Here is a 57,671-nt window from a genome sequence, read left to right on the forward strand (position 1 = left end):
TTCCAGGGTGTCACCGAGGCGTTCGCCCGTACCGTCGGCGGCGACTGGCGCCAGCAGGACCTGGACCGGGTCATCGGGCTGACCGACGGCTGGTACGCGGGCGAGGGCTGGTACTCCGACGGGCTCACCGGCGGGGAGCGGCGCAACTTCGACCACTACAACGGCTGGGCCATGCACCTGTATCCGCTGTGGTTCTGCCGCATCCTCGGCGACGCCGCGCCCGGCGGGCTGCTGGACCGCTACCGGGAGCGGCTGCGCCGCTTCCTTGAGGACCAGCGGCTCCTGGTCGGCGCCAACGGCTCACCGCTCATCCAGGGCCGCTCGCTCACCTACCGGCATGCCGCGCTCGCTCCGCTGTGGACCGGTGCCCTGTTCGACGCCACCCCGCTCGCGCCGGGGGAGACCCGGGCCATCGCGAGCCGGATGCTCGACCACTTCACCGGCCACGGCGCCACCGACGCCGGGGGACTGCTCACCCTCGGCTGGCACCGGCCCTTCCGCGGCATCCTCCAGGTGTACTCGGGGCCGGCCTCGCCGTACTGGGCGAGCAAGGGCTTCATCGGCCTGGCCCTGTCGCCCGACCACCCGGTGTGGACCGAGGAGGAGACACCTCCCGCGGTCGAGCAGGGCGACTTCCACCGCACCCTGACCGCACCCGGCTGGCTCGTCTCCGGCACCGCCGCCGACGGCGTCGTACGCGTCGTCAACCACGGCGGCGACCACGCCGACCCGGCCCGGCCGCACGCGGACGACCCCTGCTACGCGCGGTTCGCCTACTCCACGCACGCCGCGCCCGAGACCCCGGGCGACCCCACCGCGAGCCCCGGATCGTGCGCCGACGCCGACCCGCTCGACAACGCGGTGGTGCTGCTCGACGCGGCGGGCCGCGCCTCCCACCGGCGCCCGGCGACCAGGATCTCCGTGGACGGTGCCACGGCCGTCTCGCGCTCCCGCGCGCACTGGCCCGAGGACGCCACCTGGGATCCGTTCGGCGGCCCCGCCACCCGGTACGCGCTCGGCCCCTGGATCACCGTCGGATCCGCGTTGCGCGGCTCGGTCGAGGTGCGGGCCGTACGCGTCGACCCCGCCTCCGGCGACGACACGGCCGGAGCCGGACACGTGCTGCGCGTCGGCGGCTGGGCCCTGGCCGTCGATCCGGGTTCCGCGGTCGCGGCCGGAACGACGGAGGGTGCCACCGCCCGGGTCGCGGGCGCCGACGGGCTGGTCTCCGTCGTCGTCGGCGCACACGGACTGCCCGGCGCCGCCGTGCTGGCCGGCACCGACAGCAACGCCCTCGGCGCCGCGTCCGCCACCCCGGTCGTGGCGACCGAGGGCCCCGTGACCCACGGCGCCGCCCACGTCGCCCTCGTCCACCTGGGCGGCACCGACCCCGCCGCCCTGCCCGAAGTCACCACCCGCGCCCTGGGCAACACCCTGCTCGTGGAGGTGGCCTGGCCACAGGGCGCACGGGACACCATCCGACTGCCCGCCCCCGATCCTTCGTACGACCCCTGGAAGGACCAGCTCCGTGCATGACGACCGCCGGATCATCGAGGCCCGGATCCGCAAGCTGCTGGACCGGATCATCCGTCCCGCTCTCTACAGTGCCGCGCGTCCCTTCGAGCTGAGCGCCTGGTTCGTCGACGGCGAACCGGTTCCCGTGGCCGACGCGCTGGGAGCCGACTACGAACCCTTCACCGTGGGCGAGACCTGGGGTGGCCCCTGGTCGACGACCTGGCTGCGAGCGAGCGCGGAGGTCCCCGAGGAGTGGGCGGGACGGCGCGTCGAGGCCGTCTTCGACCTGGGCTTCGACCTGACCAAGGGACCGGGCGGCCAGGCGGAGGGCCTGGTCCACGACGCGCAGGGCGCGCCGTTGCAGGGCCTGCACCCGTACAACCGCAGTGTGCTGCTGGCTGGCTCCGCCACCGGCGGCGACCGGATCGAGCTGCTGATCGAGCTGGCCGCCAACCCGCCCATCGTCGGCAGCGCCGGGCTGCACCTGCACCACGGCTCCCTGGAGACCGCGGGCACCGAGCACATCTACCGGCTGGAGCAGGCCGAGATCGCGGTGCGCGAGGACGACGTGTGGCACCTCGTCCACGACATCGAGGTGCTCGACGAGCTGATGCACGAACTGCCCGTCGGCTCCTCCCGGCGCCACGAGATCCTCTACGCCCTGCGCCGTGCCGCCGACGCCGTCGACCCGACCGACGTGGCGGGCACCGCCGCGGCGGCCCGGCAGCGGCTGGCCGATGTGCTGTCCCGGCCCGCGCACGCCTCCGCGCACACCGTCTCCGCCGTCGGTCACGCCCACATCGACTCGGCGTGGCTGTGGCCGGTCCGGGAGACCGTGCGCAAGTGCGCGCGCACCTTCACCAACATGACCACGCTGGCGCAGGAGTACCCCGAGCTGGTCTTCGCCTGCTCCTCGGCCCAGCAGTACGCGTGGATGAAGGAACAGCGGCCGGAGATCTTCGCCCGCATGAAGAAGGCGGCGGCCGAGGGGAACTGGGCGCCGGTCGGCGGCATGTGGGTCGAGGCCGACGGCAACCTGCCCGGCGGTGAGGCGCTGGCCCGCCAGCTCGTCTACGGGCGGCGCTTCTTCGCCGAGGAATTCGGAGTGGAGCAGCACGGCGTGTGGCTGCCCGACTCGTTCGGGTACACCGCCGCCTACCCGCAGCTCGCCAAGCTGGCCGGCGCCCGGTGGTTCCTCACCCAGAAGCTCTCGTGGAACGAGACGAACAAGCTGCCGCACCACACCTTCGCCTGGGAAGGCATCGACGGAACGCGGATCTTCACCCACTTCCCGCCCGTCGACACCTACAACGCGTCCCTCACCGCGAGTGAACTCGCCCACGCCGAGACCAACTTCGCGGACAAGGGAGTGGCCAGCCGCTCGCTGGCCCCGTTCGGCTACGGAGACGGCGGTGGCGGCCCCACCCGGACGATGCTGGAGAAGGCCCGTCGCCTGCGCGACCTCGAAGGATCGCCCAAGGTCGTCGTCGAGGCACCCGACGCGTTCTTCGCGGCGGCCCGTGCGGAACGCGACGAACTCCCCGTATGGCGGGGCGAGTTGTACCTGGAGAACCACCGCGGCACCTACACCAGCCAGGCCCGCACCAAGCGCGGCAACCGGCGCAGCGAGGCGCTGCTGCGCGAGGCCGAACTGTGGGCCGCCACCGCCGCCGTCCAGGCCGACGCCCCGTACCCGTACGAGCACCTGGAATCGATCTGGCGGCGCGTCCTGCTCAACCAGTTCCACGACATCCTGCCGGGTTCGTCCATCGCCTGGGTGCACCAGCAGGCCGAACGCGAGTACGGGGAGATCCACGCCGAACTCGGCACGGTGATCGCCGACGCCGTCGGCCGGCTGTCCGCGGGGCCCGCGCTCCTCAACGCCGGGCCGTACGCCCGCCGTGAGGTCGCCGTCCTGCCCGCGGACGGAGGATCCCCCGCGTTCCCGGGCGGCCAGTCCTTGTCGGACGGGCGCACCGCCGTCCTCGCCGAGGTCCCCGCGCTCGCCTCGGGCGGCACGGTGGACACGCCCCGGGCGGCCGTCACCGCCACGGCCCAGGACGGCGGCTTCGTCCTGGAGAACGGCGTGCTGACCGTTGTCGTGGACCGGCGCGGCCTGATCACCTCGGTGTACGACCACACCGCACGCCGGGAGGCGATCGCCCCCGGTGCCGTGGGCAACCTCCTCCAGCTCCACCCCGACGACCCCAACCTGTGGTCGGCGTGGAACATCGACTCCTACTACCGCGACACCGTGCGCGACCTCGACGAGGCCGAGTCGGTGACGCTCGTGGACGAAGGGCCGCTGCTGGCGTCCGTGCGGGTCGAGCGCGCAAGCGGATCCTCCCGGTTCGTGCAGTACATCGAGGTCACCGCGGAGAGCCGCCAGGTCACGGTCCGCAATGACATCGACTGGCAGGAACGCGACACCGTCCTGAAGGCGGCCTGGCCGCTCGATGTGCACGCGGACCGGGAGAGCGCCGAGATCCAGTTCGGCCATGTGCAGCGGCCCACCCACGAGAACACCAGCTGGGAGGCGGCACGCTTCGAGCTGTGGGCGCACCGCTGGGTGCACGTGGGGGAGCGGCACTGGGGCGCCGCCCTGCTGAACGACTCCACCTACGGGCATGACGTGCGCCGCGACACCCGGGAGGACGGCGGCACCACCACGACCGTCCGGCTCTCCCTGCTGCGGGCCCCGCACAGCCCCGACCCGCAGGCCGACCGCGGACGGCACAGCTTCAGCTACGCGCTGCTCGCCGGCGCCGGGATCGAGGAGGCCGTCGCCGGGGGCTACGCGCTGAACCTGCCCCTGCGACCCGCCCCGGCCGCGGCCCGCGCGCTGGTGGCGCTGGACACCACCGATGTGGCGGTGGAGTCGGTGAAGCTCGCGGACGACCGCAGCGGCGACGTCGTGGTCCGCCTGTACGAGGCGTGCGGCGGCGCGGTCTCGGCGCGGCTGACCACAGGTTTCCCGCTCGCCGCCGCCCTCGACTGCGACCTGCTGGAGCAACCGGAGCGGGAGCTGGGACGCACGGCGGACGGCGCGTCCGTCGATCTCGCGTTCCGGCCCTTCCAGATCCGTACCCTGCGACTGCGTCCCGCCGCGGCGGAGACGAAGTCACCTGACCGGGCGGGCAGTTGAGCCGGGCGGGCCTGATCCGCCCGGCACGCCGCTGACCCGTCGTACCATTCCATCGATCTGTTGCCGTCGGAGCGGGCGGCGCCGCACTCCTGCTGCTGCCGCCCGCCCGAGGCTGGGAGAGGCACGTTGACGAGCAAGACGGTGAGAACCAGAAAAAGCGCGATCCGGCGCGGCACCAACCTGCCGCGCATGGGGGACTTCAACGAGTCCGTGATTCTGGACGCCATTCGCCGGCACTCGGCGGGCCTGAGCAGGGTGGAGCTGGCTCAGGCCACCGGTCTGTCCGCGCAGACCGTCTCCAACATCACGCGTCGGCTCCTCGACCAGGGTGTGGCCCGCGAGTCCGGAAAGCAGAACACCGGCAGCGGAAAGCCCCGGACTCTCCTTGAGATCGTCCCCACCTCCCGCTACGCCGTCGGGGTCCACCTCGACCCGGCCGTGATCACCTGTGTCCTGGTGGACCTCCTCGGCACGGTCGTCGCCCAGCACAGCCACCGCACCCCGAGCGGCGGCGACACCGACGGGATCGCCGCGGACATGGCCGCCTCGGTGTCCGCGCTCGTGGCCGAGTCGGGAGTCGACGACGCCCGGGTGCTGGGCCTGGGCATCGCGGCCCCGGGCCCCATCGACGCCGCCGCCGGCTGGGTGGTGGACCCACCGGAGCTCAAGGGCTGGGGCCGCTACCCACTCCGGGACCGGCTCAGCGAGGCGACCGGGTTCCCCGCCCTGCTCGACAAGGACGTCACCGCCGCCGTCGTCGCCGAACGCTGGGCCGGCGCGGCCACCGACAGCCGCAACCTGCTGTTCTTCTATCTCGGCACCGGTTCCGGTATGGGGCTGGTGGTCGAGGACACCGTGCTGCGCGGTGTCTCCGGCAACGCGGGCGAGGTCGGCGGCCTCGGCGCGGCCTCCTCCACCCGGACCCTCGTCGACGAGGCCATCGCCCTGGGTGTGCTCGACCCCGAGTACACGGTGCTGGACCCGGCCGACGCCCAGCGCGGTCTGGAGCGGCTGGCGGAACTCGCCGCACAGGGGCAGGAACAGGCGGACGGCATCATAGAGCGCCTGGCCATCCGCATCGGCAGGGGAGTCTGTGCGGCGGCGACGCTGCTGGACGTCGACACCATCGTCTTCGGCGGACCGACCTGGCAGGTCCTCGCCGACCGGCTGCTCACGACCATCGAGCCGATGGTCGCAAGGTCCCCGTTCGTCAGGGCGACCCACCCGACGACGGTCGTCTCCACCACGCTGGGCGAGAACGTGGCCGCGGTGGGCGCGGCGTCCCTGGTCCTGGACCGGGCCCTGTCCGCCCAGCCCAGGTCCCTGCTGCTGGGATGAACCCGCCGCCCCGCCCCGGAGACGCCGGGGCGGGCCGGTCAGCGGCGGGGCGCCCGGCCGTGGCCGGCGGCCGCGCGTCCCATGGCGGCCAGGGCCCGGCGCAGGACGGCCGGGGACGTCGCGAAATTGAGCCGTACGCATCCCGCGCCGCCGCTGCCGAACACATGCCCGGAGCTGAGGGCGACACGGGCTTCGTCGAGAAACATCTTCGCCGGTCCGGCGAGATCGCTCACGGTGCCGGGACCGTCCGGTGTGCGGTCGTCGTGCAGTCCCAGCCGGGTGCAGTCCAGCCAGGCGAGACAGGTGCCCTCGGGCGGAAGGTACCGCACGGCCGGAAGGTGTTCTGCCACCAGCTGCCCCAGCAGGCTCCGGTTCGCGTCGAGACCGAGCAGAAGCTCGTCCAGCCACTGAGTGGCGTCACGGAAGGCCGCCGTGTGAGCGATGACGCCCAGGTGGCTGGGGCCGTGGCCGACCTCCTCGGGCATGCGCCGCAGGTCGTCCCCGGCCTCGGCACCGGCGACGGCCAGGGCGGCCTTGGCGCCGGCGAGGTTCCATGCCTTGGACGCGGAGGTCACCGCGAAACCGTCTGCCGAACCGGGCACACCGAGGAAAGGTGTGAAGACGGCCCCGGGCAGCACCAGCGGGGCATGTATCTCGTCGGAGACCACCCGCACGCCATGTGTGCGGGCGAGCGCCGCGACGGCTTCCAGTTCGGCGCGGGTGTGGACGACGCCGGTCGGGTTGTGCGGGTTGCTCAGCAGGAACGCCGCGCGGCGGCCGTGGCGCCGTGCGCGGACGAACGCCTCCTCAAGGGCGCCGAGGTCGATCCGCAGGTCCGTGCCGAGGCGCGCCTCGACGACCTGCCGGTCGGCATGGGAGACGAACGCGTAGAACGGGGGGTAGACGGGGCAGCAGACGACGACGGCGTCGCCCGGTCCGGTGATCAGGCGGAGGACTTCGACGATGCCTGTCATCACGTCGGGCACGATCGCGGTGTTCTCGACCCGCACACCGTCCCACCGCCACCGCCGGGCGGCGAACGCGGCGAAGGCTTCGGCGTACGCCGTGCCGTGGGGGTATCCGGTGTCGCCGAGGTCGACGGCCCGGTGCAGGGCCTCGGCGACGGCGGGCGCCAGCGGTACGTCCATCTCCGCCACCCACAGGGGCAGGACGTCCGCGGGATGCACGCGCCACTTCATGCTGGTGCGCCGGCGCAGCTGCTCGACGGACAGCTGGACGAGGGGATCTGTCCGGCTGCGGTCCGCGGACCCGGAGTGCGGGTGGTTGCCGGATGCGTTCACGCGATGCTCCCCCCTCGCCCGGTGTGACCGGGCCGGGCGTGCGGCGACGGTGTGGCGGGCGGACCGGCTGCTCCGGGCGCCCTGCGGAGGTGTCCCTGACAGGAGTACGCCGGGAGGTCCCGCCCTCGGCATGATCCCGGGGAGAGGGCACGGAAGGAAGGCACGGGCGCCCGCGGATCGTCCCCGTCCGCGCCGCGAATGCCGTGACTGCACCCACCAATATGTGTTTCTACCTATATTTCCCCTTATGAGGGTGCATGGTGGGCGTAGCGCGCGGTGGTCGGCCAGAGTGCGTCGGGATCCGATGCTGCTCTCGCCGGCGCTCCTGACGGTGCTGCTCTCCGTTCTCGCGGTGCTGACACCGCCCGAAGTGCCCATCACCCGGTTGCTGCCCGCGGCACCCGCGCTCGCGGCGGCACTGTGGCCGGTCGGCCCCACCCTGGTCCTCGGGCTGGCGTGCACGCTGGGCGTCTCGGTCTACGCCGTGATGTCGTCGGACCACTCCACCCTGTTCACCGCGGCAGCCATCGGGCTGGTCACCGTGGCCGCGGTGTACGCCAGTCATCTGCGGTTGCAGCGGGAGGACACGATCGCCGAGGTCCGTACCGTGGCGGACGCCACGCAGAAGGTGCTGCTGCGGCCCATTCCGCGCCGCGTGGGACCGCTGGAGATCGGCAGCCTCTACCTGACCGCCACCCCGCACGCACGCGTCGGCGGCGACTTCTACGCGCTGGCCGACACCCCCGACGCGATCCGCCTGATCATCGGCGATGTCCGGGGCAAAGGACTGCCCGCCCTCGCCATGGCCTCGGCGGTGCTCGGCTCGTTCCGGGAAGCGGCGTACGAGGCCACCGACCTCACCCAGATCGCCGACTGCCTGGAGACCACCCTGTGCCGGGACGACGCCGCCGCGCTCGCCCAGGGCGACCCCGCCGAACTCTTCGCCACCGCCGTCCTCGCCGAGATCCCCCGCCACGCCACCCACGCCACCATCCTCAGCTGCGGACACCCCCCACCCCTGCTCGGCCGCCACGGCGACGTCCACGTCCTCGACACCGACGACCCCAGCGCACCCCTCAACCTCGGCGGCCTGCTCACCCCCACCTTCCACCCCCGCCGCTTCGCCTTCGCCACCGGCGACCAACTCCTGCTCTACACCGACGGCGTCAGCGAGACCCGTGCCGCCGACGGAACCTTCTTCCCCCTCACCACCTGGGCCCACGACCAACTGGACAAACCACCCTGGCACGTCCTGAAAGGTCTCCACCACGCCCTGCTGGAACACAGCGGCGACAACCTGAACGACGACATCGCCGCCCTCGCCATCCGGAAGACCGCCTGACCGCCTGACCGAGCACCGGGCCAGGCTCCCGTCGTACGGCGGGAGCCGGGAAGGACTCAAGGGCGCCGGAGGGCCGCTCGGGACGCTCGCCGGTCGGCGCCGGTCATGGCCTCCGGGCGAGTCCGCCGTGCTCGGCGACGATCTCCGGAACGGCCGGACCGGGCTCCGGCCGCCAGCGCGTCACCGGGACGACACCGGGCTCGATGAGTTCCAGACCGTCGAAGAACCTGGTGATCTCGTCGGCGGTGCGCAGCGTGTACGGGACGGCTCCGCTGTCGTCGTAGCCGTCCTGGGCCCGCTCGAAGGCCGGGTCGATGCCGCGCGACCCGTCGTTCACGGAGAGGTGGCTGCCCGCGGGCAGGGCGTCCATCAGCCGGGTGACGACGGAGCGGGCCCGTTCGTGGTCGGGGATGTGTCCCAGGATGTTGCTGAGGACGAGCGCGGTGGGCCGGCCGAGATCCAGTGTCCCGGCGGCGGTTGCGAGGATGCGCTCCGGGTCCGTCACATCGGCGTCGACGTAGGCGGTGGCGCCTTCGGGGGAGGAGTGGAGCAGGGCGCGGGCGTGGCCGAGGACCATCGGGTCGTTGTCGACGTAGACGATCCGTGCCTCGGGGGCGAGCCGCTGGGCGACCTCGTGGGTGTTCTGGGCGGTCGGCAGGCCGGTGCCGACGTCCAGGAACTGCCGGATGCCCGCCTCGGCGACCAGATACGTGATGGTGCGGTGAGGAAACGGCTGCTACGGGCGATGGTGACGATGCCAGGGAAGACTGCGGTGTACGCGTCACCGGCCTCCTCGTCGACGGGGTAGTTGTCCTTGCCGCCGAGCCAGTAGTTCCAGATGCGGGCCGAGTGCGGCACCGACGTGTCGATCTTCGGGAACGTCGTCGGTTCGGGTGTCGTCGCGGGATCGGTCATGAGTCGTGTGTCCGTCTCTCAGCCGGATGCGGGCATCGTCCGGGCCCAACCTACGTCCCAACACCCTTGTCCCACCGACAAGTTCGAGAATGCTGGATGGGGTTGGGCACGGAGGCCGTACCGGTCGTTCCGAGACACACCCGTCCGGGCTCGGACCGTACTGACGAGGGGCCTTGGTCGCGTGGCGAGCACGGCCTGATGGACGGATTGGGAAAGGGCCGTGAAAACCATGGCTTTGTCGTGCTCATGTGTGGAGTGGCGTGGACAGGGGCGGAGTCGCCCTTGTGGCGCGGGCGCTATCCTCATGTGCTTGTCCTGCGGCGGGGACGCCGCCGTCCCCGCGCCGGAGACGTCGCCGCCGTGGACGGTTCCGACGCCTCCTTCGGGTTCGTCCCGCACACAGGACCCCGTGGTAAGCCTTGCGTCCTCCGTCCGCGAACGAATCCCTGGTGCCCTCTCCATGTCCAACCGCCCCTTCTCTGGCCTCCGCCACCGCGACACCCTCGTGGGGCCCGAACGGCTGTCGATGCTCGGCGACGCGGTGTTCGCCATCGCGATCACCCTGCTCGCCCTCGAGATCACCGTTCCCGAGGGCCTGCCCGACGCGGAAGTCGCGCACGCCGTCCGGGAATCGGTACCCGCCATAGGCGCGTATCTGCTGAGCTTCGTGGTCATCGGAGTGCTCTGGCGGGTCCAGCACGGCCTGTTCCGCCTGGTCGCGACCGTCGACCGCTGGCTGCTCTACTGCTACTTCGCCCTCCTCGCGGTCGTGGCCGCCCTGCCCTACCCGACCCGGTTGATCAGCGAGTACGGCGAGACCACCACGGCGACCGCCTTCTACGCGGGAGCGATCACCCTGGCCATCTCCCTCAACTGCACGATGTACCTGCGTCTGCTGGCCGCCCCCGCGCTGGCCGCACCGCACGCGACGGCCGAGGAGCTGAAGGGATCGCTCGGCCACGGCATCGTCCTCGTCCTGGTCTTCGCCACGTCGATCCCGTGGGCGTTCTACTCCCCGGGCCTCGCCAAGTACTGGTGGCTGCTGGCAACTCTGACCCGGCTGCTGTTCCGCAAGCGGCCCGCGAACGCTCAGCGGCCGGCCGAGGAGGCGGCGACCACGGAAGAACCGGCCTGACCTCGGCCGGACACGGTCGTCGGACGGCCGACGAGTCGCAGGACTGCGCCCCGGGTCCGGGCGGGACGGCCAAGCCCCGGGGCACAGTCACCGTGCAGGCACCCGGGGCCCGACCCGTCACCCCCGTGGACGGGCGCCGCTGATCCGGAGCCGGATCGTGCGGGATTCCGGGCGCAGCGCGAACTCGGGCCACACATCAGGTCCGCAGGCCCGTGAACCGAGTCCGTGCTGGGCCGCGTCGATGAAGAGGTGACTCTTCTCGGACTCCGGAAGCTCGAACGGGTGCCGGGCCTGTGCGATCTGCTGGGGGGTGTGACGGCTGAGCGTGAATCCGGGGCGGCGTCCGTGGGTGTCCGGGAGGGTCCTGACGCGCAGCACCTCGCTGCCGCCACTTGTCAGCACCAGCTGTCTGAGCTGGGAGCGGTGCCCGGTCTCCTGGGGCCGCGCGTAGTCCACGGAGAGGTCGTGGACGGTGGCGGAGAAACGGCCGACGCGAGCCGCGCGCAGACTGTCCGGGTAGGACTCGAACGGGCCCAGCCCGAACCACTCGGCGCCGTCGACCGCGGCCGCGTCGTCCGGCAGCTCGAAACGTATCCCGATCCGCGGCCACACCGTCCGCCAGCCGTGCGACGGCTCGATCTCCACACGCAGTTCCAGTTCGTCGCCTTCGACCGACCAGACGGTCTCGACCAGCACCGACAAGGCGGAGTTCGCCGCGGAGACCTTGTCGACCGTGCGCAGCGCCGTCGCCGTGCACTCCACGGACAGCCGCCGTGTGGTCAGCCGGTCGAGGCCGTCGCGGCGCCACAGGTCGGCGTTGGAGACACCGGCGACGCTGGCGTCGCTCCCCTCGACCTCCTCCGAAGCGCTCTCGTCGTTGTCGGTCGGCGCACGGAACAGTTCCAGTCGGGGGCCCCCGACCGCCCGGCCGCCGAGGCGTGTGAGGGACCCGCCGGTGAACTCGGCGATGCCGAGCGTCAGGGTTCCCTCGCTCTGCCGCCCCGGGTTGTGGGGCCGGACACCCGGCACCGGACGGCGCGTCGAACGGTCCAGCTGTGCGGTCGCGATCACATGTCCTGCGTCCGCCCACGCGGTGCCGGACGCCAGCACCGCATCGACGGTGAGCCACGTCTCGGCGTCCGCCGACACCGGAACGGCGGGAAGGGGCACCCGAAGTGACTCGCCTGCCGCGACGACCGGGACGTCCAGGTCCCCGTCGGCCGCCTGCGCGCCGTCGTGCTCGACCCGCCAGCGGAAACGCAGATCGGACGTGTCGGCCGAGTGCCGCAGGTTCGTCACCGTGACGTGGTCGGCCTCGAAGGCGAAGCGGACGGGCTGCACCACGGCCTTGTACTCGTGGAGGCTGGGAGTCGGGACGTCATTGCTCAGCAGCATCCCGTCCATCACGAAGTTGCTGTCGTGGACGACCTCCCCGAAGTCGCCGCCGTACGCGTAGTACGGCCTGCCGTCGGGGGTCGTCGTCAGGATGCCGTGGTCGCGCCACTCCCAGACGAAACCGCCGTGCAGCCGCGGATACCGGTGCACCAGCGCCTCGTACTGGTCGAACGCCCCCGGCCCGTTGCCCATGGCGTGGGCGTACTCGCACAGCAGGAACGGCTTGGTGCGCTGCCGGGCGCTCTGGGCCGGGGTGCAGTTCAGCAGCGTCGACCCCGAGCCGTCCGTGCCGATCTCCTCGGTCTCCGGCACCGACGCGTACATGCGCGAGTAGACGTCGGTGTACTCGCCGGTGTGGTCGCCTTCGTAGTGCACGGGTCGCTCGGCGTCGCGGACGTGGACCCAGGCCGACATCGCGGCGAGGTTGCTGCCGGTGCCGGCCTCGTTGCCGAGCGACCAGATCACGATGCTGGGATGGTTCTTGTCGCGTTCGACGGTGCGCTCGATCCGGTCGAGGTACGTCGCACGCCACGCCGGGTCGTCGCTCGGGTTGCCGGTCCAGTCGACCGCGTCGAAACCGTGCGTCTCCAGATCGCATTCGAGGACGACCCAGAACCCGAGTTCGTCGGCGAGGTCGAGCAGCCGCGGATGCGGGGGGTAGTGACTGGTGCGGATCGCGTTCACATTGAACCGCTTCATGCGGGCCAGGTCCGCCCGGGCGTGCTCCTCGTCGAAGACACGGCCCCGCTCGGGGTGCGCCTCGTGGCGGTTGACCCCGTGGAAGACGACACGGCGGCCGTTGACCAGGAACTGGTCTCCGCGGATCTCGACCGTACGGAAACCGATGCGCAGGGCGACGGTCTCCGCGGCCGTCGACACGGTGGCGTCGTAGAGCCGCGGCAGTTCCGCGGACCAGGGCGCCACACCGGTGATGTCGAGCGGTGCCACGTCGGCCGGGGCGGCCCACACCTGTTCCACGCCGAGTTCGGGGATGCGCAGGGTGACCGGGAACGCCGCCTCGTCGGCGACGACCTCGGGGTCCACCCGGCCGCGCCCGTCCTCGAAGCCGGTCCGCAGCCAGACGTCCTCGATGCCCCCCGCCGGGCGGGCGGTCAGGGTGACGTCCCGGAAGATGCCCGGCAGCCACCACTGGTCCTGGTCCTCGACGTAACTGGCCGCCGACCACTGGTGCACCCGCACGCTGACGACGTTGTCACCGGGGCGAACCGCCGACGTCACGTCGAACTCATGGGTGAGGCGGCTGCCGCCGGCGCTGCCGATCTCGACGCCGTTCACCCACACCTTGAAGAGGGACTCGACCCCGTCGAACCGCAGCACGACGCGCTCGGCGTCCGACCAGTCGGCGGGGATGTCGACGTGCCGGCGGTAGTCGCCGGTGGGGTTCTCGTCCGGGACGTGCGGCGGGTCGATCGGGAACGGGAACTGCCTGTTCGTGTAGATCGGCCGGCCGTAGGCTCCGTCGCCGTGCAGCACCCAGTGAGCGGGCACCGGGATGCTGTCCCAGCCGTCGTCGTCGAAGTCGTCGGCCGCGAAATCCTCCGCCACCGACGCCGTGGGCGACAGCCGGAAGCGCCAGGGGCCGTTGAGCGAGCGGGAGGGTGCGTCGGAGCGCAGCCACGAGCGGGCCGGGCGCAGCGCGCCACGTCCCGGTGCGATGTCCGAGACATACGCGGAGAGATCGGAGGGCAAGGGGTCACAACGCTTTCTTGGTAGCGGGTGGGGGTCCGAACGTCGACCGCGGCCGGTCAGCGGACCACCACGGTGCGGATCTCCCAGGGGCCGAGGACCAGTTCCAGCCCGTCGCCGACCGGCTCCCCGGCAAGGGGCCGGCCGAGCAGGTCGACCGTGGTGGCCTCGGTGAACGCGCCCGTCACATGGACGGTCGAGCCGGTGTCGCTCATCGCGGCCAGCCGCACCTCGGTGCCGGCTCCGCGCTCGGCGTCGGTGACGCGGCGGATGCTGGACACGAAGACGTCCTCACCGTCGACCCGTACGCCCGTAGCGTCCGGCGGCAGGATGCCGCCTGCGGGGGCGGTTCCGCGGGCGACGAGGACGTCGTTGCGGAACTCCTCGGCGAGCGCGACCGCGTGGGCGCCCTGCCAGCCGGTGGCCGAGGGAACCACGGCGAACCGGTTCTCGATGCGCATGCCGAGATCCTGCGCACCGGGCGTGGGGATCTCGCTGGCCGCGGGCTCGTCGCGGAGGGGGTGGATGTTGACGCTGATGGAGCCGATCGCGCGCAGCAGGGTGAGGGCGAGTTCGGAGCCGTCGCCGACCAGTTCGTACTCGGCGGAGTGGTCGAGCAGGACGTTGGCGGCCCCGGCCGACACGAACGAACTCGCCGGGAAGGTCGGGATCGGGTACTCGCCCCAGCCGCCCTCGGCGGTGAGACCGCGCTCGGTGACGGCGAACTGGCCGGCGGAGGCGGAGACGGCCACCGGCGCGGGCAGCGGCACGTGGAAGCGGAGCCGGTGGTCGGCGGACTGGTTCAGGAACGAGGTGGAGACGCGGACGAACGGCTCACCGGCGCGCACCTCCACGAGCGTTTCCACCGGTGTCGGCACGGTCCGGCCGCTGCGCACGTCGCGGTCCGGGGAGAGCGCGGCGGGCCATGCGTAGACGCGGGTGACGCGCAGCCTCCCGCGCAGCGGGCCGCTGTCGAGGAGTTCGACGGCGACCTCCGTCGGCTCCGACACGAGCACGTCCTGCGCCGGGGGAGCGTAGTTGTAGCTGTCGCCGCGGTCACCTCCGTCGACGAGGCGGCCGACGCCGGACAGCACGGTGCCGTCGGCCCCGGTCACGGTCAGCGTGCCGTCGGCGGCGACCACGACCTCGACCAGGCCGTTGGCGAGCGTGCGTGCCGTCGCCGTCGCGGGGGCATCCGTCGACGCGGCGGCGGGCGCCTCGCCGGGACCGACCCGGAAACTCGCGAGCCCGGAGGCCGGCACCCGCACCGGCACCAGCGCGGTGGCCCGCGCCTCCTCCAGCGTCAGCACCCGCCACTCGCCCGGGTGCGCGGCGGCCGCGGCGGCCACCTCGCGGCGCAGGATCAGCAGGTCGAACGGGCCGCTGGTGGGCACCTCGGCGAGGTGGAAGACGAGTGAGCCCGCCGTCAGCTCGTAGTGGTCGATCAGCCGGCCGAAGAGTTCACGGCGGTGGATGCGGCGCAGGACGCGTTCCAGCTGCGAGGCGTCCATGCGCTCGTCGCTGAGCACCGTCGGGGCCTCGGAGACCAGCTGCACCGGCTGCACCGAGCCGTCGGCGGCGGTCGCGACCAGCGCGGATCCCTCGGGAGGAGCCACGACGTCCACCTCGACCAGGGTCGTACGGGAGAACGGCAGCGGGTTGGCCACCAGGTGGCCGTCGCTCGGCACCCGGGCGGCGGGTTCGGCGAGCGCCGCGTCCCGGACGGCGCGCGCGGCCTGTGCGGCTTCGGCGAGCCGGGCCTCGACCTGCTCGCAGGTCTCGTCGGTTCCCGAGCCGACCACCGAGTCGTGCGCGGTCGATTCGATGATCTTGTGCCAGGCGAGCGAGAGGAACGGCGTGTCGTCCCGCCCGGACCACAGGGCGTTCACCCGCTCGGCGTGGTCGATGGTGCGCTCGGCGACGGCCATCCGCTGCTTGAGCCCGAGCCGTACGGAGAGCACACCCGGGAGGATGTTGCCGCGCACATGACTGCGCAGTTCACCGGTGACGACCGCGGACACCTCGTCGCGCACATGCTCACGGATGTACTCGTCGAGCGTCGCGATGGTGATGGCGCGCTCCTCGCTGGACGCCCGCCGCAGCCAGGCCGCCAGCTGCGGGTCGGGCGCGTTGTGGTCGGTGCCGGCCATCGCCAGCACCGGGTCGTTGCCCCAGCGCTCGGCCGTCATCTCCGCGTACTCGCCGAGCGCGCGGCCGATCTGGTCCGGCACCAGCAGGACGTCGAGGCCGTTGTCGTAGCCGTCGAAGAGGAACTCGGTGCGCACCTGGGAGCCGTCGGGAGCGCGCCAGTGGAAGGCGTGACCGTCGACGGTGCCGGGCACCCCGCGCCACAGCGCCGCGTGCTCGATACCGGCCCGGGCCAGGATCTGCGGCATCTGCGCGATGTGGCCGAACATGTCCGGCAGATAGCCGGTGGACATCGAACCACCGAGTTCCGCAGCTGCCGCCCAGCCCATCTGAAGGTTGCGCACGATGGTCTCGCCGGAGCACAGGAACTCGTCGAGCAGGATGAGCCACGGGCCGATGGCGAGCCGGCCCTCGTTGACCAGGGCCACCAACCGGTCCCGGTTCTCCGGCCGCATCTCCAGGTAGTCCTCGACCGCGGCCATCTGCCCGTCGACGGTGAACCGGAAGTCAGGGTTCGCCTCGGCCGTCTCCAGCACGGTGTCGAGAGCGGCGACCAGCCGGTGCCGGAACACCTGGAACGGCTCGTACCACTCGCGGTCCCAGTGGAAATGGGGCACGAAGACGGCGGAATTGGGCATGGCGAGAAGAACCTTCTGGGCTGAGCGGGCAGGAGGGCGGGTGTGGCGGGGTGTGACGTCGGCGGCGCCGAGGTGTCACCGCCGAGGTGTCACTTGAGGGAGCCGGCGGCGATTCCGGTGCGCCAGAATCGCTGCAGGAGGATGAAGACGATGATCACGGGCACGATCGACACGAGCGAGCCGGTGATCACGGACTCCTGGAGAAGCGGGACACGGGCGGTCTGACCGTTCCACTCGTACAGGCCGAGGGTGATCGGGAACAGGGACTCCTTCTGGAGCATCACCATCGGCAGGAAGAAGTTGTTCCAGATCGTGACGAACTGGAACAGGAAGATGGTCACCAGCGCCGGTGTCATCAGCTTGAGCGCCACCGAGAAGAACGTGCGGAACTCACCTGCGCCGTCCAGCCGCGCCGCCTCCATGAGCTCTTGGGGGACGGAGGCGTTGGAGAAGATGCGCGCCAGGTAGACACCGAACGGGTTGACGATGCTCGGCAGGAACACCGCCAAGTAGGTGTTGACGATCCCGGTGGCCGAGAACAGCAGGAACAGCGGGAGCGCGAGGGCGGTGGTGGGAACCAGCACGCCGCCGAGGATGACGGAGAACAGGAACTCACGGCCCCGGAAGCTGAACTTGGCCAGGGCGTAGCCGCACAGCGCGGACACCAGGGTCCCGACGGCCGCGCCCAGCACCGCGTAGATCACGGTGTTGAGGGCCCAGCGCCCGAAGATGCCGTCGCTGCGGGAGAACAGGGTGTGCAGGTTGTCGAACAGGTTGAAGTGCGAGAACGCCAGCCCGTTGGTGGAGGCGAGATCGCCCTGCGGTTTCGTCGCCGCGACGATCAGGAAGTAGATCGGCAGCAGGAAGTAGATCGCCAGGAGGAACATCACGGCCATTGCGGCCGTACGGCTGACGCGGCTTTCGCGTATCGGGGATTGGTTCTTCACAGTCCGGCCTTCTTCGAGGTCAGTCGCATGAACCCGAAGCTCAAGACGAAGGTGATGACGGCGATGACCACGGAGATCGCCGCGGCCTGCTGGTAGTTGTTCCCGGAGGCCACCGCGTAGGCCAGCATGTTCGGCGTGAACGTGCTGGAGATGTTCGACGAGATCTGGCGCAGCACGGCGGGCTCGGCGTACAGCTGCAGCGTGCCGATGATCGAGAAGACGGTGGTGAGGACGATCGACGGGGCGATGATCGGTACCTTGATCCGCCACGCGATCTTCCAGTTGCTCGCGCCGTCGAGCCGGGCGGCCTCGTAGATCTCCTGTGGGATCCCCTGCAGCGCCGAGAACATGATCAGCATGTTGTAGCCGGTCCAGAGCCAGGTGGAGACGTTCGCCGCCGACCACAGCACCGCGCTCGGGCCCAGGAAGTCGGGATGCAGACCGACGCCCTGAAGGATGTCCACGACCGGGCTGAGCTGCGGCGAGTAGAGGAACGACCACATGATCGCGGCGATGACACCGGGCACCGCGTACGGCATGAAGGCCGTGACGCGGAAGAACGGCTTGATCTTCAGCAGGGGGCTGTCGAGCAGCAGCGCCATGATCAGCCCGACGAACAGCATGACCGGCACCTGCACGATGCCGAACAGTCCGATACGGCCGATGCTGGACCAGAACTCGGAGTTGTGGAACACCTGCGAGTACTGCTCGAAACCGCCGAAGGTCGTGTACGACGTGCCGTACTGCCCGCCGGAGCGGCGCACCACGCGGAAGCTCTGCCAGAGCGCGTAGACGATCGGCACGAGGTAGAACAGGACGAACGGGAGGAAGAACGGGGTCAGGAACGCGGTGATGGTGCCCGCCCGGGGGCCGCCGCCGTTGAGACGACGACGGCGGCCCCTGTGCGACGCCACGCGGGTTGCGCGATGGGTGATGTCGGTCATGCTGCGGTCACTTGCCCGCCGCTGCCGGGATCGCCTGGTCCTTCATCGACTTCAGCGCGGAGTTCTGCGCGGCCGTGAGCGCGTCGCTGAGCGTGCCGTTGCCGGCCGCCGCCTTGGCCAGTGCGTCCTGGAGCGTCAGGTTCACCGTCTTCTGCGTGGGACCCCAGGCGAAGTTGGTGTCGATCTTCTTGGAGGACTCGGCGAAGACGTCGAAGATCTTCTGGTTGTTGTAGAAGGGAACGCCCTTCGACAGCTCGGGAAGCTTCAGGCCGTCGGTGGCCGCCGGGTAGAGGCCGCCCAGCTTGTTCTCCAGCGCGAGGGCTTCCGGGTCGGTGTTCAGCCAGGTGTTGAACTTGACCGACTCGTACAGGTGCTTGTTGCCCTTCATGAACGCGACGGTGGACCCGCCCCAGTCACCGGACGCGTCGTTCGTGCCCCACGTCGGCATCGGGACGACGGACCACTTGCCGGACTGGCTCGGCAGGTTGTCGCGCAGCATGCTGTAGCCCCAGGCGGCACCGACGTAGGTGGCGATCTGGTTCTTCTGGTACGCCGCGTACATCTGGGTCGAACCGTTGGCGAGGTCCGTGCGGACCAGCTTGTCGGAGATCAGCTTCTGCCAGTAGTCGGCGACCTGCTTGCTCTGGTCCGACACGACCGAGACCTGCCACTTGTCGCCGGAGTACTTGTACATCTCGGCGTTGTTCTGCCAGAGGAGCCCGTTGAACCACTCGGCGTTGTTCGGGTCGAAGAACGTGATGGTGAGGCTCGGGTCGGCCTTGTGCAGCTTCTGCGCCGCCGTCTGGTACTCGTCCCAGGTCTTGGGGACCGCTATGCCGTACTTCTTGAAAATGTCGGAGCGCACATACAGCGCCATCGGGCCGGTGTCCTGCGGCAGGGCGAACACGCCGGTGTCGCCGAAGCTGGTCTGCGACCAGGTCCACGGGACGAACTTCGACTTGGCGGCGGTCGCCTCCTTGCAGGCCGAGGCGTCGACGAAGGCGCCCTGGGTGCGCAGGCTGGGCAGCTCGTCATAGCCGACCTGGGCCAGCTCCGGCGCCTTGTTCGCCTTGAGGGCGTTGCTGATGGTGCCGTACTGGTCGTTCGAGATGTTCTTCATCTCGACCTGGATGTCCGGGTTCTTCTTGTTCCACAGGTCGACGACCTTGTCCATGCCCGGAACGGTGTTCCAGTACTGCAGGGTGACCTTGCCCTTCGAGGGCTCGCAGGAGGCCGCGGCGGAATCCTTACCCGATGAAGCGGGGGACGACGAGCATCCGGCGAGTACGGCAATACTGGCTGCCGCGGCGACGGCAAGGCGGATGCGCGTGACTGTGCTGCTCATATCTTCCGTTCCAGAGAACGACTAGCGGTGGTGCTAGACGGGTCGACGTTGACACCTCGGGCGATATGCCTTCTGGTTGGAATGGACGAGACGCAACGGGCGCCGGCACGGCGGTCGAACTCCGTGGCGCTTCGTTGGCCCTGTCATGTATTTTTTGGTCCGTGAGCGTTCCCGTGAACGTTCACGTGAGCGCTCACGAACTGTGGTGAAGTGTTCGGAAGTGTGCGCTCCGGTGCGGTCGAGTGTCAAGACTTTCGGGTCAAACAGGATTCGGGCAGGTTACGCGGAGCCGCCGGGCAGCAGTTCGGGCCGGACGCAGGGACCGCTGCGGGTGAGCGGACTCATAGCTGGTCAGAAGGTGTGCGAGCGGCTCGTCGGGGGAGCCCGCCCGGCTGCCTCGCACCGGGCGAGACATGCCTCACTCCAGGGCTGAGGCATACTCGGACCGCCGCGACGCAGCTGTGTCGTCTGATGTGTGGAGGTGAGCGATAGTGCCGTCCGGGACCGAGTCCCGCAGGGTGACGATCCACGACGTCGCCCGTGCTGCCGGTGTGTCCCGGCAGACCGTGTCACGTGCGCTGAACGACAAGGGGGAGATCGACCGATCCACCAAGCAGCGCGTGCTCGACGCGGCCCTGGCCCTCGGATACCGGCCGAGCCGGTTCGCCCGGGGCCTGGTGCGCCAGGACACGATCACCGTCGGCCTGGTGATCCCCGACCTGCTCAACCCGTTCTTCACCGAGGTCGCCCACGCGGCCCTGGAAGCGGCCCGGGCCCGCGGCTGGCATGTCGTCGTCTACGACACCGCGGACAGCGCGCAGGAGGAGTTCGGCACACTCCAGGTGATCGCCTCGCAGGTGGACGCCGTGGTCGGCTACTTCAGCCGGTCCGAGGGCGAGATCGAACGGCTCGCCCGGGGGCTGCCGGTCGTACTCATCGACCGTGAGGGCGACGCCGAACGGTTCAGCTCCATCCGGATCGACGGGCGCGACGGCGTCAAGGCGGCGATCTCGTACCTCGTCGAGGCGGGCCATCGGCACATCGGCATGCTCGACCACGCCGCCCGGGCCGAGCCGAGCGTCCGCCACGCCTGGTTCGCCGACGCGATGGCCGCCTGCGGACTCGGTGCGGGCCCGGTGTGCCGCGCCGACCAGAGCGTGGAAGGCGGCGACCTCGCACTGGAACGCCTGCTCGCCGAGCACCCCGAGGTCACCGCCGTCTTCACCTTCAACGACGTCATCGCCATCGGCGCGCTGCGCGGCGCGCGCCGGATCGGCCGCAAGGTTCCCCGGGACCTGGCCGTGATCGGCTTCGACGGAGTGGGCCTCGGTACGCTCGTCGAGCCCCAGCTGTCGAGTGTGGCGCTCGACACCCGCAGGCTCGGGGCTCTCGCCGTCGAACAGGCCGCCCGCCTGCTCACCGGCAGCGACCCGCTCAGTCCCGAGGACCTGGTGACCCGGGCGGAACTGCGGCTGCGCGAGTCCGCGTAGCGTCACCCGGCCGATCAGGCCCTCCCGGCGCGGTCCTCCGCCGGTGCCGCGCCCTGATCGCCCGTGCGGGCTCCGCTCGCCCGCGCGGGCGGCGCGGGCGGAGCCACCGCGGTCATCACGGTCAGTCCTCCTCCATCAGGTCCAGGTCCGGCGGCACTAGCGTCGTCGATTCCACCAGGCCCTTGAGGAGGTTGTGCAACAGGCTGTTGTCCGAGGGCCGGCCGGCCGACGTGTCGTGCATCAGCGGGTAGGGGAATCCGGTGCCGTGCAGGCGCCGGCGTACCGCCTCGATGCGGTACTCGATCTTGCGTTCGCTCCAGCCCGCCCCGGGGCACAGGTAGCCGAGCTGCTCGGCGGCACGGCCGTAGCTCAGCGGGCGCGGCTCCTCCTCGTACAGCAGGTAGCGCTGGCCCAGCACCACCAGCAGCAGCCGCTCGTCCTCGGCCAGCGGCCAGCGGTCGGGTGCCATGGTGTCGGCCCGGCGACGGGAGACCAGGCCCGGGTCGTCGTGGCCCGTCACGTACAGCTCGACCAGGTGCTCGCGGTAGCCGGAACCCTTCACGAACAGTGGGGTGTACCCCGGCGCGAGCGGTACCGGCTCGCTGCTGCTGTGCACCATCCGGCCGCGCGGCAGCCGCAGCAACTGCTGCCCGGTGTTCGTGAGCCACCACTGCCGTCTGCGGTACGTCAGCTCGCCGTGCCGTCGGCTGACCCGCAGGTCGTCCACGCCGACGCCCAGGTCGACGTCCGGTTCCTCGCCCCGGCCGAAGCAGATCGTCAGCCCCGGCCGCGGCCTGACCCGGAGGCCGCCGGTGACGGTACGGGCGTGCAGGGTGCCGGGCCCCGCGGGGGCGACACCGCGCGCCAGGCTGTCGTCGGAGAAGTGCATCGCGGTCTCCTCAGGTGGTGGCCCCAGGGCTTGTCCCCGGGTGACGCGAGTACGCCGCGTCATGGTGTGCGTCCGTGTTCGGGACCCGTCCCCACGGTGTGCCCCTAGAAAGACCGTGGAACGGACAGACCGTGAAAGGCCCGTGCGGTACGGGCGACGGGCGGACGGTGAGGAGCACGGCGATGGGGATCGGCGCACAGCGGGGTGTCCTGGCCGTGGTGGCGCTCGGCGCAGGGGACCGAGCCGCCGGCCCCGTCCGCAGGTACCTCGTCCACCTCACCGGCATCGTCCGTCTCTCCGACCGCCGCGCCGTCCGTCTCCCGGCCCGCTGCCGCTTCTCCCCCCGCCCCGCCGGCCGGTGCCCGGAGAACCGACGGCGGCAGCGACGTCGCCGCCTGCTTCGACGGGCGCTGCGAGATCCGGGTGACGGGGCAGCCGACGCGCATCCCGGTCGACGACCGGTTCGGTGTCGGTTCGCTGGAGGTCACGAGCATCACGGCGCGTTCGGTGGTGATCCAGGCATCGGGCAGCGGTGTGTTCCTGTCCACCTCGGTGGGCGAGGGCGGAACCGGCAGCCTGAACGAACTGGGCTTCCGGGTGGCGGAACTCCACGAGGGGCAGGCGGTCCTCGACTTCTTCCCGAAGAAATAGCCCCTTCCGGTCACCGCGCTAGCCCTGCGGGAGCCGGGCGACCACTGCGGTGGCCAACTGCGCGGCCAGCCCGCGCAGTTCCGCCGCAGAGGGGTCGCCGCCCACCGTCAGCTCCACCGTCTCGACCGTCGCGTCGCCGCTGACGTCGGTGAAGGAACGGTGGGCGACGCTGATCAAGCAGGTACGGTCGCCGTCCGCGTCCGGTTCGACCACGGCGGTGTGTCCGCCGATACGGGTGAGCGCACCGTCGGACGCGCTGAGCGGCCCGCCGCGGTCGAAGCGCAGGTCCGCCCAGAGCGGGCTGGTGGTGCTGTGCCACTGGCAGCCCCAGTTGCCGAACGAGACGTCCGGATGGTCGGCATCGACACCGGGGACGGTTTCCAGGGCATGCGAGTCGAGCAGCGTGCAGGCGTCCTGGCGGATCAACGAGCCGGCAGCCGGGGGAGTACGGCGGGCGATCCGGCCGCGGCCCAGTACCCGCAGCGCGTGGTCGACGGCGGCGTCGGCCATCGTGCACAGCAGCGACCTGCCGCCGTCCTGCTGCTCGTCCCGTTTGGCCTGGACGACGATCCGGGTGCCCGGATCGGTGGCCGGCAGCAGGTCCTTGACGCACTCCTGGTCGTCCGACGCCTCCTCGACCACCCCCACGCCGTGCACCGTCCGGGCGGATGCGGCGAGGTCCGAGCCGTCGCCGTTCTCGAACAGGATCTCCACGTCCACGGGTTCGCGGTCGCCGGTGTCCACCAGGACGTCGCAGCGGTCGAAGTTGCCGTAGGCGGGATCCAGTTCCACCGTCCCGAACCGGCCGAACACCGACGGCTCGACCAGCGCGCACGGGTCGGCCGTACGGTGGTCGCCCAAGAGGGACGCGGTGCGTGCGGCTCCTGTCGTCCCGCCGGCCGACGGCGCCGCGGCGCCACGGTCGCCGGCCAGCAGCCCGGCCACCAGGACCGCGACCGCGCCCAGCACGACGAGAGAGCCCAGCCCGATGAGGGATCTCCGGGACCGCCCGGTCACGGAGAGCGCGCCGAGCACCGGTCCGGCCAAGCCGACACGCCGGACGGACGGCGGCTCCGGGGCCGGTTCGCCCTCACCCGCGTCGTCCGGTGGCGGCAGTGGCTCCTGTGCCCCGGCGATCTCGGCGAGCAGCAGACGGGCCCGTTCCGCGGTCGGGCGGTGTTCGGGGTCCCGGGTCAGCATGGCCGGCAGGACGGTGCCCAACACGCCGAGATCCGGGACGAGTTCCACCTCACCGCGAGCGGCCTGGCGGGCGATCACATACGGGTCGGCGGGCGCGGCCGTGCCGCCGGGGCGCGGCGGCCTGCCGGTCACCAGGCGGTGCAGGGTGGCGGCCAGCGAGAAGATGTCCGAGGCGGGCTCGGGGCGGCCGAGGACGACTTCGGGGGCGGCGTAGTCCGGGGTGTAGCCGACGTTGTGCCTCGGGGTGATGGTCTCGGCACCGCCGACCCGGTAAGCCGCCCCGAAATCGGCCAGTTTGGCGAGACCGCCGGGGGTGACGACGACATTGCCCGGCTTCACGTCGCCGTGCACGAGGCCCTGTGCGTGCAGTGCGGCCAGGGCGTCGGCGATCTGGGCACCGACCCGGGCGGCGCGTTCCGGCGGCAGCGGGGGCCGGTCCTCCAGACTGCCCCCGGAGACGTACTCCATCACCAGCCAGGACTCGCGTCCGCCCGGTCCGCGGCCCGTCCGGCGCATCCTCGGGGCGGGCAGACTGAGCACGTCGTGCAGGGTGACGACGTGGGGATGGCCGAAGCGGGCCAGGGCGCGGGCCTCGGCCTCCAGTCCGTCGAACGGCGCAGGGTCGTCCGCCGCGAGCAGCCGTTTGAGGACGACATCGCGTGGCAGCCGCAGATCGCGGGCGAGCCACACCTCGCCCATGCCGCCGCGCAGCGGACCTCGCGTGAGCCGGTAGCGCCCACCCAGCGTCGTTCCCAGGCGCACCGACACGACCCCTCACCCACGCTCCGCGAAACCGCTGCCTGCGGCAACCGAATGTAGTGGGTTACCGGGCAGTCACTCAGGGCCTTCACCGGATGTTCGCGTTCACTCGTGCCGCCCCCTGCTGCGAGGTTGCGCGGGCGCGGGCAGCTCGCCCCGGCGCGCCAGTCGGCGGCCCAGCACGGCCCCCGCGACCACCCCCACCACCGCGAACCCCAGGACGGTCAGGCCCAGTGCGTTCTCCCCGGCGTCGTCGAGGGCCCCCGTGAGCACCAGCACGAGGAACAGCACGAGCCCGACCATCACCACACCGCTGCACACCACCACGCCGACCACGACACCGCGTTGCCGGTCGGTGCGCCGCCGCGTCGCGGTGATCTTCTCGGCGACCGCCGGCGACGCCACCCAGTCCGCACCGCGCAGCCGCTCCCAATGGCGCGCCGTTGCGGGACAGTTGGGCCAGGCCGGCGGTGATCCCGACCAGCCCCGTACTGGGTACGGCCAGCCCGCCCACGCATCCTGAAGGGGCCCGGTATTCGGGGAAGTGCGCGTCCTCTTCGATGGTCATCGTCCCTCGCTCGCCCTCGATCACCCGCCCGCACCCCGCCCGGCCGGCCGGTGCGCGGAATCACCGTGGGAGCGGGCGCCCGGGAGGGGTCCCGGTGCGGGTGGCCGACACCGGCGCGGAGCAGCCGGTGCGCGAGACGGAGAAACACCCGGCCGGGGACGCCGAGTTCACCTACCACAATGCATCATTTCATCGCGTTGTCGCGTTTTCGGCCGTCCTGGTGCCGCGTCCCAGCGGGTGAACTCCCGCCGTCGAACGGCGAATGCCGGACCGCGCCATGAACCCGACGGCTGTGCCCGGCCGCCATGTCGCCCACGGGGTTCGTGCATAGCGAAGGGGACTGCTGAAACGTCCCTGGATTCTTCACTCCTGAGCGTGAAATTCTTCCCTATTTCGAGGGATGGATCTCGGCATTCTGCGGCTTCTTGGGGATTACCTGGGTGCGAAGGTCTGGGGGTCCGCATGAGGCAGTGGGCTGCTGCCGTCCGCAGGGCGGCCATCAACGGTACGTGCGCCATCGCGTGCCTGGTGATGCTCGTTCTCGTCCATGGCGCCCTCAGCGCCGGACCCACTCGCCTGGACGTCACCTCCGTCGGCCGGACGGTCCTCGAAGCACCGACGGCCGTGCCCGCGGTGGAACGCGTCGAACTGCGCTCCAGCGGCTCGGAGCACGGCGCTCAGACACCGTCGCATCCGCAGCACTGGGTCGTCCGTACGTCGGTGCACAGCCCGAGTGCCCCGGTCGTCACCGACACCCCGGCCACGCTCGCCACTCTCCTGCCGCCTGAGAACGCCCCACCGGGGCTTGCCTCGGCGGATGTCCGCGAGCCGTTCCAGCGGAGTGCCCTCCTGCGCTGCTGACCGGGCCCGGTCCGCGCCTTTGGATCCCCCGGCGGCTCCCGGGGGCGCGTGGCCTGCCGCCCACAGCAACTCCCCACACAGGAAGAGCACCCCATGCCGTACGACAGCTATGCCGTCATCCGCGCGCTGGTGCGCGCCGAAGCCGCCCGCACCGCGATCGTCGCCGCCAAGAAACCCCTTGAGCCCACGCCGGCTCCGGAGAAGGAACCGCCCGCGCCCTGCACGTCCCCCGACACCGACGACACGCCGGTGCCGCTTTCCGGCAGGGTGGCGTCCTGACGGACCGGGTTCGATCCGCTGTGCCGGACGCCGGCGGGCGGAGAAGCGGTCGGTCATGACGTCCAACGCACGTGTGAACCGTCGAAGGCCGTTTGTGCCGCGCATGGTGTACGGCACGCTCCCCTCCCCGGCCTTCGGCGGTTCGCGCCGCGGAACCGGCGGAAACGACCGCTGCATTCCGGGCGCCGCGGACATCCGGGTGATCTCGGAGCGATCTCGCGGTGTTTCCCTTCACCTGTCCGGGGCGCGGGAACCGTATGGCTCGCTTTTGCGGCGGGCGGCAACGGGCGCCACCGTGGGCTGTGGGAAAGCGGCGCGCGGTGGACGGCGCCACCGCCGGTACGGCACACCGGACTTTCCGGGCCGGCATATGTGACCATGGCGCGCGACCGCACACTGAAGGGCAACTCAAGATCATGCGTATGACGACGTTGGGCAGGAGCGGACTGCGGGTGTCGAGGATCGCCTTCGGCACCTGGCAGTTGGGCGGCGACTGGGGCTCCTTCGACGAGGAGACGGCGACCCGCGCCATCCGGCAGGCCCGGGAACTGGGCGTGAACCTCTTCGACACCGCTCAGGCGTACGGCTTCGGCCGCTCCGAGGCGCTGCTCGGACGAGCGCTGCGGGAAGAACTCAAGCGGGACCGGGACTCGGTGCTGATCGCCACCAAGGGCGGGGTCCACCCCGGTGGCGACCGGCCGCGCGACGCCGGCCGGGCCTTTCTGCGGCAGGGCGTGGAGGACAGCCTGCGCCATCTGGGCGTGGAGTACATCGACCTCTACCAGGTGCACTGGCCGGACGCCGACACGCCGGCCGAAGAGACCGCGGGCGCACTCCAGGAACTGGTGGACGAGGGCAAGATCCGCCATGCCGGCGTCTCCAACTACGACACCGGGCAACTGACGGCCTTCGACGCCGTCCGGCCGGCGGAGACCCTGCAGCCGCCGTACCACCTCTTCCGCCGGCACATCGAGGCCGATCCGATGCCGTACTGCCGGGCGCACGACATCGGCGTACTAGTCTACAGCCCCATGGGTAGCGGCCTGCTCACCGGCGCCCTCACCCCGGACTCCACCTTCGCCCCGGACGACTGGCGGTCGCGGTCGACCGCCTTCACCGGTGAGAACCTGCGGCACAACCTGCGGATCGTCGACCGGCTGAAGGCGTTCGCGGCGGACAGGGGCGTCACGGTCGGTCAACTGGCCATCGCCTGGACCCTGGCCAAGCCCGGTGTGCACGTGGCCATCGTCGGTGCCCGCAGCCCGCGGCACATCGAGGACAGCCTGGCGGCCGCCGACGTGGAGCTGACCGACGGGGACGCCGCCGAGATCGAGCGGATCACCGCCGACGCCGTCCAGGTCGCGGGCGCCGCTCCCGAGGGCGTGGAGTAGTGGAGTAGCGGAGCGGCACCGGCACGGCGAGCGCCGTCGTCGCACCCGCCCGTGACGGGGGAGGCCGACGGCGGCGGACTCGGGGCGCGGCGCGCTCAGTGCGCGTGTCCGGACTGTGTCTCCTTCGGCGCGGTGGAATCCGCCGCGGAGGCGTCCGGCTGCTTCGCCGCCGCATCCGTCCGCACGGTGAACGCGGCGGTGTGGACTGCGCCGTCGTGCTTGAAGTCGAGGAACAGCCGGTAGGTGCCCGCGCTGGGCGCCGTGGCGGTGAAGGAGATGCCCGGGCCCGGCTGGGTCGTCCCGTCGCCGGGCTCGCCGTTCGGGTGTACGTGGAGATAGGCGAGGTCTCCGGAGCGCAGCGCCACCAGGTGGCCGTAGGCGCCGAGGTAGGGCTGGAGGTCCCGGACCGGCCTGCCCTGCCTCGTCACGGTCAGCGTCACCTTGCTCGCCCGAGTGGGTGTCAGCTCGCCCTCAAGGCGCACCTCGTACCCGTCGACGGTGGCCGTGGTGCTCGGTGCGGGGAGCGGAGCGGGGGCGTACGCGCCCGTCGCGGTGAGGTCCGCGCCGAGGGTGAGTCCGTCGCCGCCGCGGGGGGTGAAGTCGGCGAAGACCCGGTACGCGCCGGCCTCGGGCAGGGCCACGGGCGTCGACCAGGTCCCGTCGGCGGCGCGCGAAGGGTGCAGGTGCCGGAAGGTGGTCAGGTCCCGCGAGGCGATGATCAGGTGCAGTTCCTTGGTGTGCTCCTGCTGATAGTCGGTCAGCGCCCGTCCGTTCGCGTCCTTCAGGACCGCGAACCGCAGCTCGGTCGTCCTCCCTGCCTCGACGACCGGCGTCCTCAGGTCCAGGGTGTAGCCCGCCTCGGATATCTGGAGTCCGCCGGGAAGCGCCGCCGACGCCTGGGCCGCGCCGCCGTGTTCGCCGTGCGAAGTGTCCGTGTGCTGGTCGTGTGCCGCGCTGTCGGCCGTGGGGGAGATCTCGCCGATGCCGCTGCCCACGCCGTAGGCGGTGCCGAACGTGGCGGCGAGCGCGGCGGCGAAGACGGTGATCCGCAGCCCGGTGTTCATGGTCACTCCTGGTCTCCTGATGTGCCGCTGTGGGCGGTTCGACGCCCATCAACATACCCCCGGGGGGTAGAAAGTCAAGTCGGTGAGCCGGATCGGCCGTATACAGGTAGGGGGTATGTCGAAGACTGTCGCGACCGGCGCCCGCGCAAGGCGTGGGCACACCCGCCCCGCAAGGCGTTGGCACACCCGCTTCCGGTCCCGGGCCCGCGCGCGGTGGCGGGGCGGGGGCGGAACACGGAGCGGCGGGCGGTCCGGCCGTGGGCCCGGGCCGCCCGCCGACGTCGGCAGGAGTGCTACCGGGTCACTTCCGGGTGAGGGTGACGTCCTTGGCGACCGTGGCTCCCTTCTTCAGGCGTACCTCGGTCTCGGCCGGCTGGTAGCCGTCGGCGGACACACCGAACGTCAGGGGCACGCCCGAGAAGGGCAGTTCCAGGGTGTAGTGGCCGTCCTTGTCGGTGCTGGCGGTCCAGGACGTCCGGTGGCCGGCGACGCGGATGCCGGCGCCCGCGAGCGGCGAGGTGCCACCGGAGGCGGTCGCACCCCTGACGGTGCCGCTCACCGTGCTCCAGGACTTCGGCGGCGTGACGTGCAGTGCCACCGCGGCCGCGGGTGACGGGTACGGCGTGTCGCTGCCGAATTCGAGCTGGGCGTAGTAGTCACCCGCCTGGGTGACCTGCGGGAACCTCGCGTCCAGGGTGACCGCGACGGTCGCGCTCGCCCCGGGCCGCAGGGTCAACTGCCGGGTGCTCTCCCGCAGCCAGGGGACGTCGGCGGTCGGGTCCACGCTGTATCCCGGCAGGCCCTCCACGACCGAACTGGGCGTCACGCCGCCGGTCGAACCGCCGACCTTGTAGAAGCCGAGGGCGCCGCCGCCCCGGTAGGTTGGGGTGTCCGCGTTCGGGAGCGTGCTCCAGGACCCGGCGAGCGGGCCGAAGGCGAAGCCCTGGTTGGTGAGCGCGTTCCCGCTGACGCCGCCGGAGATCATCAGCAGACCGTTGGCCGAGGCGTAGGCGGAACCCCACAGCGCGACGGGCATGTCGGGCAGCGGGGACCAGGTGTCGGCGGCCGGGTCGTAGACGTAGGCGTGTTCGACGTCACCGCTGTTGGCGCCGCCGGCGCAGTACAGCCGGCCGTCGATCCCGGCGCAGGACTCCCAGGCGACGGGCTGCGGGTAAGGGGCGATCCGGGTCCAGCTGTCGGACGCCGGGTAGTAGGAGACGGCGTCGGTGACCCCGCAGTCGACGTCACAGCCGCCGACGAGGTACAGCTTCCCGCCGAGCACGGCGCTGCCGACTCCCGCGTGCGGCTGGGGATCGGGGGCGCCGGTGGTCCAGGCGTTGTCGGCGGGGTCGTAGATCTCCAGCTTGGGATCGGGGTCGCCGCTGCTTCCCAGCCCCACGCGGCGTACAGCTTGCCGTCGATGAAGCCGTGCCCGGGGGCCTGCCGGGCGTCCGCCGCGGCGACCAGTTCGGTCCAGGTGCCGGCGACCGGGTCAAGGACGTAGAGGTCCTTGCTGCTGGTGTCGCCGCCGAGCACGATCCCGGTGTCGCCGAAGGCCGAGTAGACCTTCCCGCGGTAGCTGTCCGCCACGTTGTCCATCCGGGCCTGCGGCAGGTTCGGGGCGCTCTGCCAGGCGTCGTCGGAGGGCGTGGCGGACGGCGTGGCCGTCTCGGCCGGTGGCCGGCCGGGACTGCGTGAATCCCAGCGGGTAGTCACCCTTGACGCGCTGCAGCGGGGCGCCCTCGGCCGCGTCCGGTTGCGGGCCGCCGGGCTGCTCACCGATCTTGAGCGTGGCGGACGCGCTGCCGGTGTTCCTGACCTTCAGGGTCCGGGTGGTCCGCTTGCCCCACTCGAACGACGCGTCGAGCGAACCCGGGGTGATCTCCAGCCGTCCGGCCTTCAGCCCGTAGGAGGCCGGGACGGTGCCCTCGGCCACGACCCGCACCGTGCCGGACCGAGCGGTGTAGTTGCTCTTGGCCGCGGTGAAGGTGTGCGCTGCCGCCGCGGGGGCGAACAACGAGTAGTAGCCGTCGGCGAGGCCGGGGTCCTCCGGGGTGGCGACCGCTGTCCCGTGCACGGCCGGGTCGTGCTGGTCGGTGACGGTGGCGTCGACCGCGCCCTTGCCGGTGTTGGCGTCCGTCACCGTCCCGACGACCATGCCGCCCGGCGTCGGCGTGAAGTCGCGCTGGCCTATGAAAACGTGGTGTGCGTTGTCGTCTCCCGGAACGTCCGGCGGAAGATCCGGCGGTGCGCCCGGGGGCGCCGGCTCGGCCGTCCCGGTTCGGCCCTGCCGTCCGCGTCCCGACCGCGACGCGGGGAAGACGCGGCATGTCCGGTCGCGCCGGACGCGGCGCCGTGAGCACGGGGTGCCTGGGCCGCTCCCGGTCCGGTGCCCTCCCCGGGGCTGTTTCCGCGGTCGGGAGGAATCCTCCGTCGGCTATGGACCGGGGCGACCTGTTCATCTACTGTCTAGACATGCCTGGACAGGTACACAAGCATCACCGCATCGCACGCGTTCTCGCCGACGAGATCCGAGCCGGGGTTCACACCGACGGCAGCAGGCTCCCGGGGGAGTACGCGCTGACCCAGCGGTTCGGTGTCAGCCGCACCACCCTGCGGCAGGCACTTCAGGTCCTCGGTGAGGAAGGGCTCATCTCCACCCACGCCGGGATCGGCTCCTTCGTCACCTTCGAGGGAACGCCGCTCGACAACCGCCTCGGCTGGACCCGGGCCCTGGCCGAACAGGGCACCGAGCTGACGACCGAGACCCTCCGCTTCGAGGAGGTGACGGACCCCGGACTCGCCGCCGAACTGGGACTCGCGTCGAGTGCGTTCATCGCCCTCGACCGGGTCAGACGGCTGGCCGACGGGCCGGGCGTATCGCTCGAACACAGCAGGGTCCCGGCCACCGGGGACCTGTCCGGGCTGCCCGAGCGCGGTCTCGACGGCGGCTCGCTCAGCCAGGCGCTGATCGCCGCGGGCCGGGTCGCCGATACCGGTGAGGGCGTGGTGTCGGTGCGCGGGCTCGACGCGGCGGAGGCCGCCGTCCTGCACCGCGCGCCCGGCGAGTCCTTCCTGCGGCTCGTCCAGGTGTACCGGGCCGCCGACGGGTCCGTCGTCGAACAGGTCACCAGCCTGCTCGACCCCACCAGGTTTGAACTGCACGTACGCTCGGGCCGAGGAGGCCGACTGTGACCGGCCGACTCGACCGCGCCCTCGGTGCCTACTACGGACTCGCCCTCGGCGACGCCCTGGGCATGCCCACACAGGTGATGTCCAGGGAGGAGGTGGTCCGGGTCTACGGCACCCTCACGGGCTTCGAGCCCGCCCGTCCCGACAACCCGGTCAGCGCGGGCATGCCGGCCGGGTCCGTCACCGACGACACCGACCAGGCGCTCATCGTCGGCCGGCTGATCGACGAGGGCCGCGGCCGGATTGACCCGCTGCGCCTCGCCCATGAGCTGCTCGACTGGGAGAAGGAGATGAAGGCGAAAGGTTCCTTCGATCTCCTTGGCCCGTCCACCAAGGCCGCCCTGGAGGCGGTGGCCCGTGGTGTCCCGATCCAGGAGGCCGGCAAGCAGGGCACGACGAACGGCGCCGCCATGCGTGTCACCCCGGTCGGGATCGCCTTCGCCGCCGAGCCGCTGGACACCTTCCTCGACCGTGTCGTGGAGTCCTGCCAGGTCACCCATGACACCGGCATCGGGATCGCGGGCGCGGCCGCCGTCGCCGCCGCCGTCAGCACGGGCGTCGCGGGCGGCTCGCTGGACGAGGCCGTGACCGCCGCGGTGGCCGCGGCCCGGGCCGGTGCCCGGCGCGGGCACTGGATCGCCGGCGCCGACATCGCGTCCCGGATCGCATGGGCGCGGGACCTGGTGCGGGATCTCCCGGAGGCCGCGGCCCTGGACCGGATCGTCGCGCTCGTCGGTACCAGCGTCGCGAGCCAGGAGTCGGTGCCCGCCGCGTTCGCGGTGCTCGCCGTGGCCGACGGCGACCCCTGGCGGGCCGGCCTGCTCGCCGCCAACCTCGGCGGCGACAGCGACACCATCGCGGCGATCGCCGGTGCGGTCGCCGGGTCGGTCACCGGGCTCTCGGGCCTGCCCGCCGAAGCCGTCCGGACCCTGCGCACCGTCAACTCCCTCGACCTGGAACCACTGACCGCCCGGCTGCTCGCACTCCGCTGAGCCGCCCGAACCCGAAGCCGGGCGGGGCCGAACCGTGGCCCGAGTCCCCGTCCTTTCGCCCGGCACCTCTCCCCACGCCCGCCACCCGCACGTCCCCATCCCGCAAGGAGGTTCCGTCATGGCCGTTTCGAAGACGAACGATCGCGTCGGTGCCATTGAGACAAGAGGGATCGAACCGGTCCCCGACCAGGAGCGGCATGGCCATGCCGGCCAGATGTTCTGGACCTGGTTCGCCGCCAACATCAGCATCCTCGGGCTCCCGCTCGGTGCCACCCTCGTAGCCTTCCGCGGCCTGAACATCTGGCAGGCGGTACTCGTCGCCGCAATCGGTTCCTTCGGTTCGTTCGCCCTGGTGGGAGTCCTGAGCCTGGCAGGCAAGAAGGGCGGTGCGCCCGCGCTGACCCTCTCCCGCGCGGTCTTCGGACAGCGCGGCAACGCCGGTCCGACGCTGATCGCCTGGATGAGCCGGGTCGGCTGGGAGACCATCTCCACCACCACCGCCGCGTACGCACTGCTCGCACTGCTGCACACCGCGTTCGGGGTCCGCCAGAACACCCCGCTGACCCTCGTCTGCCTGCTGGTCTTCATCGGCTGCACGCTGCTGATCAGCGGACTCGGCCATGCCACCATCATGTGGATCAACAAGTGGGCCACGGTCGTCTTCGGCATCCTCAACCTGGTCGTGATGGGCTTCCTCGTCGCCACCGTCGACTGGTCCAAGGTCCTGCACGTCTCGGCGGGCCCGACCAGCGGGGTGATCGCGGGGATCGGCTTCATCGCCGCGGGCACCGGAATCGGCTGGGCCAACGCAGGTGCGGACTACGCCCGCTATCTGCCCCGTGCGATCCCGGGCCGCCGGCTGATCGGCGCCTCCGCGTTCGGCGCCGGCATCCCCCTGCTGCTGCTGATCTCGCTCGGTTCCCTGCTCTCCGCGGGCGACCGGACGCTCGCCACCGCCTCCGACCCGGTCGCCGCCATCAACGCGATGCTGCCCTCCTGGATGGCGATCCCCTATCTCATCGCGGCCTTCGGCGGTCTGCTGATGTCGAACCACCTCTCCACCTACTCCGCCGGGCTGACGATGATCACCCTGGGGCTGCGCGTCCCGCGCGCCGCCGCCGTCGCCCTGGACGTGGTGGTGATGTTCGCCGGCGGCATCTACTTCATGCTGATCGCCGACGACTTCTACGGGCCGTTCTCCACCTTCCTGTCCCTGCTGGCCGTACCCATCTCGGCCTGGACCGGGGTGATCATCGTGGACTCGCTGCGCGGCCGTACGTACGACCCGGAGGCGCTGATGGACACCACCCGTTCCAGCCGGTACTGGTTCTCGGCCGGATTCCGGCTGCCCTCCGTCCTCGGCTGGGTCGTCGCCATCGTCGCCGGTCTCCTCTTCACCAAGGCATCGACGAGCGCGACCGACGTCTGGTTCGCAGGCCCGCTCTCCAGCACCTGGTTCGGGGTGAACGGACTCGGCTGGGCGATCTCCATGGTCGTCGCCGGCGCGGTGTACGCGCTGTTCGGCCGCCGTCCCGGCGCCGCCGCGGCCGGCGGCGGCGAACCGGCTTCTCCGGCACTTCAGGAGGCCGGACGGTGAACGGGCGTCTGGTCCTCGCCGGGAACGTCATCGCCGATCTGGTGATCGAGGTCCCCGCGCTGCCCGAACGCGGCGGCGACGTCATCGGCACCCGTACCGAGACGACCGCGGGCGGCGGTTTCAACACCCTGGTCGCGGCCCGCCGCCTCGGCACGGAAGCGGTCTTCGCCGGGCTGCACGGCACCGGACCCTACGGCGACCTGGTACGCGCGGCGCTCGCCGCCGAGCACGTCGGGACACTGCTGCCCGTGCGGGCGGACGGCGACACCGGGTTCACCGTCGCCCTGATCGACGGCGGCGGCGAACGCACCTTCGTCACCAGCTTCGGGGTCGAGGCCACGCTGACGCAGCCGGACGTCGAGACGGTCGCCGCCCGGCTGCGTCCCGGTGACCTGGTGCAGCTCTCCGGCTACGGGCTGGTGATGCCGGGCAACGGCCCGCTGCTCGCCCGCTTCACGGCCGGACTCCCGGCGGACATCACCGTCTGCTTCGACCCGGCGCCCCTGGTGGCCGACATCCCCGAGGCCGTCCTCGCGCCGGTCCTCGCCCGTGCGGACTGGCTCAGCGCCAATGCCCGCGAGGCCCGTCTGATGTCCGGGCACGAGGACCCGCGGGCCGCGGCGACGGCACTGCGGGACCGGCTCGGCCCGGGCGCGGGCGTGATCGTACGGGCCGACAAGGACGGCTGTTGGCTGGCGGCGCCCGGTCAGGAACCGACGCATGTGGCCGGGTTCCCGGTCGACGCGGTGGACAGCAACGGCGCGGGAGACGCCCATGTCGGCTCCTTCCTGGCCCTGCTCAGCCAGGGGCACGACCCCCTGACGGCCGCCCGAGGCGCCAACGCGGCGGCGGCCTACGCCGTGGGCCGCCGGGGCCCCGCCACCGCGCCGGACCGGGCGGCACTGGCCGCGTTCCTGGGCGAGGACCCCCTCGCGAAGCGGTTGTCCGACGGCGCCGGCAGCCGCTGAGGGCGGCGGGTCCGGCACAGGCCGTCCTCGGTCCCGCGGGCGACCGGTACGGGGGCCACCTCCGGACGACGGGACGGGTTCAAGCCGTGGGCTGTAGCCCGATGTCACGGTGGATGGTGCCGAAGCCCCGGTCCACCAGGAGGAATTCGGCCCGTGGCGCATGCGCCGGGCCGGACGCGATGAGCGTGTACGCGCCGGGAGCCAGGCCGGTGATCCGGTAGCGGCCGTCGTCCGTGGAATCGACCCGGGCCTGGCGCTTGCCGAGACCGGACACCACGATGATCCACCCCTTGCAGCCGTCCGGGTGGCGCCGGCAGCGCAGGGTGCCGCTCACGGATGCGGTGGACGTGGTGGTCCGCGTGGCGGGGGGAGCCGCGTCGGTCTGCCGTCCGTGCGGTGCGGCCGCGTGTTTCCCGGCCGGGTGCGGGACGCGGGCGGGGCCCGCCGTACGGTCCTTTGCGTCGCGAGCGGTACGGGCGGCTGCCGGGCCGTGGGCGTCATCCGGGCCGGGGGCCGCGTGACGGCCTGTCGTGAGGGACGGGTGGGCGACGGCGCCCGGTGCGGTCGGCGCCTGGCGGTCCGGCGAGAACGCGGAACCTCCGTCGGCGGCCGTGGGCGGCATCTGCGCGGCGGCGCCCGCGCCGGCGGCGCGGGGTGTGGCGGGGACAGTGACCGTCAGGCCGCGGTCGGCGGCGAGGCTCGCCAGCACCTCGTCCATCGCGGCGAGTTCGAGCAGCGCCTGGTGCAGCCGGTCGGTCGGCGGGCCCGCGGCGGTCCGGAGCGTGGATTGCAGCTCACCGACGAGCGGGCTGACCCGCACCCACCGTCCCTTGTGCTCACCGGGCGCGACCTGCTGGTGCAGGGCGCGCAGCGACGCACCGAAGACCTCGGCGATCCGCTCGACCTGCGCGAGCGGCGACGGGGCGAGCCGGACATCGGCATCGGCCGCGGCGGCCAGCCGGTGGGCGTGCCAGGTGGCCGTGCCGAGCAGTGCGAGGAGGTGTTCGTCGCGGCGGCCGCGTACGCTCACCGGCATCCGGACCAGCGGCCGGACCACGCTCTGCACCTGAAGCAGTGCGGCATCCACCGCGCGCGCCGCGCCGCGCAGCCGGACCGGGCTGTCGGGCTCCTGCCAGCGCCGCGCGACCTGCGTGATCAACTCCTCCAGCGCCGAGAAGTACACACTGTCGGCCGCCCGCGTGATCTTGCGGGTCGAGACCGGGAAGACCACTGCCGCGCACACGCCGGCCACCGCGATGCCCAGCCCGTTGTCGAGCACCCGCGTCGCCAGCAACGAGTCCAGCGATCCGGTGGGCTGGGTCATGCCGTACACCTGCACCAGGGCGATGACCAGGCCGGTGACGAAGTAGGCGTACCGGTACGGCATGCCCCACGAGCCGAGGGCGAGCGGGACCACGATGGCCGCCAGCGTCCAGTAGACGTGTCCGGGGCCGATCACATGGACCAGGACGATCCCGACGGCCGCGCCGGCGACCGTGCCCACCACCCGGTGCACGAGCCTGCGCACCCGTTCCGTCGTGGTGTTGCTCCCGGTGAGGCCGACCATCACCCCGACCAGTCCCCAGTAGTAGCGGGACGGATCGATGGCATGGGCGATCGGAAAGGTGACGGCCCCGGCGATCGTCGCCTGGAGCGGGACGCGCAGCTGGGCGATGACGCGCCGCCACACGGAGCCGCTCGACGCGCCGGCTGCGCGGGCGGCGGCGGGGCCGCTGCCGGCCGGCCGGTTCCCCTGCAGCACGACCGTCGGCTGGAACGGCACCCGTACGCGCACGGTGGGCGAGCCCTCTCCCAGCCGCAGCCAGTTGCCCAGGGCGTCGGCGAGCGAGTCCAGCAGGGCGGCGACCCGCTGGGCCAGGGCGCGGACCTCGGCGTCGTCGGCCCCCCGGTCCGGCGCGGCAGGTGCCGTCGCGGTCGTCTGCCGGATCAGCTCGGCGGCCGTGTGCAGCGAGTCGGACCGGCCGAGCGGCGCGTCACGGGCGATCACCAGGGCGAACACCACTGCCTCGCGCAGCCGGGACGACACCTGACGGCTCGCCATCCGATCGACCGCCCGGCCGATCCCCTCCAGGGCGAGTTCGGCGTCGAAGAGGTACCGGTGCAACAGCTCGGCCATGTCCCCGTCGGCGGCCACCTCCGGCTGGGCGAGGCGGCCGTCGACGGTCAGGGTGGTGACGTTCAGCTGCTTCAGCGCGCGCCCCATCCGGCGGACCGCCGTGGCCTGGCCCGTGTCCAGGGCGGTCGCGGCGGCGTCCATGACCCTGCGTGCCTCGATGAGGAAGGCACGCTGCGTGCGCAGCAGGTCCTCGCGGGGCATGGGGAAGCAGAGCAGCAGCCGGGCGGCCAGCACGGCCACCGCGGTCACCACGGCGACCAGGAAGATCCAGCCACAGATGCCCAGCGGCACGACCGCGATGGAAGCGATCATGAAGCCTACGAGCAGTGCGATGCCGGTCAGCAGCCCGAACGGCGGTACGTAGCGCATCAGCAGGAACTGCAGGGCGATCACCACCACCAGAAGGCACGTCTCCAGCGTTCGGTGGGGGTGCAGCCACGACGAGAGCGCCAGCGCCGCGGCGAAGGGGAACGGCAGCCACAGGATGGCGTTCGCCAGCCGCAGCGCCGAGTTCTCGGCGACGGCGATCGACGTGACCAGCCCCATGATGCCGCCGACCATCAGGCCGAACATGGCCGGTACGTCCACTGCCTGCGCCATCGCGTAGCCCGCCGCGAGACCGGCGGGCATCGACACCAGTGAACGCCAGCCTGCCTGCAACGCGGCCAGCCCGGGGTCCGCGGCGAGGATCCAGTCCCACCAGCGTCTCGGCCCGCCGACCCGGTCCGGGACGTGCAGGGGAGCGGGGCGGGCCGCCTCCACGGTCGCAGTGGAGTCAGCAGTAGCTGGAGTGGACAACCGATCTCCCAGGGGACGCCTTGACATCTGACGAGCAGCCGCCCGCCGTACCCGCGAGCGGCATGGTGTGATCCGGATCCGCCCGCCCGCCGCGGTGACCGCGGTTGGGAGCCGGTCCGGCGGCGGCGACAGGTCATGTGGCACTCATGAGTGCCACTCAAGACATATGAAAGTGTTATCGTGACACTTAAGGATGTCAAATCGGGGATCGGGAGTGGGCCGCCATGGAGACCGGGCCGGCACAGGGGCCGACGGGGCCACAGACGACCCTGCAGCGCCAGAAGCGCCAGGTCACGGTCGACGCACTCGTACACGCGGCTCAGCGCGGACTGACCGAGTACGGCTTCGACGTCACCGTCGACGACATCGCGGCCCTGGCCGACGTGGGGCGGCGCACGGTGTTCCGGCACTTCGCCACCCGCGACGACCTTCTGCTGGCAGCCCTGGCCGCCAGCACCGAGGAGCACATGCGCGGCATTCCCCAGTACCCCGGCGGTGACTGGGAGGCGTGGCTCGCCGAGGTGACGGCCGTGATGCATCGGGTGGCGGCCGACGCGGGCCGGCTCAGCTGGGAGGCCAGAACCCGACGCCTGCCGCCGCGGCTCGCGGCATCCGTCGCCGAGAACCGGGGCGCCATCGAGCGCGTGCACGCGGGCATCGCGGCCACCCTGTGGGAGGCCGCGGGCGGCCGGGGAACGCCGCCGGAGCGGCTACGGCGGATCATGGCCGTGCATCTGAACCCCTTGTTCACCCACACCGTCGTCCACGAGGCCGGCGGGACCGCCGAACTCGCCGCCGAACTGGCGGCGAACGCGATCGCCACCGCTGTACGCCGACTGCTCGACGACCGGACCACATCGCCCTGAATGGCATTCCCCACCGCACCGGCCCGCGTCCACGAGACCGTGACCGGCCAAGGGGACGCCGGTCGCGGCCCCGTCGGCACGGCGGTCGCGGTGTGCGAGGGGCTAACCGCGGCCGGAGTGGCGCGGCGGTCGTACGGAACCGCCGTCCTGGAGTCGGACCGGCCCGGGGCCCTGCGGCCCGAGGGCGTCGTCGGGATTGAGGAGCAGGCACGCCTTCATCGACAGACACCCGCACCCTATGCAGCCCGTCAGTTCGTGCTCCAGGTTCTCGATGGCCCGGCGGCGCTCCTCCAACTGGCCTTTCCAGGCGAGGGAGACGCGCTGCCAGTCCTGATGGGTCGGGGCGCGGTCGCCGGGGAGCGTGGTGAACACGGCCGCGACGTCGGACAGTGGGATGCCGAGGCGTTTGGCCACGATGATCAGTGAGATGCGGCGCAGCATGTGGCGGGGGTACAGGCGCTGGTTGCCGCCGTCGCGCTCGGAGAAGATCAGGCCCTTGCGCTCGTAGAAGTGCAGGGCGGAGGCGGACACGCCAGTCCGATGGACGACTTCGCCGATGCTGAGGTGGTCCTCCGGGCTGGTGCGCAACGCGACCTCCTGGCTCCAGTATGACCTCGTTCAGGCCGCCCGCCGGGGGCGACGGCCCGCGACGAGGACCACGACGACGGCCGACAGCACCAGGCACAGCACACCGATGCCGAGCTGGGTCAGGTGCCACGCCCGGGTGAACGCCGCCAGTTCGGACCCTCGGTGGGCAGCGGTGAGCCGTCCGGAACTGACGGCCGCGGCCCGGCCGCTGTCTCCCAGGCGGCTGGTGAGGAAACCGAGCAGCGCGGCGCCGAACGCGGCGATCACCATGGCCTCGGCAGCGCCGCGCAGCGTGTTGAGGAAGCCCGCCGCCATACCGACGGAATCGGCAGGGACGAGGGACATGGCCTGACCGTCGGTGATGCCGAAGGACACGCCCATGCCGACCCCGATCATCAGCAGCGGGAGCGCGGCGATCACGACAGTGCCCCGGGGACCCAGTGTCACGAGGCAGAGATTGCCCGCGGCGACCAGGAGCAGGGCCAGGACGATCAGCAGGCGTGCCGGGACTCCTTTGGCGACGAGAGTCACCGCGGCCATGGGCATGACCAGCACGGGAGCGGTCAGCAACAGCATCGCCGCGCCCGCCGCGGCTGGGGTGAGGCCGGCGGCGGACTGGAGGTACGTCGGCAGGAAGACCAGCACTCCCAGGAACCCGATCGAGGTCGTCAGGGTGGCCAGGCTCCATCCCAGGAACCCGCGGTTCGCGACCAGCGCCGGGTCCAGGACCGGCGAGGCGCTACGGCGCTGCACGGCGGCGAAGGCGATGAGCGCCAGGAGTCCGCCGCCGGCCGTGCCGACCACGGCAGGGTCGGTCCAGCCGAGGGAGGGCGCCTCCAGCAGGGCGAACATCAGCAGGGCGAGAGCGGCCACGAACAGGATGCTGCCCGCCCAGTCGGTCCGCCCCGCGGCGGACCGGGACTCACGGATCCGCGTCCCGCCGAGCGCCACGAGCAGCGCGATGACGGTGAACACCGCGAAGCTGCCCCGCCAGCCCGTCGCCGAGATCAGCAGACCGGACAGGGTCGGACCGACGGCGATGCCGACCCCCGCCATGGTGCCCATCAGGGCGAACGCCCGGTTGCGGGCGGCTCCTTGGTAACCGGAGGCGAGGAGGGCACCGCCCGCCGCCATGATCCCGGCGCCGCCCGCGCCGGAGACTATGCGCGCCGTGTCGGTGAGCACGATCGACGGGCTCACCGCGGTGGCGAGGAACCCGGCCGAGAAGATCAGTGCCGAGACGACGAAGGTCCTGCGGCGGCCCACCCGGTCCGCGGTCGAGCCGGCGATCAGCGTCATCGCGGCGAACGCCAGGTTGTAGCCGGCCACGACCCAGTTCAGGGCCGGGCCGGAGGCGTTCAGCTCACGCCCGATCTCCGGCAGGGCCACGGCCGTGCCGGAGATCGACATGGCCACCAGCACCACTCCGGCCAGGACCACCGGAAGGGTCAGCGGCGACGGCCGGGCCGCGGCCGGGGCCTTCGCGCCCTCTGCTGCTGTGGATTCCACGGTGTCCGCTCGCTCTCCTCGACGGGACGGGTCGCCGAGAAGCCCACCAGCTCAACCGCGGTTGAGGGCAAGTGACCAGGTGGGGTTGGTGTCGGGTGACCTGGGGGCCGGGCGCGCGGCTCAGGTTCGGCACCGCCGCCGGGTCGGCACCGGTCCCGGTCCCGACCCGGCGTTCGCTGTCTCACGGACCGTCCGCCGACGCGGTCGAGGAGGCCGGGCCCGCCGCGCTCAAGCAGCCGGGTCGGGCGGGGTGAGCACACGTGGCCGCAGGCCGAGCGAGCGGATGTGCCGGGCGATCTCGGACAGCGGAGCCACCCAGGTGTCCCCGCTGTCGACGGCCTGCGCGATCAGTTCGTCCAGGGCGGCGGCGCGGGAGGGGCGACCGGACAGGAACGGGTGCGTGGTCATGACGAAGCACCCTCCTTCCCGCCGCATTGCCTCGAACTCCAGGGTCCAGATCTCCAGCGCCTTGCGGGGGCTCTCGATGAGGCCGCTGCCGGAGACCCCGGGCAGGTAGCAGTACTGCTCCCAGTCGTCGAGGGCCCACTGGACGGGAATCTCGACCAGGGACGACGGACCGCCGGGCACGGCGAGTTCGTAGGGGACATCGGCGTCCATCAGACTGCTGTCGTACAGGAAGCCGCGTTCGGCCAGCAGACGTGGGGAGTTGTAGGTGAGTTCCCACATCGGTGCCCGGTAGCCCACCGGCCGCACCCCGGCCACCGCCTCCAGGGCGTCGAGACCGCGGTCGAGGCAGCCGGCCTCGGTCCCGGCGTCCACCCCGGCCGGCGGCTCGTGCAGATAGCCGTGGTGGGCGATCTCGTGACCGCCGTCGACGATGGCGCGCACGGTGTCCGGGTAGCGGCGGGCGGTGAAGCCCGGCACGAAGAAGGTGCCGCGTACTCCCCGCCGGTCCAGGATGCGGAGCAGCCGAGGGACGCCGACCAGCGGCCCGTAGGACTGGTGGGACATCACGGACATGCGCTGTGCCGCCTGGGGATGCTCGTGCAGCACGGCGGATTCCGCGTCGACGTCGAAGCTGAAACAGGCGGCCGCGCGCCGGCCCCGCGGCCACACCACCGGCTCTGCGGGTTGAGGTGTCATCAGGAGCCCTTCGCACACAGGGAGACGAACTCGTAGGCGATGTTGGCCGCGGCGACGCTGGTGATGTCCGCGTGGTCGTAGGCGGGGGAGACCTCGACGACGTCCGCCCCGACGAGATCGAGGTCCTTGAACCCGCGGATGATGCCGAGCAGTTCCCGGCTGGTCATGCCACCGGCCTCGGGGGTGCCGGTCGCCGGGGCATGGGCGGGATCCAGTACGTCGATGTCGACGGAGACGTACAGCGGGGCGTCGCCGATCCGCTGCCGCAGCCGGTCGACGACATCACGCACCGTCAGCGTGTCGAGGTCGGCGCAGTGCACGATCGTGAAACCCAGCTCCGCGTCGTCCGCGAGATCCTGGGGGTCGTAGAGGGAGCCACGGATGCCGACGTGCGCGCTTGAACCGGGCAGGAACAGCCCTTCCTCCGCGGCCCGCCGGAACGGGGTCCCGTGGGTCAGGGGGGCGTCGAAGTAGGTGTCCCAGGTGTCGAGATGGGCGTCGAAGTGCACCAGGGCGACCGGCCCGTGCACCTGGTTCATCGCCCGCAGCAGCGGATACGCGATGGTGTGGTCGCCGCCGAGGGTGACCAGCCGCTGCCCGTCGCGGATCAGGGCGTGGGCGGCTTCCTCGATCTGCTTGCAGGCCCGGGTGATGTCGAACGGATCGCACGGCAGGTCGCCGGCGTCGACGACCTGCTGGTCGCTGAACGGCATCACGTCGAGCCGGGGGTTGTAGGGACGCAGCAGCCGGGATGCCTCGCGGATCGCGGAGGGCCCGAAGCGGGCTCCGGGCCGGAACGTCACGCCGCTGTCGAACGGCACACCGACGACGGCCACGTCGTGGCCCGGTACGTCCTGGATGCGGGGCAGCCGGGCGAAGGTGGTCAGGCCCGCGTAGCGGGGGCTGGCCTGGCCGTCGGTCTGGCCGACGGGTGCGGTCGTGCCCTCGTCGGGGTCGTTCAGACGCGGCATCGGGTGGTTCCTCCGTTGATCTGGATGGTCTGGCCCACGAAGGAGCCGATGCGGAAGTCGGCGAGCAGGGCCACCGCGGCGGCGATCTCCTCCGGCCGGCCGATCCGGCCGAGCGGAATGCCGTCCGCGTAGCGCCGGCGCATGGCGTCCAGGGGCAGTCGGGCGGCCCGGGCGTCGACCTGGAGCTGAGGGGTGTCGACCACGCCCGGTGCGACGGCGTTGACGACGATGCCCTCCGGTGCCAGCTCCCGGCCCAGGCTCTTGACGAGGGAGATCAGCCCGGCCTTGGAGGCGGCGTAGGCGCCGGCCTCGGGCCAGCCGGTGACGCCCCATTCGGAGGCGAGCACGACGATCCGGCCCCGGCCGCGGCGGCGCATGCCGGGCAGCACGGCCTGTACCAGGTGGAAGGTGCCGCTGAGGTTGGTGTCGACGACCTGCCACCAGTCGTCCTCGTCGTGCCCGGTGAAACCGCCCATGGTCATGTAGGCCGCGTTGCACACCAGGACGTCGATGTCACCGATCTCCCGGTGCAGCCCGTCGACCAGGGCGCGCACCTGCTCCCGGTCGGCTATGTCGGCGGGAGCGGGCACGCCGCCCGTCGCGGCGGCGACGGCGTCCAGGGCGGGCGTGCGCACCCGGTCGTTGACGGCGACGCGGGCTCCGGCCTCGGCCAGGCGGACGGCGACGGCCTGCCCGATCCCCTGTGCTGCTCCGGTGACCAGGGCGGTCGCGCCCGCCAGGGTTCGTGTCGGGTTTCCCATGGTCAGATCACGGCTCCACTGTTGGGGGAGAGGACTTCACCGGTGCAGAACGTGCCCTCCTCAAGGAGGAACCGCACGGTGGCGGCGACCTCGTCGGGACGCCCGAGCCGCCGGGCCGGCAGAGTCGCCAGATACTCCGGTGCCCGCCAGGGCGAGTCGGCGGCGAGCAGCGGGGTGTCGGTCGGGCCGGGGGCGACCGCGTTGACGCGGACTCCGCGAGAGGCGAACTCGGCCGCCAGGCTGCGGACGAGCCCGATGACCGCGCCCTTGGCCGCGGCGTAGTGCGCATCGCCCTCGCCGCCGCCGATCGCCAGCTCGGACGAGATCGCGACGACACTGCCGCCACCGCGTTCGGCCATGGAAGGCAGCACCGCCCGCGCGGTGTTGGCCAGCCCGCCGAGATGCACCCGCAGCATCCGCGTCCACTGCTCGGGGGTGATCTCGGCGACCGGCGCGGACGCGTAGTGGCCGGCCGCGCTCACCAGCGCGTCGATGGGACCCAGCGCCGCTTCCGCGCGGCCCACCGCGGTGCGCACGGAATCCGCGTCCGCGACGTCACCGGCGAGCATCAGGGCGGTCCCCGCGTCCCGCGGCGGGCGGAGGTCGATGCCGGCGACGGCCCATCCGGCCGCGCCGAGTTCCGCCGCGATGCTCCGGCCTATACCGCTGCCCGCGCCGGTGACGAGGGCCACTCGCTGCGAGGTGTGCGTGCTCATGCTGATCCCTTTCGCACGTCTCCCGGTACTCCCGGGCTGGTGACCGGCTGCGTGGGGGCGGCCGGGGCCGCCCCGGGACCGTCCGCGTGGAGGCGGTCGGCCAGTGGTTGCTTGATTCGCTTGCGGACGAAGGCGAAGACGAGGGCACCGGCGACCGCGAGCAGCGCGGTCGTGAGGATCATGCTCCACCGCAGGTACCAGGTGTCGCCCATGGACGAGCGCGGCCAGGCGATGTTGACGGTCTGGGCGATCGCCCACAGGGCGGCGAGCAGGGTCACCGGGGTGCCCCAGCGGCCGAGGCTGAAGGCCCCGGGCCGCCATTTCCCGCGCAGCCGGGCGATGGCCGCACCCACGACGGGGACGCCGAAGGCGATCTGGAAGCCCATGGTGGTGAAGTTCACCAGCACCCCGTAGAGGCTGGAGCCGGCGAGCAGGACGAGCACGGCCGCGACGACGCCGGTCAGCGCGATGGCGTTCACCGGGAGCCGCTCGGGACCGGCCAGCTTCGCCAGTTTCCTCGAACCCGGCAGGGCGTTGTCCCGGGCCGAACCCCAAAGACAACGTGAGACGGCCGCTTGGACGGCGAGGAAGCTGGACAGGAACCCGATCACGAACAGCACCAGCAGCGGCCGGGCGATCACCGATCCGAGCTGGCTGACCAGCGTCCGGGTCACCGGGTCGCCGGTCTTGGCCGCCATCACGTGCTGGAGGTCGGGGATGGCGAGGACCAGGGCGACGCTGGAGTACATCACGATCGCCGCCACACACAGCAGCGACAGGATGATCGCCTTGGGCACGTTGCGCTCCGGTTTCTCCACCTCCTCGGCGATGGAGCCCGCCGCCTCGAAGCCCACGAACGACCACCCGACGTAGGCGGTGGCGACCAGCAGCGGCCCGCCCAGCCAGGAGCCGGTGCTCTGGGTGCCGAAGCCGTCGACGAGCACGTGCAGCGGATTGACCCGGTGGAACAGCAGCAACAGGGTGCTCAGGCCCACCGAGCCGACGACCTCGCAGACGATGCTGGCCACGACCATCACCTTCAGGACCCTGCGGCCCACCATGTTGGCGACGCTCCCCGCGGCCAGGATCGCCATCGCGGCGCCGACGGTCACCGTGCGTCCGGGGTCGTCCACCCCGAGCGCAGGCAACAGGAAGCCGGCCGCCCCGTACGCCAGGGTGGACAGGGCGATCGTGAGCCCCCAGGCGTACGCCCAGGCGGCCACCCACCCCCACGAGGTGCCCCGCACGTGCCGGGCCCACTGGTAGACGCTTCCCGCGTACGGCCACCGCGAGGAGAGCTCACCGAAGACACACGCCACGAGCAGCTGTCCGACCAGCACGATCGGGAAGGCCCACACGAAGGCCGGGCCCGCCGAGAACAGCCCCAGGGTGAAGATCGCGTACAGCGCGACGATGGGGGACACGTCCGCGAAGGCCAGGGAGAAGGCCGAACGCAGGCTGAACCCCCGGTTGAGGCGGCTCTCGCCCCCGTCGTCCGTCGTCGCTCCGGCGCCCGCTGTCCGGGACGCAGCCGGATGCTCGGTCATCCGCCGTCTCCTTGCCTGCCCCGTCCAGGGGGCCTCACGTCACTGTCCGTCCATCCGGGAGGCCGGACTGCAGGGAGTCTGCGGCGCGGCAGGCGGAAGCTCCACCGCGCGAAAACCACAATCGCAGATTGCCATTTGAGTGATCGCACAACACAATCACTGGGAACACACAAACCCCGCGGAGGAGCCGTGCGTGCCACCGTCGCAGACGTGCTGAACCTGCCCCACCTGCGTCTCGCCCTCTTCGCCGGTGCGTCGGGCCTGGACAGAACCGTCTCCTGGGCTCACGCCTCCGATCTCGACAGCCCGTGGGACTGGATGGCGGGCGGCGAACTGCTGATGCGCAACGGGCGCACGCTCCCGGCGGACGGCGCCGCCCAGGCCGCCCTGCTGCACAGCTGCGCCGACGCCGGCGCCAGCGGCATCGTGGTCGGCGAGGACCCTCAGATGCCCGCACTGCGCGGCGCACTGCGCGCGGCCGCAGAGGAACGGGACCTGGCCGTGCTCACCGCGTCGTACTCGGTCAGTTTCGCCGCGGTGGCGCGTGCCGTCGCCGACGCCAACTCGGGCGAGGACTCCGCGCGCTTCGGCCAGATCGAACGGATCTACGGCGCGCTGAGGGACACCCTGGGCGGCCGGACCGGTGACTCACCCATCGCCCGGCTGGGCCGTGATCTCGGCTGCCGTCTGCTGCTGCTCGACACCTCCACCGGCCACCCCGTCGACCCGACGGCCCCGGAACCGGACCCCGCGCTGCGCGAGGCACTGCTCGCCGGCATCGGCGCACACGACGGCCGGATCCCCGGAGTGCTGCACCTCCAGCCGGCCGGCCGCACCACGGCACTGGCGGTGGAGGTCCCCGCCGCGGAACCCGCGGTCCTGGTCGCCGTGGACCTGCCCGGCATGGACACCTCCCTGCTGCACCACCTGGCCACCGCCGCCGCCGTGGAAACCGCCCACCAGGCGATGGTCCGGGAACACGAGCGCCGTCTGGGCGCCGAACTCCTCGCCCATCTCTTCGACACCCGCATCGACGGCCCCACCGCCCGCCGGGAGCTTTCGGCCACCGGACTCGATTCCGCCCACGCCCTCGTCGTGGCCGCACACCACGACGACGGCCCAGGACAGCGGGATCTCCACCTGACACTGAGCCGCCGCCGCATCCCCCACCTGCTCCTCAAACGCGGCGACCTGTTCCTCGCCCTGCTGCGCGACGACCCGAGCGACCTCGCCGCCCTGCACCACAGGCTCGGACCGCGGACGGCACTCGGCGTGAGCACCACCGTCGGCAGCCCCGAGCGGATCCCCGCGGCCCGGCGCGAGGCGGTGTGGGCCCTGTCCCTGGCCCGCACCTCACCCGAGCGGAGGGCCCGCTACGGCGACGAGACGACCTACACGGTGCTGCGCAGCATCGAGGAGGCACAGACGGTCGCGGACCGGGTCCTCGGCCCGCTGCTCGACTACGACGAGGCCAACGGGACCGACCTGACCGGTTCGCTGGAGACCTTCCTGCGGCACCGCCGGTCGTGGCAGCGGACAGCGGCCGCCCTGAACGTGCACAAGCAGACGGTGATGTACCGGATGCAGCGAGTGGAACAGCTCACCGGCCGCCTGCTCGCCGAGACCGCCGACCTCACCGAACTGTGGATCGCCTTCCAGGCCCGGGCCCTGCTCTCCGGCACCACGACGTCCTGATCCGGTGCCCGGACTACTTCAGCCCGCTGAGCATGACGCCGCGGATGTAGTACTTCTGCAGCAGCAGGAAGAAGACCAGGACCGGAAGGACGCTCAGGACCAGTCCGGCCATGACGACGGGCAGCGTGCGGGTCGGGTCGACGTAGTCCTGCAGGAGCTGGATGCCGACCGGCAGGGTCATCACCTCCGGGTCGGCGGTCGAGACGAGCAGCGCCCAGATGTACTCGTTCCAGGCGTCCACGAAGGTCAGCAGCCCGAGCGTCACCACCACCGGCCTGGTCTGCGGCACCACGATCCGCCACCACACGGCGAACTCGCCGGCCCCGTCGAGCCGCGCCGCCTCGATGACCTCGTCCGGGATCGACACCATGAACTGGCGCATCAGGAAGATCCCGAAACCGTTGACGAGGAACGGCATGGCGAGCGCCGCGATGCTGACGGTCAGGCCCGCCCCGCCCTGCCCGAACAGGTCGTTGCCGCCCGCCAGCGGCCAGTGCACCAGGATCAGGAAGTGCGGGACGAAGAACAGGAACGGCGGGAACATCATCGTCGACAGCACGAGACGGAAGACCAGGTCCCGGCCGGGGAAGCGCAGTTTGGCGAGCGCGTAGCCGGCGAGCGACGACGTGAGCAGCACCGATCCGGTGATCACGGCGGTGGCGACGACGCTGTTGCGAAAGAGCACCGGCAGATCGAGCTGGTCGATCGCTGCCCGGTAGTTGGACAGGTCGAACGCCTCGGGCAGGAACCGGTAGGGCAGCGTGCCCGCTTCGCCGGGCCCCTTGAAGGACGTCATCACCATGTCGAGGAACGGCACCACTGTGAGGACGGCGCCGGTCACGACGACCAGATACGACAGCCACGGGAAACGGCGGCGGCTCACGCGTCCTCCCCCGTGCGCCGGAAGAACCACAACTGCGCCAGGGTGACCACGAGGACCACCAGGAACAGCACGAAGGCGGCGGCGCTCGCGGTGCCCCAGTCGCCGTACGAGAAAGCCTGCCGGTACATCTCCAGTGCGGCCACGTTCGTCGCGTCACCCGGTCCGCCCCTGGTCATCACGGTGATCAGCGCGAAGGACTGCAACCCGGTGAGGAACTGGGTGACGCACACGAACAGCAGGGACGGCCGCAGCAGCGGCAGCGTGATCTTCCAGAAGACGGTGACGGGCCCGGCGCCGTCGAGCGCGGCGGCCTCGTAGTACGACTCGGGAACGGACTTCAGCCCGGCCGTCAGGACGAGGATCGCCGAGCCGGCCGAGGCCCATGCCTGGACGACCACCACCGAGGGCAGCGCGGTGTCCGGGTCCTGAAGGAACGCCACCGAGCCGAGTCCGAGGGCGTTGAGCACGCCGTTGACCAGGCCGCCCGGCTCGTACATGTACTTCCACACGTTGCCGACGGCGACGACGGTCGTCACGATCGGCAGGAAGTACAGGGTGCGCCACAGCCCCTGGAACCGCAGTCTGTCGATGCAGACGGCCACGAGCACCGAGCCGGCGAGGGTGAGGGCCACGGTGCCCAGGGCGAACAGCAGCGTGTTGGTGAGGATCGGCGTCAGGAACGTCGACCCGTCCGCGAAGAGACCGGCGAAGTTGTCCAGGCCGACCGGATCGATGTCACCGAGGTCGAAACCGGTCCAGCGGGACAGGGACAGCAGCAGCGCGAAGCCGAGCGGCAGGATCAGGAAGACCACGAAGAACAGCAGTGTCGGCGCCAGGAAGAGATAGGCGACGACGGCCTGGCGGCGCCGGCGCCGGGCCGGGCCGCGGTCGTCGTCGGCGGCGGCCCCGGCGGAGCGCGGGTCGTGCGTCCGCTCGGTCGTCACCGACGTCAGCGTGTTCACCATGCGCGGGACATCTCCTGATCGACCTGACGGCGGGTGGTGCGCAGCGCCTCGTCGACCGACTGCTGACCGGTCCACAACGCCTCGATGTTCTTGCGCAGCAGCGACTTGGCCTGCTGCGCGCCCGGCCCGTTCGGCTCCGGCACCGCGTACCCCAGGGCGTCCAGGAACGGGCGCAGGTTGGGGTCGCCGTCCCCGCTCAGGAGCGTGCGCATGTCGTCGGCACGGCCGGTCATGGAACCGGCCGACACCTGGAGCGAACTCATCCGGGTCGCCGCCGCGCCCTTCCGGGCGCTTTGCACCCCCACCTTCTCGGTGTTGAGCCAGCGCAGGAACTCCCATGCCTCGCGGGGGTGTTCGCTGGCCGCGTTGACCCCCAGCATGAAGCCGGTGGCGAGTGTGGCCCGCTCGTCGGCCATGTCGGGGAGGGGCAGCGGCGCGACACCGACGTCACGGTAGTCCTTGCCCATCAGGGCCTTCAGGCTCCCGGTCCACCAGCCAGCGCTGACCACCATGGCCACCTGCCCGGACGGGAACGCCTTGTAGACATTGACGCCGGGGGCGCTCGCGCCGTTGGCGACGAGCCGGTGCTCCAGGTCGAACACGGCCCGGCCGGCCGCGGAGTCGATGGTGGTGCTCCTGCCGTCCGCGGAGACGAACGTCCCGCCGGCGGCGCCCAGCAGCGCCAGGGTCTGACCGACGGTGGTGGAGTCGTCGATGGTCGACAGCCCGAACCCCTGGACCAGCGTGTTGCCGTACCGGTCCCGTTCGGTGGTGCGGTAGGCCGTCTCCTCCAGCTCCCGCCAGGTGCGCGGAGGGCCGTCGACGCCGGCCTCACGCAGCAGCCGCCTGTTGTAGTACAGGGCGTACGTCTGCACCTCGGTGGGGTAGCCGTAGACCGTGCCCCGCACCGACGAGGAGCGGGCCGCAGCCCCGCCGTAGCGGCGCGTGATCTCCTCGGCGTGCTCGGCCGGAGCGGGGCGCAGGACACCGGCCCGGACGAGCTGGCCGTTCCACAGGCAGTACGGGTGGAGGATGTCGGTGCCCTGGCCCGCGGCCTGCCGGACCATGAACGTGGTCAGCAGGTCGGTGAACTCGACGGCTTTCGTCATGACCTTGATCCGGTCGTGCGTGGCGTTCCACTCGTCGACCGGGCCTTGCAGCGCCGCCTTGAGCGCCCCGCTCGCATAGTGGGACAGCAGGGTGAGGACGATGGGATCACCGGGGCGCCCGGTGCCCCGGTGGGGCGCGGCGCAGCCGGACGCGAGCAGCGCCGAGGGCAGCGCGAGCGCGAAGTGACGGCGGCTCAGTCCGCCGGTGCGGCGGGACGACGTCATCGGGCGGTCTCCCGGCGCATCACACGGAACACCCGGGTCGTGGTGAAACCGGCCGTGTGGTACAGCCGGCCCGCCGGGGACCGCTCGCCGGTCCACAGGAACCACGCCGAGTGCGCACCGCGCGCCCGCATCCGCTCCAGCACCAGGTGGAGCAGGACCTTGCCGAGTCCGGCGCCGCGCAGTTCCGCCAGCACGCCGAACGGGCCGAACCGCTCGTCCGTGGACCCGTACGCGCCGTGCATCGCCCAGCCGGCCAGGCGGCCCGCGGGGTCCCGGGCGACGACGATCCGGTCGAGCGGCGTGCCCACGGCCAGGCAGTCCCGGATCGCGCGCGCCCAGTCCGGGCTGAACCGCTGCCCGGCGAGCGCCAGCAGTTCCACCAGGTCGTCGTCGGCCGGGGTGGCGAACCGGTGGCCCCGCGCCGTCAGTTCGTCGAAGCGGCGCGCGACGTCGTCCGGGAGGCGGTAGCCGACCAGACACCGGTCCATCGCCGCTGCCTCGTACAGCGTGCGAAAGCCCAGGGACTCAAGGAGCCCGGCCGCTTCCGGATACGCCGCTCCGTCCAGGCCGGGCAGGACGTAGTTCGGGGTGTACGAGGAGAAGTCCACCCGGGTACGGCCGTGGCCGTGCAGCCAGTCGAGGGCGTCGGTCAGCAGCTCGCGGCCGAGGCCGCGCCCGCGGGCGGCCGGGTCGACGAAGAAGAACGGGATCCAGCCCTGCTCCGGTTCCAGGTCGGTGCCGGACATCGGTGTCAGCCGGCGCACCGCGTAGGCGGCGCCGACGACACGGTCGCCGTCGACCGCGATCCGCAGCCCTTCAGGGTCGAAGTTGGCGTCGAGCAGGACCGTCGAGCGGAAGCGGTCCGGGGTGACCGGGTCGGCGGGCGCGGCGCGGCACCACGCCGCCACCAGCTGCGGGCCGTCGCCCGCACGAAAGCCACGCGTCCTGGCCCGGGTCTTCGTCGTGCGATCGGTCATCGACGGGTCTGTCCTTCCCTGCGCGGGCCACCGTCAAGTCAGCGCCACCGCATGCCTTTTGGGACACGGGCGAGTCGTCGTGCCGCGGGGTTGGTTCGCCGCCGCTGAGACCGCCCGCACGGAGAGTAGGGGCGGGCCCGGGTATCGGCACGCGCGCGCACGTACGGCACCTGGACCTGTCGTCGCTCCGGCCGGTTCCGTACGGCCCGGTCCCGGGGCCCAACGGCTTCCCGGTCGTCACCGCGAATCGGGCGTCCGCGCTCATCCCTTGCCCCCGTCTGCCGGTGACCTCTCGAAGCAGTGGTAGCAAATTTAGTTGTATGTCCGGTAATTGTGCAATGATCCGCCGGTGTCACCCGCCGGGAGAGCCGTAAGAATCTCCGTGTGCCGGCCGGAGCGGCGTGGCGGCGGGAATGCCTTCGAAGGTCATTCACCGGACGGCGTTCAGAGGCTTCGGCGGTCGCCTCTTTCAGGTCAGGCGTCCGGGATCCGACGGAGTGTCAGATCACTAAAAATGACAATTGCGCACTATCTTCCACGGTTGACGGGCCTGAGCGCCCTGCCCTGCCGGTCCCGGCGCGCCACGCACACGGACCGGGGTCCGTCATGTCCGGCCCGCCCGGTTTCCGCCCGCCCGAGGACCGTCCGCCGAGAGAGAGACCGTCATGCGCCCATTTCCCAAGGTGGCTCGGCTCCTGGTTGCCTTGGCGCTTGCCGTGACCTGGCTGTCCGGCTGTGACGCGCCGCAGTCCGAGCGGGCGGGAGCCGACGTGTCGCCGGCCGGGCAGCACACCAAGGGCGCCGACCTCCAGAACCCCCCGGAGATGGTGAGCCGGAACGGGGTGCTGCGGACCACCCTCGTGGTGGAGCGGCGCAAGGTGTGGGTGGGCGACCGGAAGCTGTGGGCGCTGACCTACAACGGCCGCTACATGCCGCCCACGCTCCGTGTCCAGCCGGGCGACCGCATCGAACTGGCCATGGTGAACCGCGTCGGGAAGAAGTGGCAGGGCGTCACGCCGGACACCAACCTGCACACACACGGGCTGCACGTCTCCCCGCGCCGGCCGGCCGACGACATCTTCCTCTCCATCAAGCCCAACACGACCTACAACTACACCTACCGGCTGCCGCGGGACATCACACCGGGCACGTACTGGTACCACTCGCACATCGACATGTACTCGGCCCCGCAAGTGGCCGGCGGTGAATCGGGCCTCATCATCGTCGACGGGCTGCGGAAGTACCTGCCGCCCTCCCTGCGCGACATCACGGAGCGCGTGGTCGCCCTGAAGGACAATCAGATCCAGGGCGACGAGATCCATGTCTATCCGCTGAAGATCCAGCCCCCGACCAACCGCACGGTCAACGGCCAGCAGAATCCCGTGATCCGGATCCGTCCGGGGGAGACCCAGCTGTGGCGGCTCGCCAACATCGGCGCCAACATCTACTACAAGCTGCACCTCAAGGGGACCACCTTCCACGTGATCGCGCAGGACGGTTATCCCGTCCACCGGATCTACTCCACGGACACGCTGATCATCCCGGCCGCCGCCCGGTACGACGTGCTGGTGCAGGGAGGCGAGGCGGGCACCGCCCAGCTGGAGACGCAGCCGTTCTACACCGGGCCGGCGGGCAACAGCTTCCCGCAGGTGAACCTGGCGACGGTCGCCACCGGCGGTTCCCCGGTGGCGCGGGCCGCTCTCCCGTCCCTCTTCGGGCCCCTCGACGACCTCACCCACGCCCGGATCGCCGACCGCAAGACGATGGTGTACACGGAGCAGGAAAACCCTGACAAGTACTACATCAACGGCAAGTACTACGACCCGAACCGCATCGACTTCGTCTCCCGGCTCAACACCGTCGAGGAGTGGACCGTCACCAACGACACGCAGGAGGACCACTCCTTCCACGTCCACACCAACCTGTTCCAGGTGATGTCCCTGAACGGAAAGCCGGTGGACCCCGCCTACGCCTGGCACGAGACGGTCAACATCCTGCGTGGACAGAAGCTCGTCCTGCGGATCCGGTTCAAGGACTTCACCGGGCGGACCGTGCTGCACTGCCACCTCCTCAACCACGAGGACATGGGGATGATGTCGGTCCTGGACATCGTCGACGGCAGCACGGGTCCTGGAAAGGGCGACGAGAAGTGACCGCGGGCCCCGGATCGGCCGGGTGCCGCTCAGGGGCCGTGAACTCGGTCCGTCGGCGGACACCGGCCCGAGGGCCGTCGGCCGGAGGAGGAGTCGCGGACGCGTCGGGACGGCGGTGACGGGCCCGCGGGCGGGCGGCGTCGCCCGGTTCCGCTCCGCCTCGGCGTGGCCTGCCTGACCTGCGGCGGACAAGGGCGTTGCGGAACGCGGCTGCCACGAACGCGCCCACCAGGGGCGCCAGCAGGTAGACCCAGAGGAAGTCCAGCCGCCCGGCGGCGAGGGCCGGTCCGAACTGGCGGGCCGGGTTGACCGACCCACCGGTCGTGGTCCCCAGCAGGGCGATCGCCGCTCCGATCAGGAGCCCGACGAGCCAGGGGACCAGCGGCACCAGTCCGGGCACCGCGAGGAACACCCCGACGAGCAGAACGATGATCCCCATTGAGGTGGCCTCGCCGGCGAACAGCGCTCCGGCGGACCAGCCGGGCCCGGGTTGCAACGCGGCGTCGCTGACCGGCGGTCTGCCCAGGGCCGGGCCCCATACGGCGCGGCCCGCCAGCGTGCCCAGGAGGGATCCGGCGAGCTGCGCCACGCTGTACGGGACTACCGCGGCGCCGGGAAAGAGGCCGAAGCGCCACATGGCAAGCGAGATGGCCGGATTGATGTGCCCACCTGATGCCTTTCCGGCCGGGCTGAGGATCAGCAGCGCGAGCAGCACCCCGACACACGCGCCGATGACGAGCAGCTCCTGGTGGATCCCGGGGATCGTGGCCGACACGGGCGACGGGCCCGCGACCCAGCGCACGATCGTGGTCACACCGAAGAGGAGCACCGTCGCGAGCAGGCACTCCGAGGCGCTGCCCCGTGCCACCGTTCGCCAGGTGAGCGCGGTGGCGGGGGCGGTGCGGTCCGGTGAACCGTTCGGTCCGGGGGCCAGGCTCATGAGGGCGGGTTCCGGGGTGGGTCCTCCAGCGCGGATGGACGAGGAGCCGGCTTCATGGGCAGATGACGACGCGGCCACGGATCCCGTTCTCCACCGCGAGGTAGGCGTCCTGGCCGTGCTCCAGACCGTAGCGGCCGGTGATGGGCGGCGGGGTGAACTGTCCGGATTCGAAGAAGGGTGTGAGCCGTTGGAGCCGGGCGCCCGACTCGACGACGTCGTAGCGTGCGCTGTTGCAACCGAGGACGCGGCTCTCGTTGCGGTACAGGGCGACCAGGTCGGTCTGCACGGTCCGCGTGCCCACGGCGCTGATCACCACGAGCCGGCCGCGCGGGGCCAGGGAGGCCAGTGCGGCGGGTGTGGTGACACCGCCGACGGCGTCGTACACCACGTCCGCGCCCCTGCCGCCGGTGAGCTGCTTGATCTGGCCGGCGATGTCCTGCGGGGCGCCGTCCAGCGCGACGAACTCGTCGCTGACGGTTGCGGCCGGGCTCCCGTCGGCCGGGTGCGCCCGGGCCAGACCGATCACATGCGCGCCGAGGGCGTGGGCGATCTGGGCCACGGCGCGGCCGACGCCGCCGGAGACACCGAACACGGCGATGGTCTCGCCCTTGGTCAGCTGGGCGGCCTCGACGGCACCGAGCCAGCCGGTGACGAAGTTGACGCCCACGGTCGCGGCCTCCTCGAAACTCAGCCGCTCGGGCTTGCGGGCCAGCGCCGCCGCCGGAACGGTGATCGTCTGCGCGTGCGAGCCGTCGCGGGTGAAGCCGACGTCGCCTCCGGTGCCCCAGACCTCGACGCCGGCCCAGTCACGGGGGCCGTCGATGACGACGCCGGCGAAGTCGCGGCCGGGAATGCGGGGAAGGGTGGTGTCCTCGAACTGGCCGGCGATGTTCTTCAGGTCCGACGGGTTCACCGAGGCGGCCCGGACGGCCACCACGGCCTCGCCGTCCCCCGGCACGGGGTCGGGCAACTCGGCGAGCGACAGGACTCGGGGATCGCCGAAGCGGTCGAAACGCAGAGCACGCATGACGGGACCTTTCTGGGCTGGGCAGGTTTTTCAGTCCGCCGTGTGGCGCCCCCCCACACCACCCAGCATGACGCGTCCGTTTCATCGCGTCCAGCGAAAGGATTTGATGAAAACTATCTTGATTGAAGATAGTGAGGGTCGGAGGCTCGCGGCGGCTGGGATTACCGCGGCTCCGGCCGGTCCGCGGACGGAACCTGTGGTGCTTTCCGGCCATTCTCAGGTTCCGTCCCCGCCCGACGAGGGGCCGTGCGCCCGTACCGGGAATCGGGACTCAGGCGAAGGCCGGGTCGTACCGGCCGTACCGCCGCCCCTCCGGGTCGAAGGCGAAGCCGAAGTAGTTCTTGTAGAAGGTGAAGTGCCTGCTGAAGCCGCTGTTGATGTGCATCAGCGGACGGGGGCCGGTGTCGGGTTCGGCGTAGGTGCCGATCAGCCCGCCGAACGTCCTCCGCCGGGAGGCGACCGCGAGGGCGTGGCTGTAGGAGGACAGGAGGTATTTGCGGAAGAACCGCTTCATCTCACCGAAGGTCACGTCGACCTCCCGATGGCCGGGGAAGGTGGTGCCCAGACCTTTTTCGAGCACGTAGATCTGGCCCTGAGTGAGATTGCGGAACGCCAGGGCCTTGCCGTCCGGAAGACCGGCGGACCGGTATTCGGGGTGGAATTCCAGCTTGGTCAGGATCTGGTGGACGGTCTCGTCGAACGCGCAACCCCAGGTCCAGTTGATGCCGTCGGGGTGATAGGCGGCCTGGAAAGCGGCGAGTTCCACGGGCTCCATGTTCGCCGCGTGGAAGTCCTTCGCACGCGGATCCTTGTCGTCGGGGTCACGCCCGGAACGGGAGGTTCTTGGGCGGCAGTTCGTACCCCGCCACCAGGACGAAGTGTTTCATCCGCTAGTCCTCGACCCACTCGCCCTGGGCGTTCTGCACCCAGCGGGGCAGCCGGTCGTCGGCGCGGAGCCGTACGAGGCTGGTGGGGATGCGTACG

45 protein-coding genes and 1 pseudogene (1 of these 46 running past the window's edge) are annotated in these 57,671 nt (G+C 71.6%); 17 read left to right on the plus strand and 29 right to left on the minus strand.

Annotated features, from left to right (window positions below):
- From ACFY2B_RS39100 to ACFY2B_RS39110, 3 genes are all read left to right on the plus strand, one after another.
- Positions 1–1,536 (plus strand): DUF2264 domain-containing protein (locus tag ACFY2B_RS39100; RefSeq protein WP_390767811.1); only part of this gene is annotated, 1,536 nt, incomplete at its 5' end.
- Complete coding sequence (locus tag ACFY2B_RS39105) at positions 1,529–4,660, plus strand: alpha-mannosidase (protein ID WP_390767812.1); 3,132 nt, start codon at positions 1,529–1,531, stop codon at positions 4,658–4,660. The genes ACFY2B_RS39100 and ACFY2B_RS39105, both read left to right, overlap by 8 nt.
- Positions 4,661–4,849: 189 nt before the next feature.
- Positions 4,850–5,998 carry an ROK family transcriptional regulator gene (locus ACFY2B_RS39110; RefSeq protein ID WP_390767862.1) on the plus strand — a complete coding sequence of 383 codons (1,149 nt, stop codon included), beginning with the start codon at positions 4,850–4,852 and terminating at the stop codon, positions 5,996–5,998.
- A 38-nt stretch (positions 5,999–6,036) separates the two neighbouring features.
- Here the strand turns inward: ACFY2B_RS39110 and ACFY2B_RS39115 are convergent, their stop codons facing one another.
- The gene (locus tag ACFY2B_RS39115) at positions 6,037–7,299 is read right to left on the minus strand and encodes a MalY/PatB family protein (protein ID WP_390767813.1); all 1,263 of its coding nucleotides are present in this window, start codon (positions 7,297–7,299) and stop codon (positions 6,037–6,039) included.
- 304 nt (positions 7,300–7,603) lie between these two features.
- Here ACFY2B_RS39115 and ACFY2B_RS39120 point away from each other — a divergent pair, with 304 nt between their 5' ends.
- Positions 7,604–8,641 carry a PP2C family protein-serine/threonine phosphatase gene (locus ACFY2B_RS39120; RefSeq protein WP_390767814.1) on the plus strand — a complete coding sequence of 346 codons (1,038 nt, stop codon included), beginning with the start codon at positions 7,604–7,606 and terminating at the stop codon, positions 8,639–8,641.
- Between the two features lie 103 nt (positions 8,642–8,744).
- Here the strand turns inward: ACFY2B_RS39120 and ACFY2B_RS39125 are convergent.
- A pseudogene (locus ACFY2B_RS39125) lies at positions 8,745–9,556 on the minus strand (SAM-dependent methyltransferase).
- Positions 9,557–10,016: 460 nt separating this feature from the next.
- Here ACFY2B_RS39125 and ACFY2B_RS39130 point away from each other — a divergent pair.
- On the plus strand, positions 10,017–10,691 hold the full coding sequence (locus ACFY2B_RS39130) for a TMEM175 family protein (RefSeq protein ID WP_390767815.1): 675 nt from the start codon (positions 10,017–10,019) through the stop codon (positions 10,689–10,691).
- Positions 10,692–10,808: 117 nt separating this feature from the next.
- On the opposite strand, the gene ACFY2B_RS39135 is transcribed toward ACFY2B_RS39130, so the two are convergent.
- From ACFY2B_RS39135 to ACFY2B_RS39155, 5 genes are all read right to left on the minus strand, one after another.
- Positions 10,809–13,796, minus strand: coding sequence for a glycoside hydrolase family 2 TIM barrel-domain containing protein (locus tag ACFY2B_RS39135; RefSeq protein ID WP_390767816.1), 2,988 nt, complete (start codon positions 13,794–13,796; stop codon positions 10,809–10,811).
- Positions 13,797–13,852: 56 nt separating this feature from the next.
- The gene (locus ACFY2B_RS39140; RefSeq protein ID WP_390767817.1) at positions 13,853–16,579 is read right to left on the minus strand and encodes an alpha-mannosidase; all 2,727 of its coding nucleotides are present in this window, start codon (positions 16,577–16,579) and stop codon (positions 13,853–13,855) included.
- Positions 16,580–16,668: 89 nt separating this feature from the next.
- A complete protein-coding gene (locus ACFY2B_RS39145) occupies positions 16,669–17,475 on the minus strand; it encodes a carbohydrate ABC transporter permease (protein WP_390767863.1) in 807 nt (268 codons plus the stop codon).
- Between the two features lie 47 nt (positions 17,476–17,522).
- The gene (locus ACFY2B_RS39150; RefSeq protein ID WP_390767818.1) at positions 17,523–18,470 is read right to left on the minus strand and encodes a carbohydrate ABC transporter permease; all 948 of its coding nucleotides are present in this window, start codon (positions 18,468–18,470) and stop codon (positions 17,523–17,525) included.
- Between the two features lie 7 nt (positions 18,471–18,477).
- The gene (locus tag ACFY2B_RS39155; protein ID WP_390767819.1) at positions 18,478–19,815 is read right to left on the minus strand and encodes an ABC transporter substrate-binding protein; all 1,338 of its coding nucleotides are present in this window, start codon (positions 19,813–19,815) and stop codon (positions 18,478–18,480) included.
- Between the two features lie 491 nt (positions 19,816–20,306).
- On the opposite strand from ACFY2B_RS39155, the gene ACFY2B_RS39160 reads away from it, so the two are divergent.
- On the plus strand, positions 20,307–21,305 hold the full coding sequence (locus tag ACFY2B_RS39160; protein ID WP_390767820.1) for a LacI family DNA-binding transcriptional regulator: 999 nt from the start codon (positions 20,307–20,309) through the stop codon (positions 21,303–21,305).
- 121 nt (positions 21,306–21,426) lie between these two features.
- Here ACFY2B_RS39160 and ACFY2B_RS39165 read toward each other — a convergent pair whose 3' ends face one another.
- Positions 21,427–22,194: an FHA domain-containing protein gene (locus ACFY2B_RS39165; RefSeq protein ID WP_376524640.1), complete on the minus strand. Its 768-nt coding sequence runs from the start codon at positions 22,192–22,194 to the stop codon at positions 21,427–21,429.
- 423 nt (positions 22,195–22,617) lie between these two features.
- Here ACFY2B_RS39165 and ACFY2B_RS39170 point away from each other — a divergent pair, with 423 nt between their 5' ends.
- The gene (locus tag ACFY2B_RS39170; RefSeq protein ID WP_390767821.1) at positions 22,618–22,845 is read left to right on the plus strand and encodes a hypothetical protein; all 228 of its coding nucleotides are present in this window, start codon (positions 22,618–22,620) and stop codon (positions 22,843–22,845) included.
- An 18-nt stretch (positions 22,846–22,863) separates the two neighbouring features.
- Here the strand turns inward: ACFY2B_RS39170 and ACFY2B_RS39175 are convergent, their stop codons facing one another.
- Both ACFY2B_RS39175 and ACFY2B_RS39180 read right to left on the minus strand, forming a co-directional pair.
- A complete protein-coding gene (locus ACFY2B_RS39175; protein ID WP_390767822.1) occupies positions 22,864–24,813 on the minus strand; it encodes a protein kinase in 1,950 nt (649 codons plus the stop codon).
- A gap of 96 nt (positions 24,814–24,909) precedes the next feature.
- Entirely contained in the window at positions 24,910–25,209 is a 300-nt protein-coding gene (locus ACFY2B_RS39180; RefSeq protein ID WP_390767823.1) for a hypothetical protein, read from the minus strand.
- Between the two features lie 625 nt (positions 25,210–25,834).
- Here ACFY2B_RS39180 and ACFY2B_RS39185 point away from each other — a divergent pair.
- From ACFY2B_RS39185 to ACFY2B_RS39195, 3 genes are all read left to right on the plus strand, one after another.
- Positions 25,835–26,233: a hypothetical protein gene (locus ACFY2B_RS39185; RefSeq protein ID WP_390767824.1), complete on the plus strand. Its 399-nt coding sequence runs from the start codon at positions 25,835–25,837 to the stop codon at positions 26,231–26,233.
- Positions 26,234–26,326: 93 nt separating this feature from the next.
- Positions 26,327–26,512, plus strand: a complete 186-nt coding sequence (locus ACFY2B_RS39190; protein ID WP_390767825.1) for a hypothetical protein — start codon at positions 26,327–26,329, stop codon at positions 26,510–26,512.
- Between the two features lie 422 nt (positions 26,513–26,934).
- Positions 26,935–27,903 (plus strand): aldo/keto reductase, encoded by a 969-nt coding sequence (locus ACFY2B_RS39195; RefSeq protein ID WP_390767826.1) that lies wholly within the window; start codon positions 26,935–26,937, stop codon positions 27,901–27,903.
- A gap of 95 nt (positions 27,904–27,998) precedes the next feature.
- Here ACFY2B_RS39195 and ACFY2B_RS39200 read toward each other — a convergent pair whose 3' ends face one another.
- The 3 genes from ACFY2B_RS39200 to ACFY2B_RS39210 form a co-directional block, all read right to left on the minus strand.
- Positions 27,999–28,967 (minus strand): hypothetical protein, encoded by a 969-nt coding sequence (locus ACFY2B_RS39200; protein WP_390767827.1) that lies wholly within the window; start codon positions 28,965–28,967, stop codon positions 27,999–28,001.
- A 301-nt stretch (positions 28,968–29,268) separates the two neighbouring features.
- On the minus strand, positions 29,269–30,366 hold the full coding sequence (locus ACFY2B_RS39205) for a carboxypeptidase regulatory-like domain-containing protein (RefSeq protein WP_390767828.1): 1,098 nt from the start codon (positions 30,364–30,366) through the stop codon (positions 29,269–29,271).
- 93 nt (positions 30,367–30,459) lie between these two features.
- Positions 30,460–31,125 carry a hypothetical protein gene (locus ACFY2B_RS39210; protein ID WP_390767829.1) on the minus strand — a complete coding sequence of 222 codons (666 nt, stop codon included), beginning with the start codon at positions 31,123–31,125 and terminating at the stop codon, positions 30,460–30,462.
- A 317-nt stretch (positions 31,126–31,442) separates the two neighbouring features.
- Here ACFY2B_RS39210 and ACFY2B_RS39215 point away from each other — a divergent pair, with 317 nt between their 5' ends.
- The 4 genes from ACFY2B_RS39215 (at position 31,443) to ACFY2B_RS39230 (ending at position 35,716) form a co-directional block, all read left to right on the plus strand.
- The gene (locus ACFY2B_RS39215) at positions 31,443–32,162 is read left to right on the plus strand and encodes a GntR family transcriptional regulator (RefSeq protein WP_390767830.1); all 720 of its coding nucleotides are present in this window, start codon (positions 31,443–31,445) and stop codon (positions 32,160–32,162) included.
- Positions 32,159–33,151 carry an ADP-ribosylglycohydrolase family protein gene (locus ACFY2B_RS39220; RefSeq protein WP_390767831.1) on the plus strand — a complete coding sequence of 331 codons (993 nt, stop codon included), beginning with the start codon at positions 32,159–32,161 and terminating at the stop codon, positions 33,149–33,151. Before ACFY2B_RS39215 ends, ACFY2B_RS39220 begins: the two co-directional genes overlap by 4 nt.
- 118 nt (positions 33,152–33,269) lie before the next feature.
- Positions 33,270–34,748: a purine-cytosine permease family protein gene (locus tag ACFY2B_RS39225; protein WP_390767832.1), complete on the plus strand. Its 1,479-nt coding sequence runs from the start codon at positions 33,270–33,272 to the stop codon at positions 34,746–34,748.
- Positions 34,745–35,716: a PfkB family carbohydrate kinase gene (locus tag ACFY2B_RS39230; protein ID WP_390767833.1), complete on the plus strand. Its 972-nt coding sequence runs from the start codon at positions 34,745–34,747 to the stop codon at positions 35,714–35,716. Before ACFY2B_RS39225 ends, ACFY2B_RS39230 begins: the two co-directional genes overlap by 4 nt.
- A 79-nt stretch (positions 35,717–35,795) precedes the next feature.
- On the opposite strand, the gene ACFY2B_RS39235 is transcribed toward ACFY2B_RS39230, so the two are convergent.
- Positions 35,796–38,615, minus strand: coding sequence for an FUSC family protein (locus ACFY2B_RS39235; RefSeq protein WP_390767834.1), 2,820 nt, complete (start codon positions 38,613–38,615; stop codon positions 35,796–35,798).
- A gap of 260 nt (positions 38,616–38,875) precedes the next feature.
- Between ACFY2B_RS39235 and ACFY2B_RS39240 the strand changes: the two genes are divergently transcribed.
- Positions 38,876–39,517 (plus strand): TetR/AcrR family transcriptional regulator, encoded by a 642-nt coding sequence (locus ACFY2B_RS39240; protein WP_390767835.1) that lies wholly within the window; start codon positions 38,876–38,878, stop codon positions 39,515–39,517.
- 102 nt (positions 39,518–39,619) lie between these two features.
- Here the strand turns inward: ACFY2B_RS39240 and soxR are convergent, their stop codons facing one another.
- The 7 genes from soxR to ACFY2B_RS39275 all read right to left on the minus strand — a co-directional run bounded on the left by soxR (position 39,620) and on the right by ACFY2B_RS39275 (position 46,713).
- Entirely contained in the window at positions 39,620–40,105 is a 486-nt protein-coding gene (soxR, locus tag ACFY2B_RS39245; protein WP_390767836.1) for a redox-sensitive transcriptional activator SoxR, read from the minus strand.
- A gap of 30 nt (positions 40,106–40,135) precedes the next feature.
- The gene (locus ACFY2B_RS39250) at positions 40,136–41,614 is read right to left on the minus strand and encodes an MFS transporter (RefSeq protein WP_390767837.1); all 1,479 of its coding nucleotides are present in this window, start codon (positions 41,612–41,614) and stop codon (positions 40,136–40,138) included.
- 228 nt (positions 41,615–41,842) lie between these two features.
- Positions 41,843–42,718, minus strand: coding sequence for a polysaccharide deacetylase (locus ACFY2B_RS39255; protein WP_390767838.1), 876 nt, complete (start codon positions 42,716–42,718; stop codon positions 41,843–41,845).
- A complete protein-coding gene (gene speB / locus ACFY2B_RS39260) occupies positions 42,718–43,689 on the minus strand; it encodes an agmatinase (protein ID WP_390767839.1) in 972 nt (323 codons plus the stop codon). The genes ACFY2B_RS39255 and speB overlap by 1 nt, the downstream gene beginning before the upstream one ends.
- Complete coding sequence (locus ACFY2B_RS39265) at positions 43,677–44,450, minus strand: SDR family NAD(P)-dependent oxidoreductase (protein ID WP_390767840.1); 774 nt, start codon at positions 44,448–44,450, stop codon at positions 43,677–43,679. Before ACFY2B_RS39265 ends, speB begins: the two co-directional genes overlap by 13 nt.
- Before the next feature lie 2 nt (positions 44,451–44,452).
- Positions 44,453–45,166 (minus strand): SDR family NAD(P)-dependent oxidoreductase, encoded by a 714-nt coding sequence (locus ACFY2B_RS39270; RefSeq protein WP_390767841.1) that lies wholly within the window; start codon positions 45,164–45,166, stop codon positions 44,453–44,455.
- The gene (locus ACFY2B_RS39275) at positions 45,163–46,713 is read right to left on the minus strand and encodes an APC family permease (RefSeq protein WP_390767842.1); all 1,551 of its coding nucleotides are present in this window, start codon (positions 46,711–46,713) and stop codon (positions 45,163–45,165) included. Before ACFY2B_RS39275 ends, ACFY2B_RS39270 begins: the two co-directional genes overlap by 4 nt.
- A gap of 189 nt (positions 46,714–46,902) precedes the next feature.
- On the opposite strand from ACFY2B_RS39275, the gene ACFY2B_RS39280 reads away from it, so the two are divergent.
- Positions 46,903–48,408, plus strand: coding sequence for a PucR family transcriptional regulator (locus ACFY2B_RS39280; RefSeq protein ID WP_390767843.1), 1,506 nt, complete (start codon positions 46,903–46,905; stop codon positions 48,406–48,408).
- 13 nt (positions 48,409–48,421) lie between these two features.
- Here the strand turns inward: ACFY2B_RS39280 and ACFY2B_RS39285 are convergent, their stop codons facing one another.
- The 4 genes from ACFY2B_RS39285 to ACFY2B_RS39300 are packed head-to-tail and all read right to left on the minus strand — an operon-like array spanning position 48,422 to position 52,567.
- The gene (locus ACFY2B_RS39285) at positions 48,422–49,291 is read right to left on the minus strand and encodes a carbohydrate ABC transporter permease (RefSeq protein WP_390767844.1); all 870 of its coding nucleotides are present in this window, start codon (positions 49,289–49,291) and stop codon (positions 48,422–48,424) included.
- On the minus strand, positions 49,288–50,256 hold the full coding sequence (locus ACFY2B_RS39290) for a carbohydrate ABC transporter permease (RefSeq protein WP_390767845.1): 969 nt from the start codon (positions 50,254–50,256) through the stop codon (positions 49,288–49,290). Before ACFY2B_RS39290 ends, ACFY2B_RS39285 begins: the two co-directional genes overlap by 4 nt.
- Positions 50,250–51,590 carry an ABC transporter substrate-binding protein gene (locus ACFY2B_RS39295; protein WP_390767846.1) on the minus strand — a complete coding sequence of 447 codons (1,341 nt, stop codon included), beginning with the start codon at positions 51,588–51,590 and terminating at the stop codon, positions 50,250–50,252. The genes ACFY2B_RS39290 and ACFY2B_RS39295 overlap by 7 nt, the downstream gene beginning before the upstream one ends.
- Positions 51,587–52,567 (minus strand): GNAT family N-acetyltransferase, encoded by a 981-nt coding sequence (locus tag ACFY2B_RS39300; RefSeq protein WP_390767847.1) that lies wholly within the window; start codon positions 52,565–52,567, stop codon positions 51,587–51,589. Before ACFY2B_RS39300 ends, ACFY2B_RS39295 begins: the two co-directional genes overlap by 4 nt.
- 704 nt (positions 52,568–53,271) lie before the next feature.
- On the opposite strand from ACFY2B_RS39300, the gene ACFY2B_RS39305 reads away from it, so the two are divergent.
- Positions 53,272–54,720 carry a multicopper oxidase family protein gene (locus ACFY2B_RS39305; protein ID WP_390767848.1) on the plus strand — a complete coding sequence of 483 codons (1,449 nt, stop codon included), beginning with the start codon at positions 53,272–53,274 and terminating at the stop codon, positions 54,718–54,720.
- Here ACFY2B_RS39305 and ACFY2B_RS39310 read toward each other — a convergent pair.
- The 4 genes from ACFY2B_RS39310 to ACFY2B_RS39325 all read right to left on the minus strand — a co-directional run.
- Entirely contained in the window at positions 54,638–55,660 is a 1,023-nt protein-coding gene (locus ACFY2B_RS39310) for an MIP/aquaporin family protein (RefSeq protein WP_390767849.1), read from the minus strand. The genes ACFY2B_RS39305 and ACFY2B_RS39310 overlap by 83 nt on opposite strands.
- Before the next feature lie 52 nt (positions 55,661–55,712).
- The gene (locus tag ACFY2B_RS39315) at positions 55,713–56,687 is read right to left on the minus strand and encodes a zinc-binding alcohol dehydrogenase family protein (RefSeq protein WP_390767850.1); all 975 of its coding nucleotides are present in this window, start codon (positions 56,685–56,687) and stop codon (positions 55,713–55,715) included.
- 271 nt (positions 56,688–56,958) lie between these two features.
- Positions 56,959–57,453 carry a hypothetical protein gene (locus ACFY2B_RS39320; RefSeq protein ID WP_390767851.1) on the minus strand — a complete coding sequence of 165 codons (495 nt, stop codon included), beginning with the start codon at positions 57,451–57,453 and terminating at the stop codon, positions 56,959–56,961.
- A gap of 124 nt (positions 57,454–57,577) precedes the next feature.
- Positions 57,578–57,671: the 3' portion of a hypothetical protein gene (locus ACFY2B_RS39325; protein ID WP_390767852.1), read on the minus strand. Its footprint extends 92 nt past the window's final position; the window shows 94 of its 186 coding nt (coding positions 93–186); its start codon lies off the right edge, out of view — the gene reads right to left on this strand; it ends in the stop codon at positions 57,578–57,580.

The sequence above is a fragment of the Streptomyces sp. NPDC001270 genome (assembly GCF_042896695.1).
GTDB lineage: Bacteria > Actinomycetota > Actinomycetes > Streptomycetales > Streptomycetaceae > Streptomyces.

What these genes read in the sequence shown, in the direction of transcription:
- ACFY2B_RS39110 (WP_390767862.1), top strand. Translation starts at nt 4,850, where the DNA reads ATGGGGGACTTCAACGAGTCCGTGATTCTGGACGCCATTCGCCGGCAC.
- ACFY2B_RS39120 (WP_390767814.1), top strand. Translation starts at nt 7,604, where the DNA reads ATGCTGCTCTCGCCGGCGCTCCTGACGGTGCTGCTCTCCGTTCTCGCG.
- ACFY2B_RS39130 (WP_390767815.1), top strand. Translation starts at nt 10,017, where the DNA reads ATGTCCAACCGCCCCTTCTCTGGCCTCCGCCACCGCGACACCCTCGTG.
- ACFY2B_RS39140 (WP_390767817.1), bottom strand. Translation starts at nt 16,579, where the DNA reads ATGCCCAATTCCGCCGTCTTCGTGCCCCATTTCCACTGGGACCGCGAG.
- ACFY2B_RS39145 (WP_390767863.1), bottom strand. Translation starts at nt 17,475, where the DNA reads ATGGCCGTGATGTTCCTCCTGGCGATCTACTTCCTGCTGCCGATCTAC.
- ACFY2B_RS39150 (WP_390767818.1), bottom strand. Translation starts at nt 18,470, where the DNA reads ATGACCGACATCACCCATCGCGCAACCCGCGTGGCGTCGCACAGGGGC.
- ACFY2B_RS39155 (WP_390767819.1), bottom strand. Translation starts at nt 19,815, where the DNA reads ATGAGCAGCACAGTCACGCGCATCCGCCTTGCCGTCGCCGCGGCAGCC.
- ACFY2B_RS39165 (WP_376524640.1), bottom strand. Translation starts at nt 22,194, where the DNA reads ATGCACTTCTCCGACGACAGCCTGGCGCGCGGTGTCGCCCCCGCGGGG.
- ACFY2B_RS39185 (WP_390767824.1), top strand. Translation starts at nt 25,835, where the DNA reads ATGAGGCAGTGGGCTGCTGCCGTCCGCAGGGCGGCCATCAACGGTACG.
- ACFY2B_RS39190 (WP_390767825.1), top strand. Translation starts at nt 26,327, where the DNA reads ATGCCGTACGACAGCTATGCCGTCATCCGCGCGCTGGTGCGCGCCGAA.
- ACFY2B_RS39195 (WP_390767826.1), top strand. Translation starts at nt 26,935, where the DNA reads ATGACGACGTTGGGCAGGAGCGGACTGCGGGTGTCGAGGATCGCCTTC.
- ACFY2B_RS39200 (WP_390767827.1), bottom strand. Translation starts at nt 28,967, where the DNA reads ATGAACACCGGGCTGCGGATCACCGTCTTCGCCGCCGCGCTCGCCGCC.
- ACFY2B_RS39210 (WP_390767829.1), bottom strand. Translation starts at nt 31,125, where the DNA reads ATGGTCGTCGGGACGGTGACGGACGCCAACACCGGCAAGGGCGCGGTC.
- ACFY2B_RS39215 (WP_390767830.1), top strand. Translation starts at nt 31,443, where the DNA reads ATGCCTGGACAGGTACACAAGCATCACCGCATCGCACGCGTTCTCGCC.
- ACFY2B_RS39225 (WP_390767832.1), top strand. Translation starts at nt 33,270, where the DNA reads ATGGCCGTTTCGAAGACGAACGATCGCGTCGGTGCCATTGAGACAAGA.
- ACFY2B_RS39240 (WP_390767835.1), top strand. Translation starts at nt 38,876, where the DNA reads ATGGAGACCGGGCCGGCACAGGGGCCGACGGGGCCACAGACGACCCTG.
- ACFY2B_RS39255 (WP_390767838.1), bottom strand. Translation starts at nt 42,718, where the DNA reads ATGACACCTCAACCCGCAGAGCCGGTGGTGTGGCCGCGGGGCCGGCGC.
- speB (WP_390767839.1), bottom strand. Translation starts at nt 43,689, where the DNA reads ATGCCGCGTCTGAACGACCCCGACGAGGGCACGACCGCACCCGTCGGC.
- ACFY2B_RS39265 (WP_390767840.1), bottom strand. Translation starts at nt 44,450, where the DNA reads ATGGGAAACCCGACACGAACCCTGGCGGGCGCGACCGCCCTGGTCACC.
- ACFY2B_RS39270 (WP_390767841.1), bottom strand. Translation starts at nt 45,166, where the DNA reads ATGAGCACGCACACCTCGCAGCGAGTGGCCCTCGTCACCGGCGCGGGC.
- ACFY2B_RS39275 (WP_390767842.1), bottom strand. Translation starts at nt 46,713, where the DNA reads ATGACCGAGCATCCGGCTGCGTCCCGGACAGCGGGCGCCGGAGCGACG.
- ACFY2B_RS39290 (WP_390767845.1), bottom strand. Translation starts at nt 50,256, where the DNA reads ATGGTGAACACGCTGACGTCGGTGACGACCGAGCGGACGCACGACCCG.
- ACFY2B_RS39295 (WP_390767846.1), bottom strand. Translation starts at nt 51,590, where the DNA reads ATGACGTCGTCCCGCCGCACCGGCGGACTGAGCCGCCGTCACTTCGCG.
- ACFY2B_RS39300 (WP_390767847.1), bottom strand. Translation starts at nt 52,567, where the DNA reads ATGACCGATCGCACGACGAAGACCCGGGCCAGGACGCGTGGCTTTCGT.
- ACFY2B_RS39310 (WP_390767849.1), bottom strand. Translation starts at nt 55,660, where the DNA reads ATGAGCCTGGCCCCCGGACCGAACGGTTCACCGGACCGCACCGCCCCC.
- ACFY2B_RS39315 (WP_390767850.1), bottom strand. Translation starts at nt 56,687, where the DNA reads ATGCGTGCTCTGCGTTTCGACCGCTTCGGCGATCCCCGAGTCCTGTCG.